General features: G+C 61.2%; 49 protein-coding genes (1 of these 49 cut by a window edge). 26 read left to right on the top strand and 23 right to left on the bottom strand.

The window, feature by feature from the left end; all coding sequences use genetic code 11:
• The 4 genes from ACIGHL_RS00245 to fadD2 all read right to left on the bottom strand — a co-directional run.
• Window positions 1-1,168: the 5' portion of a M28 family metallopeptidase gene (locus tag ACIGHL_RS00245; protein WP_216707207.1), read on the bottom strand. Its footprint begins 437 nt before the window's first position; only the first 1,168 of its 1,605 coding nucleotides appear in the window; its start codon is at window positions 1,166-1,168; its stop codon lies off the left edge, out of view.
• A 279-nt stretch (window positions 1,169-1,447) separates the two neighbouring features.
• Entirely contained in the window at window positions 1,448-3,133 is a 1,686-nt protein-coding gene (gene ctpM / locus ACIGHL_RS00240) for a methyl-accepting chemotaxis protein CtpM (protein ID WP_128118800.1), read from the bottom strand.
• Window positions 3,134-3,310: 177 nt separating this feature from the next.
• The gene (fadD1, locus tag ACIGHL_RS00235; RefSeq protein ID WP_128118799.1) at window positions 3,311-4,999 is read right to left on the bottom strand and encodes a long-chain-fatty-acid--CoA ligase FadD1; all 1,689 of its coding nucleotides are present in this window, start codon (window positions 4,997-4,999) and stop codon (window positions 3,311-3,313) included.
• Between the two features lie 211 nt (window positions 5,000-5,210).
• Window positions 5,211-6,899 carry a long-chain-fatty-acid--CoA ligase FadD2 gene (fadD2, locus tag ACIGHL_RS00230; protein WP_128118798.1) on the bottom strand — a complete coding sequence of 563 codons (1,689 nt, stop codon included), beginning with the start codon at window positions 6,897-6,899 and terminating at the stop codon, window positions 5,211-5,213.
• Between the two features lie 275 nt (window positions 6,900-7,174).
• On the opposite strand from fadD2, the gene ACIGHL_RS00225 reads away from it, so the two are divergent.
• On the top strand, window positions 7,175-7,645 hold the full coding sequence (locus ACIGHL_RS00225; RefSeq protein ID WP_046162517.1) for a MaoC family dehydratase: 471 nt from the start codon (window positions 7,175-7,177) through the stop codon (window positions 7,643-7,645).
• A gap of 327 nt (window positions 7,646-7,972) precedes the next feature.
• Here ACIGHL_RS00225 and ccoM read toward each other — a convergent pair whose 3' ends face one another.
• The 4 genes from ccoM to ACIGHL_RS00205 all read right to left on the bottom strand — a co-directional run bounded on the left by ccoM (window position 7,973) and on the right by ACIGHL_RS00205 (window position 9,376).
• Window positions 7,973-8,083, bottom strand: coding sequence for a cytochrome c oxidase subunit CcoM (gene ccoM / locus ACIGHL_RS00220; protein WP_045425123.1), 111 nt, complete (start codon window positions 8,081-8,083; stop codon window positions 7,973-7,975).
• Window positions 8,084-8,305: 222 nt separating this feature from the next.
• The gene (locus tag ACIGHL_RS00215; RefSeq protein ID WP_167369793.1) at window positions 8,306-8,467 is read right to left on the bottom strand and encodes a hypothetical protein; all 162 of its coding nucleotides are present in this window, start codon (window positions 8,465-8,467) and stop codon (window positions 8,306-8,308) included.
• On the bottom strand, window positions 8,464-9,090 hold the full coding sequence (locus ACIGHL_RS00210; protein ID WP_128118797.1) for an alpha-ketoglutarate-dependent dioxygenase AlkB family protein: 627 nt from the start codon (window positions 9,088-9,090) through the stop codon (window positions 8,464-8,466). The genes ACIGHL_RS00215 and ACIGHL_RS00210 overlap by 4 nt, the downstream gene beginning before the upstream one ends.
• Complete coding sequence (locus ACIGHL_RS00205) at window positions 9,077-9,376, bottom strand: aspartate-semialdehyde dehydrogenase (protein WP_128118796.1); 300 nt, start codon at window positions 9,374-9,376, stop codon at window positions 9,077-9,079. The genes ACIGHL_RS00210 and ACIGHL_RS00205 overlap by 14 nt, the downstream gene beginning before the upstream one ends.
• 179 nt (window positions 9,377-9,555) lie before the next feature.
• Here ACIGHL_RS00205 and rapA point away from each other — a divergent pair, with 179 nt between their 5' ends.
• Window positions 9,556-12,405 (top strand): RNA polymerase-associated protein RapA, encoded by a 2,850-nt coding sequence (gene rapA, locus ACIGHL_RS00200; RefSeq protein ID WP_128118795.1) that lies wholly within the window; start codon window positions 9,556-9,558, stop codon window positions 12,403-12,405.
• 163 nt (window positions 12,406-12,568) lie between these two features.
• Here the strand turns inward: rapA and ACIGHL_RS00195 are convergent, their stop codons facing one another.
• On the bottom strand, window positions 12,569-16,978 hold the full coding sequence (locus ACIGHL_RS00195; protein WP_128118794.1) for a DEAD/DEAH box helicase: 4,410 nt from the start codon (window positions 16,976-16,978) through the stop codon (window positions 12,569-12,571).
• A gap of 122 nt (window positions 16,979-17,100) precedes the next feature.
• On the opposite strand from ACIGHL_RS00195, the gene ACIGHL_RS00190 reads away from it, so the two are divergent.
• The 6 genes from ACIGHL_RS00190 (at window position 17,101) to ACIGHL_RS00165 (ending at window position 24,982) form a co-directional block, all read left to right on the top strand.
• Window positions 17,101-17,412: a DUF1652 domain-containing protein gene (locus ACIGHL_RS00190; RefSeq protein WP_128118793.1), complete on the top strand. Its 312-nt coding sequence runs from the start codon at window positions 17,101-17,103 to the stop codon at window positions 17,410-17,412.
• Window positions 17,413-17,439: 27 nt separating this feature from the next.
• A complete protein-coding gene (locus tag ACIGHL_RS00185) occupies window positions 17,440-18,135 on the top strand; it encodes an SDR family oxidoreductase (RefSeq protein WP_128118792.1) in 696 nt (231 codons plus the stop codon).
• 218 nt (window positions 18,136-18,353) lie between these two features.
• Entirely contained in the window at window positions 18,354-19,649 is a 1,296-nt protein-coding gene (gene egtB / locus ACIGHL_RS00180) for an ergothioneine biosynthesis protein EgtB (RefSeq protein WP_128119276.1), read from the top strand.
• A 3-nt stretch (window positions 19,650-19,652) separates the two neighbouring features.
• Window positions 19,653-20,618, top strand: coding sequence for an L-histidine N(alpha)-methyltransferase (gene egtD, locus ACIGHL_RS00175; RefSeq protein ID WP_046162521.1), 966 nt, complete (start codon window positions 19,653-19,655; stop codon window positions 20,616-20,618).
• Window positions 20,615-22,366, top strand: coding sequence for a S8/S53 family peptidase (locus ACIGHL_RS00170; protein WP_128118791.1), 1,752 nt, complete (start codon window positions 20,615-20,617; stop codon window positions 22,364-22,366). The genes egtD and ACIGHL_RS00170 overlap by 4 nt, the downstream gene beginning before the upstream one ends.
• Window positions 22,367-22,870: 504 nt before the next feature.
• Window positions 22,871-24,982, top strand: a complete 2,112-nt coding sequence (locus ACIGHL_RS00165; RefSeq protein ID WP_128118790.1) for a glycoside hydrolase family 5 protein — start codon at window positions 22,871-22,873, stop codon at window positions 24,980-24,982.
• A gap of 46 nt (window positions 24,983-25,028) precedes the next feature.
• On the opposite strand, the gene ACIGHL_RS00160 is transcribed toward ACIGHL_RS00165, so the two are convergent.
• Window positions 25,029-25,409, bottom strand: a complete 381-nt coding sequence (locus tag ACIGHL_RS00160) for a transcriptional regulator (protein ID WP_128118789.1) — start codon at window positions 25,407-25,409, stop codon at window positions 25,029-25,031.
• A gap of 154 nt (window positions 25,410-25,563) precedes the next feature.
• Between ACIGHL_RS00160 and ACIGHL_RS00155 the strand changes: the two genes are divergently transcribed.
• A complete protein-coding gene (locus ACIGHL_RS00155) occupies window positions 25,564-25,860 on the top strand; it encodes a hypothetical protein (RefSeq protein ID WP_128118788.1) in 297 nt (98 codons plus the stop codon).
• Window positions 25,861-25,906: 46 nt separating this feature from the next.
• Here the strand turns inward: ACIGHL_RS00155 and ACIGHL_RS00150 are convergent, their stop codons facing one another.
• Together ACIGHL_RS00150 and ACIGHL_RS00145 are read right to left on the bottom strand one after the other, a co-directional pair.
• Window positions 25,907-27,253 (bottom strand): DEAD/DEAH box helicase, encoded by a 1,347-nt coding sequence (locus tag ACIGHL_RS00150; RefSeq protein ID WP_128118787.1) that lies wholly within the window; start codon window positions 27,251-27,253, stop codon window positions 25,907-25,909.
• A 181-nt stretch (window positions 27,254-27,434) separates the two neighbouring features.
• Entirely contained in the window at window positions 27,435-27,755 is a 321-nt protein-coding gene (locus tag ACIGHL_RS00145; protein WP_064480413.1) for a hypothetical protein, read from the bottom strand.
• Between the two features lie 67 nt (window positions 27,756-27,822).
• On the opposite strand from ACIGHL_RS00145, the gene ACIGHL_RS00140 reads away from it, so the two are divergent.
• From ACIGHL_RS00140 to ACIGHL_RS00130, 3 genes are all read left to right on the top strand, one after another.
• Window positions 27,823-28,755 carry a LysR family transcriptional regulator gene (locus tag ACIGHL_RS00140; RefSeq protein WP_128118786.1) on the top strand — a complete coding sequence of 311 codons (933 nt, stop codon included), beginning with the start codon at window positions 27,823-27,825 and terminating at the stop codon, window positions 28,753-28,755.
• A gap of 64 nt (window positions 28,756-28,819) precedes the next feature.
• Entirely contained in the window at window positions 28,820-29,371 is a 552-nt protein-coding gene (locus ACIGHL_RS00135) for a peptidylprolyl isomerase (RefSeq protein WP_045425088.1), read from the top strand.
• Between the two features lie 68 nt (window positions 29,372-29,439).
• Complete coding sequence (locus ACIGHL_RS00130; RefSeq protein ID WP_045425085.1) at window positions 29,440-29,853, top strand: DUF6306 domain-containing protein; 414 nt, start codon at window positions 29,440-29,442, stop codon at window positions 29,851-29,853.
• 34 nt (window positions 29,854-29,887) lie between these two features.
• Here ACIGHL_RS00130 and ACIGHL_RS00125 read toward each other — a convergent pair whose 3' ends face one another.
• The 9 genes from ACIGHL_RS00125 to ACIGHL_RS00085 form a co-directional block, all read right to left on the bottom strand.
• Complete coding sequence (locus ACIGHL_RS00125) at window positions 29,888-30,784, bottom strand: CHAD domain-containing protein (RefSeq protein ID WP_128118784.1); 897 nt, start codon at window positions 30,782-30,784, stop codon at window positions 29,888-29,890.
• A gap of 55 nt (window positions 30,785-30,839) precedes the next feature.
• Window positions 30,840-32,105, bottom strand: a complete 1,266-nt coding sequence (locus ACIGHL_RS00120; protein WP_216707206.1) for an Hsp70 family protein — start codon at window positions 32,103-32,105, stop codon at window positions 30,840-30,842.
• A 129-nt stretch (window positions 32,106-32,234) separates the two neighbouring features.
• On the bottom strand, window positions 32,235-33,587 hold the full coding sequence (locus ACIGHL_RS00115; protein ID WP_128118783.1) for a spinster family MFS transporter: 1,353 nt from the start codon (window positions 33,585-33,587) through the stop codon (window positions 32,235-32,237).
• A 126-nt stretch (window positions 33,588-33,713) separates the two neighbouring features.
• Window positions 33,714-34,496, bottom strand: coding sequence for a hydroxypyruvate isomerase family protein (locus ACIGHL_RS00110; RefSeq protein WP_128118782.1), 783 nt, complete (start codon window positions 34,494-34,496; stop codon window positions 33,714-33,716).
• Window positions 34,493-35,380, bottom strand: a complete 888-nt coding sequence (locus ACIGHL_RS00105) for an NAD(P)-dependent oxidoreductase (protein WP_128118781.1) — start codon at window positions 35,378-35,380, stop codon at window positions 34,493-34,495. The genes ACIGHL_RS00110 and ACIGHL_RS00105 overlap by 4 nt, the downstream gene beginning before the upstream one ends.
• 68 nt (window positions 35,381-35,448) lie before the next feature.
• Window positions 35,449-35,772 carry a protealysin inhibitor emfourin gene (locus ACIGHL_RS00100; RefSeq protein ID WP_046162533.1) on the bottom strand — a complete coding sequence of 108 codons (324 nt, stop codon included), beginning with the start codon at window positions 35,770-35,772 and terminating at the stop codon, window positions 35,449-35,451.
• A gap of 23 nt (window positions 35,773-35,795) precedes the next feature.
• Entirely contained in the window at window positions 35,796-36,854 is a 1,059-nt protein-coding gene (locus ACIGHL_RS00095; protein WP_128118780.1) for a M4 family metallopeptidase, read from the bottom strand.
• Between the two features lie 173 nt (window positions 36,855-37,027).
• Window positions 37,028-37,360, bottom strand: coding sequence for a hypothetical protein (locus ACIGHL_RS00090; RefSeq protein WP_128118779.1), 333 nt, complete (start codon window positions 37,358-37,360; stop codon window positions 37,028-37,030).
• Between the two features lie 516 nt (window positions 37,361-37,876).
• On the bottom strand, window positions 37,877-38,203 hold the full coding sequence (locus ACIGHL_RS00085; RefSeq protein ID WP_128118778.1) for a hypothetical protein: 327 nt from the start codon (window positions 38,201-38,203) through the stop codon (window positions 37,877-37,879).
• A 323-nt stretch (window positions 38,204-38,526) separates the two neighbouring features.
• Between ACIGHL_RS00085 and ACIGHL_RS00080 the strand changes: the two genes are divergently transcribed.
• The 4 genes from ACIGHL_RS00080 to phnE all read left to right on the top strand — a co-directional run bounded on the left by ACIGHL_RS00080 (window position 38,527) and on the right by phnE (window position 41,895).
• A complete protein-coding gene (locus ACIGHL_RS00080) occupies window positions 38,527-39,378 on the top strand; it encodes a putative selenate ABC transporter substrate-binding protein (RefSeq protein ID WP_128118777.1) in 852 nt (283 codons plus the stop codon).
• 77 nt (window positions 39,379-39,455) lie between these two features.
• Entirely contained in the window at window positions 39,456-40,304 is an 849-nt protein-coding gene (locus ACIGHL_RS00075) for a phosphonate ABC transporter ATP-binding protein (RefSeq protein ID WP_128118776.1), read from the top strand.
• On the top strand, window positions 40,298-41,131 hold the full coding sequence (locus tag ACIGHL_RS00070) for a PhnE/PtxC family ABC transporter permease (protein WP_045425068.1): 834 nt from the start codon (window positions 40,298-40,300) through the stop codon (window positions 41,129-41,131). The genes ACIGHL_RS00075 and ACIGHL_RS00070 overlap by 7 nt, the downstream gene beginning before the upstream one ends.
• Complete coding sequence (gene phnE / locus ACIGHL_RS00065) at window positions 41,128-41,895, top strand: phosphonate ABC transporter, permease protein PhnE (protein WP_128118775.1); 768 nt, start codon at window positions 41,128-41,130, stop codon at window positions 41,893-41,895. Before ACIGHL_RS00070 ends, phnE begins: the two co-directional genes overlap by 4 nt.
• A gap of 13 nt (window positions 41,896-41,908) precedes the next feature.
• Here phnE and ACIGHL_RS00060 read toward each other — a convergent pair whose 3' ends face one another.
• Entirely contained in the window at window positions 41,909-42,226 is a 318-nt protein-coding gene (locus ACIGHL_RS00060; protein WP_128118774.1) for a DUF2288 domain-containing protein, read from the bottom strand.
• A gap of 200 nt (window positions 42,227-42,426) precedes the next feature.
• Here ACIGHL_RS00060 and ACIGHL_RS00055 point away from each other — a divergent pair, with 200 nt between their 5' ends.
• The 6 genes from ACIGHL_RS00055 (at window position 42,427) to ACIGHL_RS00030 (ending at window position 49,010) form a co-directional block, all read left to right on the top strand.
• A complete protein-coding gene (locus ACIGHL_RS00055; protein ID WP_045425062.1) occupies window positions 42,427-43,545 on the top strand; it encodes a branched-chain amino acid ABC transporter substrate-binding protein in 1,119 nt (372 codons plus the stop codon).
• Window positions 43,546-43,806: 261 nt separating this feature from the next.
• Complete coding sequence (gene livH, locus ACIGHL_RS00050) at window positions 43,807-44,730, top strand: high-affinity branched-chain amino acid ABC transporter permease LivH (protein ID WP_128118773.1); 924 nt, start codon at window positions 43,807-43,809, stop codon at window positions 44,728-44,730.
• Window positions 44,727-45,983: a high-affinity branched-chain amino acid ABC transporter permease LivM gene (locus ACIGHL_RS00045; protein ID WP_128118772.1), complete on the top strand. Its 1,257-nt coding sequence runs from the start codon at window positions 44,727-44,729 to the stop codon at window positions 45,981-45,983. The genes livH and ACIGHL_RS00045 overlap by 4 nt, the downstream gene beginning before the upstream one ends.
• The gene (gene livG / locus ACIGHL_RS00040) at window positions 45,980-46,747 is read left to right on the top strand and encodes a high-affinity branched-chain amino acid ABC transporter ATP-binding protein LivG (RefSeq protein ID WP_128118771.1); all 768 of its coding nucleotides are present in this window, start codon (window positions 45,980-45,982) and stop codon (window positions 46,745-46,747) included. The genes ACIGHL_RS00045 and livG overlap by 4 nt, the downstream gene beginning before the upstream one ends.
• Before the next feature lie 2 nt (window positions 46,748-46,749).
• Window positions 46,750-47,451, top strand: coding sequence for an ABC transporter ATP-binding protein (locus tag ACIGHL_RS00035; protein WP_128118770.1), 702 nt, complete (start codon window positions 46,750-46,752; stop codon window positions 47,449-47,451).
• Between the two features lie 203 nt (window positions 47,452-47,654).
• Window positions 47,655-49,010: an 8-oxoguanine deaminase gene (locus tag ACIGHL_RS00030; protein ID WP_216707205.1), complete on the top strand. Its 1,356-nt coding sequence runs from the start codon at window positions 47,655-47,657 to the stop codon at window positions 49,008-49,010.
• Between the two features lie 182 nt (window positions 49,011-49,192).
• Here the strand turns inward: ACIGHL_RS00030 and ACIGHL_RS00025 are convergent, their stop codons facing one another.
• Window positions 49,193-49,717 carry a nucleoside 2-deoxyribosyltransferase gene (locus tag ACIGHL_RS00025; RefSeq protein WP_128118769.1) on the bottom strand — a complete coding sequence of 175 codons (525 nt, stop codon included), beginning with the start codon at window positions 49,715-49,717 and terminating at the stop codon, window positions 49,193-49,195.
• Between the two features lie 854 nt (window positions 49,718-50,571).
• Here ACIGHL_RS00025 and xdhA point away from each other — a divergent pair.
• From xdhA to guaD, 4 genes are all read left to right on the top strand, one after another.
• The gene (xdhA, locus tag ACIGHL_RS00020; RefSeq protein ID WP_128118768.1) at window positions 50,572-52,011 is read left to right on the top strand and encodes a xanthine dehydrogenase small subunit; all 1,440 of its coding nucleotides are present in this window, start codon (window positions 50,572-50,574) and stop codon (window positions 52,009-52,011) included.
• On the top strand, window positions 52,004-54,394 hold the full coding sequence (xdhB, locus tag ACIGHL_RS00015; RefSeq protein WP_128118767.1) for a xanthine dehydrogenase molybdopterin binding subunit: 2,391 nt from the start codon (window positions 52,004-52,006) through the stop codon (window positions 54,392-54,394). Before xdhA ends, xdhB begins: the two co-directional genes overlap by 8 nt.
• A gap of 246 nt (window positions 54,395-54,640) precedes the next feature.
• Window positions 54,641-55,483, top strand: a complete 843-nt coding sequence (gene xdhC / locus ACIGHL_RS00010) for a xanthine dehydrogenase accessory protein XdhC (RefSeq protein WP_128118766.1) — start codon at window positions 54,641-54,643, stop codon at window positions 55,481-55,483.
• Between the two features lie 223 nt (window positions 55,484-55,706).
• On the top strand, window positions 55,707-57,011 hold the full coding sequence (gene guaD, locus ACIGHL_RS00005; protein WP_128118765.1) for a guanine deaminase: 1,305 nt from the start codon (window positions 55,707-55,709) through the stop codon (window positions 57,009-57,011).
• Window positions 57,012-57,370: the final 359 nt, after the last annotated feature.

Genomic DNA, 57,370 nt, shown 5'->3' with positions numbered 1-57,370 from the left:
CGAAGTCCGAGCCGTCGCCGTCATAGATGAAGTTCGCGTAATTCGGCGAACCGATCATGTCGACGTTCAGGTAAGCCTTGATCTGCTGCTTTTCTTCCTCCGGCAATTGGTTGACGTAGTAGGTCGAGCCGACCAGCCCCGATTCCTCGGCGCCCCACCAGGCGAAACGCACCTTGTTCAGCGGGTAGGCTCTGCTCATCAGCGTCGCCATTTCCAGTAGCGCAGCACTGCCGGAACCGTTGTCATTGATGCCGGCCCCTTCGAACACCGAATCCAGGTGCGCACCGACCATGATCACATTGTCAGGATCGCCCCGACGGGTCTCGGCCAGCACGTTGTAGGTTTCGGTCCGCTCGCGCACCACGTCGACGTTCATGCTCAGCTGCAGCCCCTCGGTCCCAGCCCAGGTCACGCCATTTTGATAGGTGGAAAACAGCACCGGGATGCCGCCTTCGTAGTCTTCACCCAAGGTGGCAACCAAGAGCCCTTTACGGTCCTCGGTATCGCCCTGATTGAAGATGATTGCTCCTGCTGCCCCGGCCGCTGCTGCATTGGTTGCCTTCTGGCCAAACGCACAGGCGCCACGCTGCATCAGGGCAATGGCGCCAGCGGGGAAGCCTGCGAAATCTTCCGGTTCACACCCGCTGGTGGAGGTGTTGCCCAGGCCGAGGGCAAGGTCGACCGGAACGACCGGCGCGGTCACGGTCCCGGGGTCGGTCTGATCGGCATAGGTGAAGTCTTCCTCCCAGGTGTACTGCACGGTTTGGGGCGCTACCGCAGCGAGTGAGCCTGGCCCCTCCGGGTAGAACGCGAGGAAGGGAAAGCTCTGCACCCTTACGCGGTAACCGGCGCGTTCGAGTGTGGTCCGCACGTAGTCGACCGACGCCTGATAACCAGGCTGACCGGACGCGCGATTTCCGTTGTTCAGGGAGGCGATGTCCTGCAGGTTCTGCAGGTGCGTCATGATGTTACTAGCCTGCATACAGCGCGGCAGACCGAGCGGCGTGCCGACTAGCAGCGGTGTGCGACAAACCCTTGAGTCGGGCTTGCCCGGACTCCAGTAATCGTCAAACGCAGGGATTTCTGCCGTGGGTGCAGCCAAGGCTGCGGTGGAAGCTAGTAAAGCGAAAGAAGCAACTACCCGACGTGCATTGTTTTTCTTTTGCATGGGTAACTCATCCTTGCAACGAGATTGATGGGCAGGCCGCAAAATGGCATGCGCCATCGTCCCCTACGGCTTTAAGTGGACGCGGCCATAGGGGACTAGACCGGAACGGTTACGTTCCGGTTCTCGCTCTCCAGCCGGACGGCAGCACCATCCGTCGCCTCGCTGGAACCTGCCTCGATGCACTTCGCGCGGACCCCGCCAGCACTTGGAAGGGATGTGCATAACCATCAATGGAACCGCAGCGGGACTTGCCCGCGCTGCGTTCAAATGTGCAACAGGTCAAACGCGGAACTGACCGACCAATCCTTGAAGGCGTCCTCCCAACCCATCAAGTTCACGTGCGGTCTTAGCACCCTCGGCGGCATCGTTGGCAACACCGTCGACCGCATCGGCGATGTGGTGAACGCTGCGGTTGATTTCCTCGGCTACCGCGGTTTGTTCTTCTGCGGCGCTGGCGATCTGAGCGTTCATCGAGTTGATGGTGCCGATCAGCGCGGCGATTGCATCCAGCGATTCGCCTGCCTGATTGGCCTGCTCACGTGTTGCCTCGCCCTTCTCGCCAGCGCGCCGCATGGTGCCTACGGTATGCGAGGTGGCGCTCTGCAGCCGGTCGATCATGTTCTGGATCTCGCCGGTGCTCTGCTGGGTGCGACTGGCAAGGGCCCGCACCTCGTCTGCGACCACCGCGAAGCCTCGGCCAGCTTCCCCGGCGCGGGCCGCTTCGATCGCCGCGTTCAGGGCTAGCAAGTTGGTCTGCTCGGCAATCGCACGAATTACATCCAGCACACCGACGATGCCCTCCACGTCCCGCTGGAGCCCTTCGAGCGAAGAGCCACTGTCCCGCAGCTCACCCACCAACTCATGAATCTGCTCGATGCTGCGGTCAACCACCCGCTTGGCCGCCAGGCCTTGCTGATCGGTCTCCTGCGCCGCTTCCGCCGCCCGCTGCGCGCTCATCGCCACTTCGTGTGCAGCAGCCGACATCTCGTTGATCGCAGTAGCCACCTGATCGGTCTCATGCCGCTGATCAGCCATAGCTTGCTCCGAACGCTGCGCCTGGCTGGCAACCGCACCGACCAGACCGGTCAGTTCGGCAGTGGTACCGGCAACCTGTTGTACCAGGACGTGGATCTTCTCAACGAAACGATTGAAAGATCCGGCCAGCTCGCCAAGCTCATCACGGCTTGTGACCGGCAACCGATGGGTCAGATCGCCGTCTCCGGCGGCCATGTCATCCAGATTGCGCTTGACCAACAGCAGCGGCCTCAGGATGGCATTGCTCAGGAACAGCGCCAGCCCCGCGATCAACACCAACAGCACAGCAGCTGAGCCGAGCATGATGGTTGTCATACGATCGATGCGTTGTTGAAACGCCATGCGCGCCGCCTGCACGTCCCGCTCGACCCCGTCAAGGTTTAACGAGGTGCCGAACGCAAGCTTCCATTTAGGAAGGTATTCGGCATAGCCGATCTTTGGCACCACTGCCTTGCTATCCGGCATTTCAAAGCTGTAGTCGACGAAATGTGTGCCGTTCTGACCAGCCTTAATCAGCTCGCGAATCGCATAGACCCCGTTGGGGTCCTGGTATCCAGAAAAGCTCTGGCCGATCTTTTCGCGAGTATTGCCCTGAAAAACTCTCACAGCTTGGTCGTCGTAGCCCCAGAAATAACCATCGGTGCCATATGAGAGTGCTTCGAGAAGCCTGACTGCCTCGGCTCGCGCGGCCATGTCCCCGTCGGCAGAACGCTCGTAGAGCGCACCAATTGCATTGCGCGCCACTTCCACATAATGCTTGAGCTCGGCGCGGCGATCCCGCGTAAGGCTTTCCCGAGCGTGGCTCTCCTGCTGCCTTGCCAGGTCGTGCAATTCATAGACGGCGATGCTACTCAGCACCACGGCTAACATCAGCGTCGGTACCAACCCCAGCAGCAGCAACTTCACTCGTAATCGAAGGTTGGAAATCATCTGCTTGACCCCACTATTTACATGGATTAATACCGGCATTGTGACAAGTAACAGCCGCGCCAGACAGCAGCCAAAGGTCGCATGTAAAGGAGTTGGTAAGCCCGTCAACAGGGACAAATAGTAGCCGGACAGAAACGCAAAAGCCCCGCCAGGCGGGGCTTTTGTGTGCCACTACGGTTATTTCTTTCCGAGCTTTTTGAGCTCTTCGTCACGCAGCTCGCGGCGAAGAATCTTGCCGACGTTGGTGGTCGGCAGGCTGTCGCGAAATTCGACGGTCTTGGGTCGCTTGTAGCCCGTAACGTTGTCATGCATGTGCTGCATGACCTGCTCCTTGGTCAGACTTTCGCCCGGTTTGACCACCACAAACAGCTTGATCGCCTCGCCTGCTCTTTCGTCCGGTACACCGATAGCAGCACACTGCAGCACGCCGGGTAGGGTCGCGAGCACGTCTTCCAGCTCGTTGGGATAGACGTTGAAACCCGACACCAGAATCATGTCTTTCTTGCGGTCGACGATGCGCATGTAACCGTCGTCCTGGATGATGCCGATATCGCCTGTCTTCAACCAACCGTCAGCATCCAGGATTTCATCAGTGGCATCCTGGCGCTGCCAGTATCCCTTCATCACCTGAGGACCCTTGACGCAGAGTTCGCCGATTGCGCCCATCGGCAGGTCGTTACCCTCATCGTCGATGACTTTGCATAATGTCGATGGCATCGGGATGCCGATCGTGCCGATCTGAATGCCGCCGAACGGGTTGACCGAGACTACCGGGCTGGTTTCGGTCATGCCGAAGCCTTCGCAGATCTCGCAGCCAGTGACTTGCTGCCAGCGCTCAGCAGCGGCCAATTGCAGGGCCATACCACCGGAGAACGTGGCTTTCAGTGAAGAGAAATCCAGCTTGCGGAAGTCTTCGTTGTTGCACAGCGCCACAAACAAAGTGTTGAGACCAACAAAACCGGTGAAACGGTACTTGGCGAGATCCTTGACGAAAGTCGGCAGATCACGGGGGTTGGTGATCAGCACGTTATGGGCGCCGATCAGCATCATGGTCATGCAGTGAAAGGTGAACGCATAGATGTGGTACAGCGGCAGCGGCGCGACCATTGTTTCGCAACCATTACCCAACTCGGAGCCCATCAACGCACGGCACTGCAGCATGTTGGCGACGATGTTGCGGTGGGTCAGCATCGCTCCCTTGGCTACGCCTGTAGTACCACCGGTGTATTGCAGAACCGCCACGTCATCACTGGCCGGATTGGCTTCGCGCGGCGCCTTGCCGCGACCCAGCGCCATGGCATCGGTGAACTTGACCGCCTTGGGTAAGTTGTAAGCCGGCACCATCTTTTTCACATGCTTGACCACAGCATTGACCAGCATACGTTTGACGGTCGGCAGCGTGTCGCCAACTTCGGTCACCACCACGTGGCGGATGCCGGTTTTCGGAAGCACTTCTTCTGCTAGGTGGGCCATATTGGCCAGGCAGATCAGGGCCTTGGCGCCGGAATCATTGAACTGATGTTCCATCTCCCGCGCCGTGTAGAGCGGGTTGGTATTAACCACAATAAGACCAGCGCGCATGGCGCCGAACACGACGATGGGGTACTGGAGAACGTTGGGAAGCTGGACCGCGATGCGATCGCCGGGCTGCAGATCGGTGTTCTGCTGGAGATAGGCTGCGAATTCACCGGACAGTTTGTACAACTCACCGTAGGTCAGGGTCTTGCCGAGGTTGCTGAAGGCCGGCTTGTCTGCGAATTGCTCACAGGACTGTTTGAGCACAGCCTGAATGTTCTGGTACTCATCGGGATTGATCTCGCTCTTGACCCCGACAGGATACTTATCCTTCCAGAAGTTATCGGTCATGGAACCCCACTCCTAAGCGACAGCTTTACTGCATATAGCAGCTGTTTTGTTGTGTTTTGTTAATTTTTGTACGGAAGTTCCCGCCAAAAAGTGGACTGGAGGTTAGCAGTTTTGGAACTGGCCGAACAGTGTCCGGCCAGCTCGGAAGGGACACAAAGTGACCGAGCCGGGTTGACCGGTCACTTCTAGAGCGTGATCAGGGGCGCTCGGTTCAAGCCTGATCGCGTAATTCCCGGCGAAGAATCTTGCCCACAGGCGTCATCGGAAGCGAATCTCGGAAGACCACGTGCCGGGGCACCTTGTAGCCCGTGAAGTTTTCCCTGCAATACGCCTTGAGCTCATCGACGGTCAGGCTGGCGTCGCTGCGCACAGCGAACAACTTCACGGCTTCACCGGACTTCTCGTCGGGCACGCCGATCGCTGCGCAGGCAGCCACCTTCGGGTGCGCCATGACCACGTCCTCGATCTCGTTGGGGTAGACGTTGAAGCCGGACACGATTATCAGGTCCTTCTTGCGATCAACGATGCGGACGAAGCCATCGGCATCAATCACCGCGACATCGCCAGTTTTAAGCCACCCCTCAGCATCCAGCACCTCGGCAGTCGCGTCTGGGCGTTGCCAGTAACCCTTCATAACCTGCGGACCTTTGACGCAGAGTTCACCGCGCTCACCGAGGGGAAGCTCGCTGCCGTCATCGTCGATCACTTTCAACGTCGTGCCCGGCACCGGCAGGCCGACGGTTCCCAGACGTGAATGTTCACCATGCGGATTCGCGCAGACCACAGGTGAAGTTTCGGTCAAGCCATAGCCTTCGGTCACAGTGACGCCGGTCATGCCCTTCCAGCGCTCGGCTACCGCGGAAACCAGCGCCGTGCCGCCTGAGTTGGTGCCTTTGAGCGAGGCGAAGTTGATTTTCTTGAATTCAGGATGCGACATGAGCGCGACGAACAACGTATTCAGTCCGAGGAAGGCTGTGAACTCCCACTTCTGCAGCTCTTTGACGAAACCATCAATGTCGCGAGGATTGGTGATCAGCACATTATGGTTGCCGGTCACCATCATGCACATGCAGTTAACTGTGAAGGCGTAGATGTGGTACAGCGGCAGCGGCGCGATCATGATTTCCTGCCCTTCCTTGATGATCGTGTGCCCCTGCTCGTCCAGCTGCTGCATGTTGGCGTGAACCTGCTGCATATTCGCCACCAGGTTGCCATGGGTCAGCATGGCGCCTTTGGCCACGCCAGTCGTGCCGCCGGTGTATTGCAGGACTGCAATATCGTCCAGCGTCAGCGCAACCGGCTTGAGGCCATGCCGCCCACCATCACGCAGCACGTGCTTGAACGACACGGACTGCGGCAGGCTGTAAGCCGGCACCATCTTCTTTACATGCTTGACAGCAGCGTTGACGAGCAGCCCCTTGAGCGAAGGCAGCATGTCGCCGATACGCGCCTCGATGAGGACCTCGATACTGGTGTCGGGTACAACTTCCTGCACGAGCTTCCCGAAAGTATTCAGGTACACCAGTGCCCGCGCACCGGAATCCTTGAACTGGTGGCGCATCTCCCGCGCGGTATACAGCGGGTTGGTATTGACCACGATAAGCCCGGCGCGCAACGCACCGAACACAGCGATGGGGTATTGCAGCAGGTTGGGCATCTGCACTGCGATGCGGTCACCGGGCTGCAGGTCGGTGTGATTTTGTAGCCAGGCCGCGAAAGCCGCCGAGTAACGTTCCAGGTCCGCATAGGTCAGCGTCACACCCATATTGCTGAAAGCGGGACGGTCTGCGTGAGTCTTGCAGGAGCGCTCGAATACTTCCACCACCGAGCGAAAGCCGCCCAGGTCCACGTCGTTGGGCACACCAGCGGGGCGTTTGTCATTCCAGAAGTCAGGTTGCATTGTTATTGGCCTCTATACCTGAGAGTGTCTGGCCCACTCGCGGCGGGCTGTGGCGAACTTAACAGCTCCGCTGTGCCGCGCAATAGCGAGGCGGGTGTAATCAGTGGCGTGAATCTCCAGCCACTGCGCTAACCCTGCCCTGGAACAGGACAACCCCGCCGCAGACCTCTAGAATGCAGCCACCCAAGCGCCCACACCGGCGCGCCCGCCATTACCTGCCGCGGCTTCTGTCGAGGCTGGGGCTATCGTCCGTTTCCGTATTCCGAGGTTTACGCATGAGCACATTGAGCAATACCCCCTACGCTGATCTGGAAGTGGGCCAAAAGGCCACTTACAGCAAGACCGTAGAAGAACGCGACATTCAATTGTTCGCTGCAATGTCAGGCGACCACAACCCGGTCCACCTGGATGCCGAGTTCGCCGCCTCGACGATCTTCCGTGAGCGCATCGCCCATGGCATGTTCAGCGGCGCACTGATCAGCGCAGCCGTCGCCTGTGAGTTGCCCGGGCCCGGCACCATCTACATCGGCCAGACGATGCGCTTCGTCCTTCCGGTCAAGCTCGGCGATACCTTGACCGTGCGCCTGGAGATTCTTGAGAAGCTGCCAAAATTTCGCGTCCGCATCGCCACTCAGGTATTCAACCAGCGCGACGAGATGGTCGTTGACGGCGAGGCCGAAATTCTCGCCCCGCGCAAGGCACAGACCGTCGAAATCAAAGCCCTGCCCCCGGTCACAATTGGCTGAATCAACGAACATCGCTAGAGCCTTCCGCCGCACAAGCCCATCGTTTGACGGCTGCTGAACTATGCAGGGAGGCTCACGCACCACGGCGTCTGATTGTCGCCCTTCGGCAATTGACTGGCCCCAGCGACATGAGGCGCATCGGTACCTTGGGGAGCAGCCTTCAAGCACACGCCAAGACGCCAAGCCACGGTGTGCCAATGAATCAATATCCCGCCCTGAACCCGCCACTCGGTTCATGCGCCCCCAGCGCCGCCGCTGAAACGCAGGCAAAAAAAAGGGCGACCTAAGTCGCCCAAATGCCTTGCGTGCTCTTTGCCTCTAGCCGGATCACCGCTTCTTATGCGCGTCCCGCCAGATGAAATATCCGAAACCGCCAAGGAAGGCGACCATAAGGCCGACCGTGACCACCCCTGCGAGCACCACATTATCGACGAACATGATTTCCTACCTCCAAGCTGTTTCGCTGTCTGATGGCTGCATAGTCTTCCTCTCTGCCGATAAAAAAATTGACCGACGTCAATCGCTGCGGAGCCTTTGAACAAAGGCTCCGCAGGAGCTGATCTGGATCAAAAAAAACGGGGTTTCAGAAGGATGCTGCGGGACAAAAGCCACGCGATCGGCTGTCGCACTGGCTTGGAAACGGACGGTCAGAGAGACCTGTCAGCGCTTTTTCGGCTTGGTCTTGGGCTTCTTCTTCGGCTTGCTCAGCGGTAGCACTTGCTCGAAGGCCTGGCGCATCTCGACGAGTCGCTTTTCCTTGATGTCGTGGATGCGCTTTTCACGTTCAGCGCTGAAGTCGATCAGCTTTTCGTCACTGCTCATAGGATGGGCTCGCGGATGATCTGGCGGAAAGTCAGGTTGAGACGCGGTGCTCGGACCTTTCGTGTTCTGGCGATCTGGTGCTGCCAATGATGCTGTGTGAGACCGCTCATGACCAGCAGCGATCCATGCTCGAGCGCGATGGAGTACTCAATACGGCTGGTTCCCTTGCGGCGAAAGTCGAAGCGCCGCGTTGCGCCAAGATTGAGCGAGACTACCAGGGGCCGATGGCCCAGCTCTCGCTCGTCATCGCTGTGCCAGCCCATGGCGTCTTGCCCGTCGCGATAGAAATTGAGCAGCGCACCGTTCAACGACTGGCCGACCTGCTGTTCCACCTGCTGGCGGATATCAGCCAGCAATGGCGTCCAAGGAAGCGGTTCATGAGTGAGGCCTGAATACCGGTAGAGCGCGTCAGCATCGCCATACCAGGCGACCAGTCGCGGCACGGCGATGCTGCGGCCATAGAGTCTTATCTGTGGTTGAGTCCATGGCGTCTGTGCCGAAAGCTCCGAAAGCCATTGATCAGCCAGGCCTGCATCGACCCATTGCGGGAAGTAGCGCAGATCCGCATCTGGCAGCTCGATCACCTCGCTGTTGACTGTTCGAGTCGAATCAAACCTCGACATCCACCCATAACCCCTGTCGCGGAAGCTCTTCAAGGGCGGCCTGATCTTCTTCGGCGGTCTCGCCCTCGGCCAGCTCCTGAGCGGTATAGCCACGACGACGCTGCCGCCTGCGTTGCTCGTCGCGAAGCATCTGCTCGGCTTCCTGAGGGTGACGACGATCGAGGCCCACCGAGCTTTCGTTGGCGCTCGGCTGAACGGGCGTCACCGGCGCGATTTCAGGTCTCGGCTTGACCACGTCCTGTTGCGCGGTGACCTGGACTGTACCGGGTGGAATAACTGGCAGCATCTGTGCTCTCCAAAAGCAACGCCAAGATCAAGGGCCATTCGGACAGCCCTGAACCAACCGAACGCTTAACCTGCTGTCGACTTTAACAGCAACGCTACACTGACTGGCGCGGCATCTATCGTCGCTCTATCGGCAGTGTTCCGTTAATATAGCGGGCTTTTTCACAGCGGAGGCAGGGCATGGCGCAGCAGTATCTACCAGGGCAACGCTGGATCAGCGACAGCGAAGCGGAACTCGGTCTGGGAACCATCCTCATGCAAGATGGCCGCATGCTCACCGTGCTCTATCCCGCAACGGGTGAGACTCGCCAGTACGCCGCCCGCAGCGCCCCGCTGACCCGTGTGCGTTTTGTTCCGGGCGACGAGATCACGCATTTCGAAGGCTGGAAAATGACCGTGCGCGAGGTCGACGATGTCGACGGCCTGCTGGTCTATCACGGCCTGACTGCACAGAGCGAAGCCCGCACGCTGCCGGAAACCCAGCTGTCGAACTTTATCCAGTTCCGCCTTGCCAGTGATCGCCTGTTCGCCGGGCAGATCGACCCGCTGAACTGGTTCAAGCTGCGCTACCACACCCTGGAAAACCAGAGCAAACAGCTGACTTCTTCGCTGTGGGGGCTGGGCGGCGTGCGTGCGCAACCCATCGCGCACCAGCTGCACATTGCTCGTGAAGTCGCCGACCGCATCGCTCCGCGCGTTTTGCTCGCGGACGAAGTGGGTCTGGGCAAGACCATCGAAGCCGGCCTGGTGATCCATCGCCAGCTGCTCTCTGGCCGCGCCAAGCGCGTGTTGATCCTGGTTCCGGAAAATCTTCAGCATCAATGGCTGGTGGAAATGCGCCGCCGCTTCAACTTGCAGGTTGCCCTGTTCGATGACGAGCGTTTCATCGAAAGCGATGCCAGCAACCCGTTCGAAGACACCCAGTTGGCCCTGGTGTCGCTGGAATGGCTGAAAGACGACGAGCGCGCTCAGGACGCTGCCTTTGCCGCCGGCTGGGACCTGCTGGTGGTGGACGAAGCGCATCACCTGGTCTGGCATCCGGAAAACGCCAGCGCCGAATACAAGCTGGTCGAGCAACTGGCCGAAGTCACCCCCGGTGTTCTGCTCTTGACCGCTACCCCTGAACAACTCGGTCAGGAAAGCCACTTCGCACGCCTGCGTCTGCTGGACCCGAACCGTTTCCATGACCTCGAAGCCTTCCGCGCCGAGAGCGCCAGCTACCAGCCGGTCGCCCGCGCGGTGCAGGAATTGCTCGACGAGGGTCGCCTGTCACAGGAAGCGCACCAGACCATCCATGACTTCCTCGGCGCCGAAGGTGAAGCCCTGCTCGCTGCGGCCACCGATGGCGACATCGAAGCCAGCAGTCGCTTGATCCGCGAGCTACTCGACCGCCACGGCACGGGCCGCCTCTTGTTCCGCAACACCCGCGCCGCTGTGCGCGGTTTCCCAGAGCGTCAGCTGCATCCCTATCCGCTGCCCTGCCCCGCCGAGTACCTGGAGCTGCCGTTGGGTGAGCACGCCGAGCTGTATCCGGAAGTCAGCTTCCAGAGCCAGCAGGAGGAGCCGGATGCGCAGAACCGTTGGTGGAATTTCGACCCGCGCGTCGAGTGGCTGATCGACACGCTGAAAATGCTTAAGAAGTTCAAGGTGCTGGTCATCTGTGCCCACGCCGAGACTGCGCTGGATCTGGAAGACGCGCTGCGCGTGCGCTCCGGCATTCCCGCCACGGTATTCCATGAAGGCATGAGCATTCTCGAGCGCGACCGCGCCGCCGCCTACTTCGCTGACGAGGAGTTTGGCGCGCAGGTACTAATCTGCTCCGAGATCGGCAGCGAAGGCCGCAACTTCCAGTTCGCCCATCACCTGGTGCTGTTCGATCTGCCAGCGCACCCGGATCTGTTGGAACAGCGCATCGGTCGTCTCGACCGGATCGGCCAGGCACACGTCATCCAGCTGCACGTGCCGTATCTGGAAACCAGCCCACAGGAGCGTTTGTTCAAGTGGTACCACGAAGCGCTGAATGCCTTTCTCAACACCTGCCCGACCGGCAACGCCCTGCAGCATCACTTCGGGCCGCGCCTGTTGAATCAGCTGGAAGAAGGTGACGACGACGAATTCCAGAAGCTCATCGAAGAAGCCAGCGCCGAGCGCCAGCGGCTGGAAGCCGACCTGCACGCCGGCCGCGACCGCCTGCTGGAACTCAACTCCGGCGGTGGCGAACAGGGCAAGGCCTTGGTTGAAGCTATCGAAGAGCAGGACGACCAGTTCGCCCTGCCGATTTATATGGAAGAACTGTTCGACGCCTTTGGCATCGACAGCGAAGACCATTCCGAAAACGCACTGATCCTGCGCCCCAGCGAAAAGATGCTCGACGCCAGCTTCCCACTCGGCGACGACGAAGCCGTGACCGTCACCTATGATCGCGAGCAGGCGCTGGTCCGCGAAGACATGCAGTTCCTGACCTGGGAACACCCCATGGTGCAGGGCGGCATGGACCTGGTGCTGTCCGGCTCCATGGGCAACACCGCGGTCGCGCTGATCAAGAACAAAGCGCTCAAGCCCGGTACCGTGCTGCTGGAACTGCTCTATGTCAGCGAAGTGGTGGCACCGCGTGCGCTGCAGCTGAACCGCTTCCTGCCGCCACTGGCGCTGCGCTGCCTGCTGGATTCGAACGGCAACGACCTGGCTTCGAAAGTCGCGTTCGAAACCCTGACCGATCAGCTGGAAAGCGTCCCGCGCGCCAGTGCGAACAAGTTCGTCCAGGCCCAACGCGATGTACTGGCCAAGCAGATCGCCGACGCCGAAGCCAAGGTCACCCCTCGCCACACCGAGCGCGTCGCCGAAGCGCAGCGCAAGCTAAAGGCGAGCCTTGACGAAGAGCTGGCGCGCCTGACGGCCCTGCAAGCGGTCAACCCAAGCGTGCGCGACAGCGAGATCGAAGCCGTGCGCAAGCAGCGCGAGGAAGGCCTGTCGATGCTGGAGAAGGCGGGGCTGCGTCTGGAGGCGATCCGCGTGCTGGTCGCTGGCTGAGGTTTACCACGGTACGAAAAGGCCGGCTGTGAGCAATCGCAGCCGGCCTTTTTGTTTGCGTGTCCGGACGGTTTTTCAGTGCTTGTCCATCGAGATCAATTACGTGCAACCGAGCAACCGCTCTCGCATGTTCAACCCTTCCCACATGAGAGTCGGTGCAGTACTAACGCCGCGCCACCGCCAGCAGTTGCCTGGCCTTTCGCTGGTCGTCTTCGTCCAGCTCCGCGAGCAGCTGCGGTTTTCCGGCAATCAGCAATGCCAGGGCTACACCGTCACGATAGAGGATGCGGTTGCCTGCAATAGCGGGTACGCGCTCGCCAGGTAGCAGCGTGCCGACCTGATTCAACGGGTCGACCGCCGAAACGGCAATCATCTCGCCGGTCAGCGGGCGCTTGCGTACCTCACGCAGCAGGCCAACCGCTTCGGGCAAGGCGAACTGTTCGCCCGCCACGCCCGCCACGAAACGCCCGCCGCGAATGTCTCCACGCGCTTCGAGCCGATGGTAGACCCGCAGAAGATCCCTCCAGGGCGGCAGCCAATCCGCCTCCCGGTCCAGCAAGCGCCAAAACACCACGCCGTAGCGACGCAGCAAGGTCATCGCAATGTGCTCCAGCACTTCGGGGTCGAGCGCGGGCCGACGCGCCGAGGTCTCGACCGGCGCTGGCGTGCCTTTGCGCACCAGCGCCCAACGGCCGGCATCAGCCATGCCGCCGATAAATGCGCCGCCGCGGCTCTGTCGGGTGCTGCGTGAACGCTTCGCAGCGGGCGCTAGTAGCGCCCGCAGACCGGCGAAGCTGTCCGCATTGACCAGCCCTACCGCGACCAGCTCACCTAAGGCATCCTCCAGTTCGCTGCGCAACAGGCGTGCGTCCTGCTGGAGTTCGTCGAAGAACAAAGCACCCTGTCCTTGCAACGTCTCGAACACTCGCTGCGCGCGTGACGAAAGCTCGGGCTGCGGCGCCTCGCTGGCCAGTGCATACCAGGCCGCCAGCTGCCGGCGCGGCAGCAGTACGATAGGCGTGCCGCGCACCGGCCCGCTGCTGGCTTTGATCCGCCCGGCCAGGCGCGTCCAGACGACGCGCCCCGAGCGACATAGCTCGTCCAGCCAGGTGCCGCCGTAATCCTTCAACCGCGCAGGCAGCAGGTCGCTTTCCCAAGCGCCCGCAGCGGCTTGGAAGCCTTCCAGTTGCTCGACCACGGTACCGAGCGCCTCGCGGCCCTGCATTCGCGTGGCCTCGGATAGGTGCTGCCAGTCGAACAGAAACCGCATGAAATCGGCGCGATCGACCGGTTCGATTTCGCGGCGCAGGCGCTTGACCGTGTAACGATGAATACGCGCCAGCAGGTGCCGCTCACACCACTCATCTTCACGTGCGCCAGGCGTGAAGCGGCCGCGTAACACATAGCCTTCGGACTCCAGGCGCGTCAGCGCCAGCGCAACCGCCGACGCTGGCAAGGCCAGCGGCCGGGCGATCAGAGGTACCGGCAAGGGGCCGAAGCCGGTCAGGCGCGTGCGAATCAACTCGACCAACGCGTCGTCTTCGCTAGAGTGCTGATCGAAGCCCGGCAACAGCTTGAGCACCGGCTCGCAACGAGCGCTGGGATAGATCGACTGCAGTAACGCCAGACGCTCAATGGGTAACCAGAGCGCGCGATCCTGCGCGACCTGCATCCGCGTTGCGCGCCCGCCACGAGCCAGTTCGCTCAGCCAGGCCAGCCACTGGGGATCGGCCTGCGCTTCCGCTTCAGCGATGCAGCCCAGTCCCGTCAGCGCTTCGTGCAACTCGTCCGGATTGCGTGCCTGGGGCCAGGCTTCCTCGCCCACCGCCTGGATCGCAGCGGCATCCAGCGCGCCGAGGTCATCGGAAGATTCAGGGTCGGTCCAGCGGCGATTGAGCACGGCCTGGGTTCGGCGCTCTTCCAGTGGCGCATCGTCGAGAAAGGCGTACGGCCGCGCGCCCAGCACTTCCATGGCCAACGGCGATGGTGCCGGCAGGTCGCGCGCCAGCAGCTCGATTTGGCCCGCCTCGATGCGCCGCAACAGCGCCAGCCAGCCTTCGCTGTCCATGGCCTCGTGCAGGCAGTCATTGAGCGTCTGTGCAACCAGCGGATGATCCGGCACCTCCCGCTCGCCGACGATGTTCTCCAGGCAGGCGACCTGGTCCGGGAAAACGGTGGCCAGCAGATCTTCACTCTTCATTCGCTGCAGTTGCGGGGCCACCTTGCGCCCGCCGGCCATCCGCGGCAGCGCCAGAGCGGTAGTCGCGTTCCAGCGCCAGCGCACCCCGAACAACGGCGCATCGAGCAGTGCCTGGATCAGCACCGCCTCGGCGCTGTTAGGGTGCAGGTAGCGCCACACCTCCTCGAGCGGGAAGCTGTGACTGGTGGACAGCGAAAAGATGATCGCGTCCTCGGTCGCCGCGGCCTGGAGCTCGAAGTTGAAGGTGCGGCAGAAGCGCTTGCGCAGCGCCAGGCCCCAGGCACGGTTGATCCGGCTGCCGAACGGCGAGTGAATAACCAGCTGGGTGCCGCCGGACTCGTCGAAGAAGCGCTCCATGATCAGCCGCTGCTGCGTCGGCAGCGCGCCCAGCGCGGAACGGGCGCGCGCCAGGTACTCGACGATCTGCCGCGCCGCGGCGTCTGGTAGGCCAAGGGTGTCGGTGAGCCAGTCGATGGCCGGCTGGAGCTTTGATGTGGCCTCGGTAGTTTCCCGCTTTTTAGGAACCAACTCGCTGGCGATCCCAGCGGACTCAAAAGCATCGCCAGCAAGCTGGCTCCTACGGGACTCGGCTTCGGCCAGGCGCCCGTCGATTTCCCCTCGCAACCTGGCTACTGCAGCGGACAACTCATCGCTACGCCCGGGCGCCTCGCCTATCCAGAACGGGATATTCGGCGGCTGGCCTTGCGCGTCCTCTACCCGCACCCGCCCAGATTCGACCTTGATGATGCGGTAGGAGGTATTGCCCAGCTGGAAGACGTCGCCGGCCAGGCTTTCAACAGCGAAGTCTTCGTTCACGGTGCCGATATTGAAGCCCTGGGGCTCGAGCAGGACCGAATAGTCGGCATTGTCAGCGATGGTGCCGCCGGAGGTCAGCGCGGTCAGACGGCCGCCGCGTCGCCCTCGAAGGCTGCGGCTGACCAAGTCACGGTGCAAATAGGCGCCGCGCGCACCGTGACGGGTGGTGTAGCCCTCGGCGAGCATTGCCAGCAGCGCCTGATAGTCCGTCTCGCTCAATTTTGCGTAAGGCATGGCCCGGCGAATCAGCGTCAACAGCGCGTCTTCCTGCCACTCCTGGCAAGACACCTCGGCCACGATCTGCTGCGCCAGCACGTCCAGTGGCGCTTTGGGAATCACCAGTGTGTCCAGCTCACCGCGACGCACGCTGTCGAGCAAGGCGGCGCATTCGATCAAGTCGTCGCGTGAGCTGGGAAACAGGCGCCCCTTGGACACGCCACCGACCTGATGTCCGGCGCGCCCTACGCGTTGCAGGAAGGCAGAAATCGAGCGTGGCGAGCCCAGCTGGCAGACCAGTTCGACATCACCGATGTCGATGCCCAACTCCAACGAAGAGGTAGCCACCAGCACCCGAAGCTCGCCGCGTTTGAGCCGCTGCTCGGCATCCAGCCGTTGTTCGCGCGCCAGGCTGCCGTGATGGGCGGCGACCACTGCGTTGCCGAGACGCTCACTGAGGTGCCGCGCGGCCCGTTCGGCCATGCGCCGAGTGTTGACGAAAACCAGGGTGGTCCGATGTTCAGCCGCCAACGCGGCAAGCCGGTCGTACACCAGCTCCCAAACGTCGTTACTCATTACCGCTTCCAGCGGGACCGGTGGCACCTCCAGCGCCAGGTCACGCGCTCGCCCGTGGCCCACATCGACGATTTCGCAGCGGCGCTCCGCACCGACTAGGAAATCAGCAACTGCCTCGATGGGTTTCTGTGTTGCCGACAGGCCGACCCGCACCAGCGGGCATGCGCACAACGCCTCCAGCCGTTCCAGCGACAGCGCCAGATGGCTGCCACGCTTGTTACCGGCGATGGCATGAATCTCATCGACGATCACGCTGCGAACACCGGCCAGCATTTGCCGACCGGACTCGGAACCGAGCAGCACATAAAGCGATTCTGGCGTTGTCACCAGAATATGCGGCACCCGCTTGCGCATCGCTGCGCGCTCAGCCTGCGGCGTGTCGCCGGTGCGCACGGCGGTGCGAATGTCCAGAGATGGCAGACCGAGCGCTTGCAGCTGCGCGGAGATACCCGCCAGCGGCTGTTCCAGATTCACGTGGATATCGTTGGACAACGCCTTGAGCGGCGAGACATAGAGCACCGAAGTCTGGTCCGGGAGCCGGCCTTCGGCAACGCCCTGCTGCACCAGCTGGTCGATGGCGGCGAGAAAGGCCGTGAGCGTCTTGCCCGAGCCGGTAGGGGCTGCGACCAGCGTCGACTGGCCGGCGCGTATCTGAGGCCAGGCGCGGGCCTGAGCGGGAGTCGGCACCGGAAAGCTGCGACCGAACCAGCCGGCCACGGCAGGGTGAAACGCAGCCAGCGCTGGATGGACGAGAGAGTCTGTCATCTCCTGAATATGCTGCCGCAGCGGCTCATCTACAAGGCCGACTCAGCACATCCCGTCGCGTCAAAGGAAACGGCAGCGCCGCCTGGCGGTCCACTTCATACAGCCCGAAGACGGAGAAACCCATGAGCAACCAAGCCTTGAACCTGGACGAAGCGATGCAGCTCGTTTCAGAAGCCTTTCTACCTTGCGGTTGCGTGACCAGCGCCAACCCTGACGACGACAGCTTCGGCTTTACCGTGATGTCGGGCAGCGGTACCGAAGTGCTACGCGTTGCCAGCGTGTCACGCGAGGAATACACCAGCCCACAGCGCCTCGGCAGCGTCATCGAGCAAGCCAGGCTGGATGTCGAAGACAAGGATCAGCGCCTCGAGCCCTGGACCATGCCAGCCCTCGATGACGACACCGGCATCCCGGAAACCCCGCCGAACTATTGAGGCTTCTGCCAGCTGACGAGGACGACCATGAGCGACCCGGTACTTCTGATCACCGGCGCCTCCTCCGGGATAGGCGCTGCCACTGCCCGCCTCGCGGCTGAGGCCGGCTACCGCGTTGCCCTCGCCTCGCGCTCCGAGGACAAGTTGACGCGACTGGTGAATGAGCTTGGCGGCCCCGAGCGCGCGTTGGCGATCCGCTGTGACGTGAAGGAATACGCCGAGCAACAGGCCATGGTGGAGCAGGTGCTCAATCATTTTGGCCAGCTCGATGCGGTCTACGCCAATGCCGGCATGCCGGGCAGCGAAGGCGGCTTCAGTGGCGCCGATCCCGAAATCTGGCGCGAGATGTTGCTCACCAACGTCTACGGCGTCGGCCTGACGCTGCGCTGCAGCCTCGATGCGCTCAAGGCCAGCCGTGGCCATCTGCTGCTGACCGGCTCAGCCGCGGGCCGCTTCGTGATTCCCGGCTCCATGTACAGCGCCAGCAAATGGGCGGTGACCGGCATGGGCCTGAGCGTGCGTGAAGAGCTGCGCGGCACTGGCGTGCGCGTCACGCTGATCGAACCGGGAATGGTAGATACACCGCTGTTCGATCAGCCGCCCCCCTATGCGCTACAGCCCGACGACATTGCTCGCGCGGTGGTCTATGCGCTGTCGCAACCAAGCCATGTGGACGTTAACGAAATTCTGATCCGGCCAGTCCCGCCGATCGAAACCGGTTAGCCGGTCGGCTTTTTCAGACCGGACCGATCAAGCTGTGGAACAGCAGACGATGGAAGGTGGATGAGCGTCGAGCGGCCTGGCGATTCAACGCAGGGCTGCTTTCATGAATAACTTGGAAGAGGCGACCAGCCGCACGCTGCAGAAACTTTTGCGCCTCGCTTCGGGTCGCTTAATAGACGCGGTTTTGGCCGCTCCATGCATCGATCGGGGGGATGTCCATGGGTAACCTGGCGCAACAGCCGAAACAGCAACCGGCCCTGGCCGACATGGATCACTTGCTGCAGCGCTTCCAGCAGGTACGCGCCACTAGTGAGGCAATTTGTGCACCGCTGCAGATCGAAGACTACGTCATCCAGAGCATGCCCGACGTCAGCCCGCCGAAATGGCACCTGGCGCATATCAGCTGGTTTTTCGAGGCATTTCTGCTCAAGCCTTATCTGCCAGGCTACAAGCCGCTGAATGCGGCTTACGACCACCTGTTCAATTCCTACTATGAAACCCACAGCACGCCGTTCCCACGGGTTCAGCGCGGGCTGATCTCGCGCCCTGGCGTAGAGGACGTCTACCGGTTCCGCCAGCATGTCGATCGGGCAATGGGTGAGTTGCTGACCCATCCGCCACAACAGCACGCCGCTGAGATCATGCACCGGGTCGAGCTGGGTCTGCAGCACGAGCAACAGCATCAGGAATTGCTGTTGATGGACATCAAGCACATCCTTGCGCAGAACCCGCTGCACCCTGTCTATCGCAGCGACTTGAAACCTGCACCCGCACTGCATAACGACCGCGTTCGCTGGCACAGCTATGCCGGTGGCGTGCGTCATATCGGCCATGCTGGCAGTGGCTTCGCGTTTGATTGCGAGACGCCGCGACACCGCCAATTCGTCGAAGATTTTCAGCTGGCCGACCGCTTGGTCAGCAACCGCGAGTACCTGTCGTTCATCGCAGACGGCGGCTACGCGCGAAGCGAACTCTGGTTATCCGATGGCTGGGCGCATATCCGCCAGCACGGCTGGAACGCCCCGCTGTATTGGCATCGTGAGGACGGCGGCTGGTGCGAAATGACACTTGCCGGATTACAGCCACTGGACCTCGAAGCGCCCGTCTGCCACATCAGCTTCTATGAAGCGGACGCTTATGCACGCTGGGCCGACGCCAGGCTGCCCACGGAAGCCGAATGGGAGGTCGCCGCCACCGACCAGCCACGGCGCGGCAACTTTCTGGAAAGCGACCATCTGCAACCTGTTTGTGCCAGCGTGCCGCATGAGGGGCCGGCACAGTTGTTCGGTGATGTCTGGGAATGGACCGCCAGCGCCTATCGCCCCTACCCCGGCTTCCATCCGCTGGAAGGCAGTCTGGGGGAATACAACGGCAAATTCATGTCCGGTCAGATGGTCTTGCGCGGCGGTTGTTGCGCCACGCCTGAGTCGCACATCCGCGCCACCTACCGCAACTTTTTTCAGCCGGCGATGCGCTGGCAATTCGCCGGGCTGCGCCTGGCCAGGGAGCTATGAAACATGGCACTAGCCGTACACTTTCATGACCAGACGCAGCCGACCCACGATAGCTCCCTGCGCGACGAGGCACTGGAGGGTTTCGCCGCATCGCCGAAGCACATCTCGCCGAAGTTTTTCTACGACCGACGCGGCTCGGAGCTGTTCGAGCAGATCTGTCTGCAGCCCGAATACTACGTGACCCGCACCGAGGAAAAGATCCTCGCCAAGGCGGCAAACGAGATACTGGAAATCGCCGGCCCACAGACCGACCTGATCGAGCTGGGCAGCGGTGCCAGCCGCAAGGTACGCCTGCTGCTCGAGGGGCTGCGGCCGGTCAGTTACCTTGGCATCGATATTTCTGAAGACTTCCTGCTCACCAGTACTCAACGCCTCGCCGCAGACTATCCCTGGCTTGAAGTGCACGCAGCCTGCGCAGATTTCTCAGACGAGCTGAAGCTGCCGGACGATTTCACCTTGCATCATCCGCTGGTGTTTTTTCCGGGCTCTAGCATCGGCAATTTCACCCCACTGGAAGCTCGCAAACTGCTCGGGCACCTGCATGCAATCCTGCCGCCGGGCGGTGGCCTGTTGATTGGCGTCGATCTGGTCAAGGACCGCAGCGTCCTGGAGGCGGCTTATAACGATCGCGCCCACGTCACGGCCGCGTTCAACCTCAACCTGTTGCAGCGCATCCGCCAGGAGCTCGATAGTGATATCGACCCGTCGCGTTTTACCCACCGGGCGTTTTTCAACGAGCAGGACTCGCGGATAGAGATGCACCTGGTCAGCCGTGAGGCGCAGGACGTGATGATCGAGGGCCAGCGGTTCCATTTCGATGCGGGTGAAAGCCTGCATACCGAGAACTCCTACAAGTACACCTTGCAGTCGTTTGCCGACCTGGCCAATAGCGCCGGCTTCGACTGCAGCGGTCAATGGACCGACGCTCAAGATTTGTTCAGCGTGCACTACCTGCAACGTCGTCCATGAGGCTCATCACCCAATACGTATCCGCTCTCACCCTCGCGCTTGGCCTTGGCAGCGCTGCTGCTGAGGAACAGCCGCTGCGACTCAAGGACCTTCAGCGCTGCGGCGACCTGTTTTCAACCGAGCAGCTAACGTTCTGCCTGCGCAGCGAAGGCGTCGCCCAGGCGGATCTGAAGGTGATGCTAGGCGGCAAACCCGTCGAAACCGAACAGCAACAGCATGGTCGACTCCGCCTGACACTGAACCGAAAGGATCACCAGAGCGGTCCGCTGTGGCTGGAGCAAGGCGATCGCCGCAGCAATCCGGTCTGGCTCACCCTCAACGGTAGCCACGTCGTGCCGGCGAGCCCGGACGAAGTAGCCAAGAACATGGATGGCCTGACCACCTACGTGGACCTGGTCAGCCTGATCATCGAAGAGGATCACGACGGACTGGAGGAATCGCGACGCCTGGCGAAGAAATATGGCGCCGAAGTGGTTGGCGCCATTGCCCCACTCAATACTTATCAGCTGCGGTTGCCGGCCAAGAACCTGACCCAGCGCGACGCGCTGGTGCTGCGCCTGGGTAGCGAAACGAGCGTGGATGCGGTGGTTATTGAGGAATCGGGTGCCGAGGAGCCGCTGGAAGAAGACACGCAAACCAAGCCTCGCAACAGTGAATGGGTGGCCAACCGCTTTCTCGATGCCGTGGATTTCTATTTGCACCGGCTGCCCGGTCAGAAACCGTCTATCAAGACCCATCCGGTGCGGATTGGCATCATCGAGCGCGGCGTCGACTTCGATTCGCCCGAATTCGCGGCCTACCTGGGCAGCTGCGACCCAGCCAAGCCACGCACCTGTATCTACGCGCGTGATGCCGAGTCTCCAGCGGACCACGGCACCACTGTCACCGGCATCCTCGCGGCACGCAGCGTCGACCCAGGCGACAGCGGCTTCCTCAGCGCCCTGGAACCGACCAGTTCCGGCTTCGAAGTGATCGTCGAGCGCAACTCGGATGCAGGCATCACCGCCAACGTCGCGGCCTCGGTCAATCTGGTCGAGGACGGCGTGCGCGTGCTGAACTGGAGTTGGGGCATTCACCGCGTCGGCACGCTCGACGTGGACGGCGAGAAGATCGATTCACTGGTGCGCTCCGGCGTGGCGATGAGTGGCTATGAAGAACTGCTTGAGGAGTTCTTCCTCTGGTTGCGCCGCGAGCATCCGGACGTGCTGGTGGTGAACTCCGCCGGTAACGGATCGGCGCATTCCGGCCAGGACGACTATCGGCTGCCCTCCTCCTTTATCACTGACCAACTGCTGGTGGTGGGCGCGCATCAGCGCGACTTCAGCAAGAACGTACCGGTTGACCACCCGGACTACGTGACCAAGCGCCCGTCGTCCAATATCGACATGCGAGTCGATATCACCGCCTCGGCATGCACCCGAGCGGCAACGCTGGAACTTGGCAAGCGCGGTGAGGTGCATTGCGGCACCTCGTATGCCACGCCAATGGTCACGGGGGTCGTCGGTGCGATGCTGTCGATTAACCCGGCCCTTGAGCCGGCACAGCTGCGTGAACTGCTGCGTCGAAGCGCGCTCACCATCGGCCGCAACAGCGACTTTGAAGCAGTAGAAGCCGATGACCTGACCGCGCCGATCCTGCCATCTGAGCGCAGTTACCAGCTCGACAACCAGGACATTGGCCGCTCCGCTCGCCTGGACATGCGCAAAGCATTGGAACTGACTGTCGACAGCCTGCAACAGGTTCGTTGAACAACGGGCCGGCCACGGCCCGTCAACCACGTTATTTCCTTACGGCTGCAAGCTGTAGTTGCTTAGAACAATGCAGCTTCGCTCTGAAACACTCTGCAATAAAACCAAACGCATGACCATTCAAAGTCAAACCGCTCAAGCAAAGCGGCAACGCTAGGCCAATTTAGCCGTCAAGTTTCGTAGTCCCGCGTTCAAACTCAGTTAAATCAGGAACTTGCCTAATACTGTCATTTCAATATTTATAAGCCACTATGTAATGGCAATATAGCAATCAGCCATTAAATATTTTTCGTTGTGTGATTTTTTGGCGCCAATATAAGTTCAAAATTTAATAATCAATCTATATAAAGCCTATGCACGCTGCGACCGGGAACTTCCTGAGGCGCTAAAGCGTTGCCTGGTGGCGTCAACGGTCGGTGCTTCGTTCGATGCATGGGTCTTTGGATGCCTTCGCACTTTTTAAAGGGCTTCGGCCCTTTGTCGTATTAAGTTTCGGAGATATCAATGCTCGTCAAAGCGACGGTTAGCACACGTAACGTGCTGCTCGGTGCTGCGTTATTCGCAGCCACTCTAAGCATGATTAGCCCCATCCAGACGGCCCACGCCGCTGCAGCCTCGACGGCTTCCGCTCTGCAAACGGTCGCCACTGCCAAGGTCAATGACTTCACCGGTCCGCAATGGCTCAAAGGTAGCTGGCGCCAGTCGGCCGGTCTTTCGATCCCAGCCACAGCAGCCAATAAAGCGGCGTTCAAGAAAGGCGCCCAGGTCCGGACGGCAGACGGGCAGGTCCGCACCGTCAAAGTGGTTTACTTTTCAGGCGCCCACATGAGCGTGATGCTCTCAGGGGCGACGCTGAATGCATCTAAGAATGGCCATCCGAAAAGCGTCTCGGCCCTTGGCACAAGTGCCGCTGCAGGTAGTGCCGTAACTGCGCCCAGCAACAATGTCGCAGCTGATACTTCGTCTCACCGCAGCGCAATCAACAACTACACCAATAACGACTGGTTGAATGGTGTATGGCGCAGGTCGGCAGGTTTCTCGATTCCCGCCAGCAGCGCGAACCGCTCGGCCTTCAAGGTCGGCTCCTCGGTGAAGTTGGCTGACGGCCAGGTGCGCAAGATCAACGCCGTGTATGTGTCCGGCAAGAACATGAGCCTGATGCTTTCCGGGGCGACCCTAAGCGGCAAACTCGGCTACCCGAACAAGCTGTTCTCGGCCACCGGCAGCAGTGCTCCGGCTTCGCCAGTTGCTCCAAGCAAGCCCGCTGCTCCTGCGCCAGAGCCGGTCGTTAGCCAGCCTGCGGCAGGCTCCTCCATGACGACTGCACTCAACGCCTTTAACGGCGGCGATTTCGTCAACGGCGTGTACAACACCAGCAAATTCGTCGGCATTTCGGTCAAGGCGACGGCAGCGAACAAGGCGGCGTTCCACAAGGGCGCGAAAATCCGTTTCTTCGGCGGCCAGGTGCGCACCATCAAGCTGATCTACCATTCCGGCGGCAACATGACCGTCATGGTCGATGGCGGCCCTATCGACGGCAAGGCTGTAGGTTATCCCCGTACCATCTCGGTTAGCAGCACCGGCTTCAGCAATACAAGCCCAAGCGCTGGCAGCACAGCACCCGCTGCCGGCGGAGCAGCACCGGCGCATCCGATCAATCTGGTTGGCATCAACCTGGCCGGCGCGGAGTTCGGCGCAGATGTCGCATTGCCCGGTGTGTACCTGAAGCAGTACATCTATCCAGGAGAGGCTGATTTCAAGCGTTACGCTGAGCGCAATCTGAAGCTGGTGCGCTTGCCGTTTCGCTGGGAACGGATTCAGCCGCGACTCAACGGCGAACTGAACAGCGTTGAGCTTGGCCGCATGCTGGCAACGCTCGACCACGCAAAGAAATACAACATGCAGGTCATCCTCGACATGCATAACTACTACCGCTACCACGGCAAGATGATCGGTTCCAACGAGGTGCCCGTGAGCGCGTTTGCCGATGCCTGGCGGCGTATTGCGCAAAAGGTCGCTAACCACCCGGCAGTCTATGGCTACGGCTTGATGAACGAGCCCCACACCACTAACGGTAAGTGGCCCGCCGCCGCACTGGCTGCTGCAAAAAGTATCCGCACCCTGGACGCCGACAACTGGGTCGTCATCGCGGGCGATCGGTGGTCAAGCGCCTTCCACTGGCCGTCCTACAACACTCAGCTGGTGAAGGACTCATGGATGCGCGACCCAAACAACAACCTGATGTTCGAGGCCCATCTATATTTCGATAAGGATTACTCGGGCTATTACACCAACCGCTACGAGAAGTACGACCCGATGATCGGCGTGGTTCGCGCAAGACCCTTTGTCGAATGGCTAACCCGCTATCGTCTGCGGGGCTTCATCGGTGAGCACGGGGCCCCGGACTTCTCACCATCGGCGGTGGTTGCCATGGACAACCTGCTTCAATACCTCGGCCAGCACTGCATTCCCAGTACGTATTGGGCAGCCGGGCCTTGGTGGGGCGACTATGCGCTGTCGCTGGACGTGAAAAGCGGCAAACCTCGCCCTCAGTTGCCGATATTGCAGAAGCATGCCGCTAATAAATCCTGCGGGGCCGTTGGTCCGCTGCGGTAAAGACCCAACCGGCGCCCCGCATCTGCGGGGCGTTTTCCTACCGGCCCTAGCCTGCTGCCGCTAAGTCGTCGAATACTTCCGGGGTCAAAGCCGCCTCGCCTTTTTCGTCCAGACGGCGACGGTTCTCGGTTCGACCTGCCCCACCCTCCAGCATCTCCATCAGGCGCACGCCTCGGTCAGTCAGCACGAAATTCTCGCCATTGCCGCCTTGCTCCTCCGGGCGCGTCACCATGAAACCACCTTCGAACAGCATGCTCTCGTAGTTTTGCGCCTCAGCCTTCAAGGAATCCATGTTTGGCATTGGCTGGCCGGCCTCTTCCGCCGCCAAGGCATGCTCGTCAGCGTACTGACGTGGCGCGAAACTCTCGTTTCCGGATTTCTGCGCTTCGCGCAGCAGGCGTAGCATCAAGTCCCAGTCGTAGGTCATGTCCGTTCTCCTGTTGCGCCGCTTCGGGGAGGCGGCCATTGTTATTCGGACCCCATCCGCCGCGGCATGGTTCGATCCAGCGCAACCGCAAAAGGCTGAACTAAAGCGCGCCACTGGCGATCCACCAGATAGGTCGTTAATCAAGGAGCGCACCATGAAACGTCTGATTGTCCCGTTCACCCTCGCCCTGCTGGCTAGCCAGCCAGTGTTCGCCGACCAATGCACCACCGACCAGATCAATGCCAAGGCCAAAGAGCTTGCCGACCGCGTCAACGCCCTGACAGAGAGCGATCCGAAGCGAGCCGCGGAGATCAACGAAGAGTTGCGCGATATGGAGGTCAAGCAGACTGCCGAACAGTTAGGCAGTGAATGCGAGGCCTACGAGAAGCGCATCAAGCATGTGGAGCAGGCGGAGAAGCAGGCCGATATCGCACCGGCAGAAAAGCGTTAAGCATGGAAACGAGCCAGGGCAGCGATGCCGCCCCGGCTATTGCAGATCATTCTGCTGCGGGCTTTTTCCGCCGTAGAGGCGCGAGACCGTCCTGACTGACGAGCGGTGACGCCGGCGCTTCGCGTTTGGCGTTCTTCGGTCGCTTGGCTACTGGCTTGGCTGCGGCCTTGCCCTTCTTCTCTGCGGTTTTTTTCTTGTCGTCCTTTTTCTTCTTGGTGCCGGCGGCCTTGCCCGAGGCCTTTAGATTCTTCGGCCCCATGTAGCTGCCTTTCAGCCCTTTAATGACGCGGTGTTCGAAGCGCTGCTTGAGATAGCGCTCGATGCTCGACATCAGATTCCAGTCGTTGTGGCAGATTAGCGAGATGGCCAAGCCTTCAGCCCCAGCGCGGCCGGTGCGGCCGATCCGGTGTACATATTCATCGCCCGAACGCGGCATGTCGAAGTTGATCACCAGATCCAGACCTTCGATATCCAGCCCACGCGCGGCCACATCGGTGGCCACCAGCACCTTGACCCCGCCTTCCTTGACCCGGTCGATGGCCAGCTTTCGGTCTTTCTGATCCTTGTCGCCATGTAGAACGAAGGCCTTCACGCCTTCCGCGACCAGACGGCCATAGAGACGGTCTGCCTGTACGCGGGTGTTGGTGAAAATCACGGCTTTCTTGTAGGTCTCGTTGGCCAGCAGCCAATGCACCAGCTTTTCCTTATGCTCGGTGTTTTCGGCCGTGATGATCTGCTGGCGCGTACCTTCGTTGAGCTCGCTGACGCGGTTGAGCTGCAGGTGCAGCGGATCACGCAACACGGCGGCGCTCATTTCGCGCAGCGCGGCGCCCCCGCTGGTAGCCGAGAACAACAGGGTCTGCTGACGCTTGGCACATTCTCCTACCAGGCGCTGCACGTCTTCGGCGAAGCCCATGTCGAGCATGCGGTCGGCTTCGTCAAGGATCAGCAACTCGACATCCTTGAGGATCAGGGTGCCGGCGTTGAGATGTTCGATCATGCGGCCCGGTGTGCCGACTAGGATGTCCGGCACCTTACGCAGGATCGCCGCCTGGACCTTGAAATCCTCGCCGCCGGTGATCATTGCCGACTTGATAAAGGTGAACTGCGAGAAGCGTTCGACTTCCTTGAGCGTCTGCTGGGCCAGCTCACGGGTCGGAAGCAGGATCAGCGCACGCACATCGGTACGCACCACGGCATCGCCGATCAGCCGATTGAGCATTGGCAGCACGAAGGCGGCGGTCTTGCCACTGCCGGTCTGTGCCGTCACCCGCAGGTCACGCCCTTCCAGCGCGGGGGGGATAGCCGCTACCTGTACCGGGGTCGGCTCGACGAATTTGAGTTCGGCGACCGCCTTGAGCAGGCGTTCGTGGAGGGCGAATTGGTCAAACAAAGGTGACACCTCAAGCAAGTCGAAAAAAACGTGGCATAGAGTAACCCGTCCGACGCGCGCAGAGTCGTCTTTGTACTGCGCGACGACAGGCCGACCGACAGCTAGAACCGGAAGTTCAGGTCGTGAAAAACAGCATTGGCTTCGCTCGTCGTCTCGGCGGATAGCGCGAGTCAGGGCAACGTCACTGAGGCTCGCAGGTCAGCTTGATGCGCAGGCGGATCACGTCGCGCTTGAACTTGGCGGTCATGGGCTTGCGTTCCCCTGACTCGAGCGTGACCCGTCGGGTGCGCGGCATTTCCGGTCCGTTGCGAAACGAGGCGGTACACTCGACCGGGCGGTCCCCAAGGTTCTGCAGTACCAGGCCAGCCATATCGCGGTCGATGGTCTCGGTGCTCGCCAGCACCTCGGCGCCGTTGAGCTCCTGCTCGAGGTCCACGGGGTAGCTGACGGCAAGCGCACTCAGTGGGAAGATGACGAGCGCTGCGAAGCAGAGTCTTTTCATTTTTATGTGGGCTCCTCGAATAGGCGACCGCCAGCGTATCAGACCGACGCAACAGGAAAACAATGGAATGAAAGTGCCCCGCGTGACCCTTGATCAATGGCGAACCCTGCAGGCGGTGATTGACCACGGCGGCTTCGCCCAGGCCGCCGAAATGCTGCATCGTTCGCAATCCTCGGTGAGCTATACAGTGGCGCGCATGCAGGAGCAATTAGGCGTCCCCCTGTTACGTATCGATGGCCGCAAGGCGGTACTGACCGATGCCGGCGAGGTGCTTTTGCGCCGCTCCCGGCAGCTGGTCAACCAGGCCGGGCAGTTGGAAGAGTTGGCGCACCACATGGAGCAAGGCTGGGAAGCTGAAGTGCGGCTAGTGGTCGATGCGGCCTACCCCAACGCCAAGCTGATCCGTGCGCTGACCGCGTTCATGCCGCAAAGCCGGGGTTGCCGGGTGCGGCTGCGTGAAGAAGTGCTGTCCGGTGTTGAAGAGGTCCTCAAGGACGGCACAGCGGATCTGGCGATCAGCGGTCTGGATATCACCGGCTACCTTGGCCAGGAACTGGGCACTGTCGAATTCATCGCTGTCGCGCACCCCAACCACTCGCTGCATCAGCTGCAACGCAAGCTCAGCGTCCAGGATCTACAAAGCCAGATGCAGGTGGTGGTGCGCGACTCCGGCCAGCGCCAGCCGCGCGACAGCGGCTGGCTGGGGGCCGAACAACGCTGGACGGTCGGCAGCCTGGCCACTTCGGTCGGCTTCGTCAGCAGCGGCCTGGGCTTTGCCTGGCTACCTCGACACATGATTTATCGCGAACTGGCAGAAGGAGCCCTCAAGCCGCTGCCTCTGGTTCAGGGCAGCGTTCGCCGGCCGCTTTTCTACCTCTACACGAACCCCGACAAACCGCTCGGTCCGGCCACACAGATTCTCATTGACCTGATCAGGACGTACGATGCACAAGCGCAATCGCCTGTTCAGCCGGTGAGCAACATCAAGCACGACGGCTGAAGCACCTGTGCAACCGGCCTGCATGAACGGGCTGACCCAGGCTTACCCATACCAGGAATAGACCATGAAACGACTCGCACTCGCCGCCTGCTCACTGCTGCTCGCCGGCAACCTGTTCGCCGCGGAGAATCCTCACGTACTGCTGAACACCAGCATGGGCGAAATCGAAATCGAGCTGGAGGCCGAAAAGGCCCCCGTCAGCGTGAAGAACTTTCTCGAATATGTCGAAAGCGGCTTCTATGACGGCACCGTCTTTCACCGCGTGATCCCTGGTTTCATGATCCAGGGCGGCGGCTTCAACGAGGGCCTGAGCCAGAAGAAGACCCGTGAGCCGATCAAGAACGAGGCCGACAACGGTCTGCACAACGTACGTGGCACCCTCGCCATGGCGCGCACACAGAACGTCGACTCGGCGACCAGTCAGTTCTTCATCAACCACCGTGACAACGACTTCCTTGACCATGGCAGCCGCGACTTCGGCTATGCGGTATTCGCCAAGGTGGTGCGCGGCATGGACGTGGTTGACCAGATCGCCCAGGTGCCGACCGGCAACCGCAGCATGATGCAGAACGTACCGCTGACGCCGGTCAAGATCGTCTCCGCGAAGAAACTCTGACCTTTCCACGTCAGTCGACAGTGTGCACGGCGCCCGCCGTGCACCGGCTGCTGAACAGGAGACCCGACATGAGTGAACAGAACATGCTGAACACCGCCGAAGGGGAAGCACAACTGCTTCAAGACCTGCTGAGCGCTGAGCGCGCCGGGGCCAAGGTCGCCGGTGAAAGCCTGCAACAGTGCAACGATCCAACCCAGCAGAAGTTGCTCGAGCAGATCCGCCAGGGCGAGGTCGACAGCTGCCGGCTGGTCCTGAACTGCATGAATCATTTGAACATCGAGCCCAACCGCGAAACCGGTGCGTTTTACGGCAAGGCCATGGCCATCGAGTCGCTGGACGAGCGCCTGACCTTCGTTGACCGCGGCCAGCAGTGGGTGATCCGCAAGCTGCGTGAGTACCTGCCCGGCTGCAACGATGATTTCATCCGCACGGAGCTGGAAAAAATGCTGAAGATTCACGAGATCAACAGCCAGGCCGCCTGATGCCTGGCTCGCCGAGCAGTGCAGCTGAATTTGATCAGTCGGCGGCGACGTCCCAATAGCGCTGCCAGCGTGCCACCAGGTCCTTAGGCGCCTGCGAATAGATCTTCTCCCCCAGCTTGAGCGCGGCGCTCTGCAACTCGCTACGACGTTCGGCTATGGCAGTGTTGAGTCGCTCACGCAGGGTGTCGTCGCCGAACAATGCCGGCTGAGCCTGTGTCAGCTCCGTCAGCACCGCCAGATCATGATCATCGCCCAGCTGATCCGCCAGATCCTTGAGCGAGTCGCTGCGCAGCTGCATCAGCTTCGGCCAACTCGGCGTCAGTAGCCTGGTCTGGTACCAGTGATCCTTGACCCGCTTGCGCCACTGGTGGAGCTGTTCGTCGCTGAGATCGAGCTTGGTTTTGGCCAGCTCAGCGCAACCGTCTGAGTAGGTGCGTTCGACACCGCCAGACAGCAAGTCGAAGCCCTTGGCTTGAAGTGACCAGGTGTCGATGCAGCTTCGCGCATCCTTCAGCTCATCGATCACTTTGCCGATGCGCGAATCGAGGTCGGTAGTGCCACTTTCGGCCTGCTTCGCCCGAGCCTGCAGGCGACGCCGGGTCAGCTTGAAATCCGCCTCGGCGAACAGGTTCGGGAAACGCTTGGCCAGCGCATCCCAGCTTTCCAACATGGCAGTAGCGTCACGCGACTCGGCCAAGGCGCGCCCCAGATCCCGCAAACGGTGATTTTCTCGCTGAAATTCGTTTCCCAGCGGCTTGCGCACCAGGCGCAGAAGCGCCCGCAACTCTTTGAACCGTTTGCGCGCCTGATGCACGCCCTCGGCGCGGTCTTCGGGTGCAACGCTCAGCGCCTCGATGGCTTTGTCGATGCCCTGCCGGGCGACTTTTCGCACCTCGGCGGCAGGGTCTTGCGGACGCAGCTTGTAGCCCATGACAACTCCCGTTCAGGCCCGCGGCCACACTCGCACAGCAGGCATGACGGGCGGTTCAACCGTAGCGCTTGCGCGCCTCGATGGCCAGGCCGCTACCGATACTGCCGAAGCGATTGCCTTCAACGTGGCGTGCCCGTGGCAGCAAGGCGGCGACGCTATTGCGCAGCGCCGGGATCGCACTGGAGCCGCCCGTGAAGAAGACCGTGTCGATGTCCTCGTGCTTGAGCCCGGCACTCTTGAGCAATTGACTGACATTGGTGCGGATTCGTTCGAGCAGAGGGTTGATCGCCGTTTCGAATACAGGACGCGTGAGTGTGGCTTCGAGGCCGGATTCGATTCGCGCGAAGTCGATCAGGAAGCGTTCATGCTCGGTCAATTCAATCTTGCCCTGCTCGACCTGCATCGCCAGCCAATGCCCGGCGCGTTGCTCGATCAGGCTGAACAACCGGTCGATTCCGGTGGGGTCGACAATGTCGTAGCGCATGCTCTGCAATGCGCGCAGCGAAGCTGGAGCGTAGACCGCGTTGATCGTGTGCCAGGTGGCCAGATTGAGATGAGTGCTGGTGGGCATGGGTGCATCGCTTTTCATCCGGCTGCCGTAGCCGAACAGGGGCATTACCCCCTGCAAGCTGAGCTGCTTGTCGAAATCGGTACCGCCGATGTGCACGCCCGAGGTGGCAAGGATGTCGTCCTGACGGTCATCGATCTGCCGCCGCTCCGGTGCCAGCCGCACCAGTGAAAAGTCCGAGGTACCGCCGCCGATGTCGACGATCAGCACGCGCTCTTCCCGCTCGATGCGCGACTCGTAGTCGAACGCTGCAGCGATGGGTTCGTACTGGAAGGAGACGTCCTTGAAACCGATCTTGTTGGCCGCAGCGGCGAGTGTATTCGCCGCTTCCCTATCTGCATCCGGGTCGTCGTCTACGAAAAACACCGGGCGGCCCAGCACCACCTCATCGAACGAACGCCCGGCCTGGTCTTCAGCGCGTTGTTTGAGGGTCCCGAGAAACAGCCCAAGAATGTCCTTAAACGGCATGGCGCCGCCGAGCACGGTCGTCTCACTCTTGAGGAGCTTGGACCCCAGCAGGCTTTTCAGCGAGCGCATCAAACGCCCTTCGTAGCCTTCCAGGTATTCGGCCAAGGCCAGGCGACCATAGACCGGACGACACTCTTCGGTGTTAAAGAACACCACCGAGGGCAAGGTCTGCTGATCGCCTTCCAGCACCAACAGCGGCTCGGCGTCAGGACGCCACCAACCGACGGTGGAATTGGAGGTACCGAAGTCGATGCCGCAGGCGCGGGCGGGGGACGGGTTATGCATGTGCGGTCCGGACTTCTAAAAACGGCCGCGCAGTTTATGCGAGCCCGCCGGCAAATGCAGGCCAATCGTCGGACGGGCTCAACCAGGCAAACCACTGCGGCGGTCGAGCGCCGCCGCAGTGGAGCGCCGTTAGGCGAGTGACGGCTCGGCCGCGGCCGCGGCCGCGGAGTCGGTCATGCCGTCGGTCATGCGTTTGGCGTCATGGCAGAAAGTGCGGGAGGCCTGGAACAGGAACACCATGGTAAGCAGCAGCGAGCCGGGGATCAGGTACATCGCACCGTGTAAACCTTCGGCGCGGAAGACTTCGCTCATCTCACTGGCACCTGCGGCAAGCATTGCCGACTCGGCAAAGTGGTCCGACAGCAGCCCCACCACCACCGTGCCCATGCCACCACCAAGCAGATACAGACCGGCGAAGAACAGGGCCATGGCGGTGGCGCGCAGACGCGGTTCGACGACGTCCTGAATGGCGGTGTAGACGCAGGTGTAGAAGTTGTAGGAGAACAGCCAGCCGATACTGAAGACCGCGACGAACACGCCCACCTCAATCCGCCCGGCAAGCAACGCATAACCGGTCAGAGCGGTGGCGATGAGCATGCTCACCGCTGCGAAGATCAGGCGGCCGCGGGCAAAGCGTTGATGGATCTTGTCTGCTACCCAACCGCCGAGGGTTAAACCGATCAAACCCGTCAAGCCGACGATCACCCCGGTGGCGATCGAGGCCTCCACCAGCGGCACCGCGTGATAGCGCATCAGCAACGGCACCATAAAGGCGTTGCAGGCGTAGGTGGCGAAGTTGAACGCCAGCCCCGCCAGCACCAGCCACCAAAATGTGCGGATCGCGAATACCTTGCGAATCGGCTGCTCCACACGCGCCTGCGACACTTTCACCGTTTCCGCCGCGCCACGCTGGGGTTCCTTGACGAAAAAGATGAACAGCGCCAGCACCAGACCGGGCACTGCCGCGATGAAGAACGGTGCGCGCCAGCTGCCGAAATATTCCACCATCGAGCCAATGGTGAAGAAGGCCAGCAGCAGCCCCAGCGGCAGCCCCAGCATGAAGATACCCATGGCCCGAGCGCGCTTGTGCGCCGGAAACAGATCGCCAATCAGCGAATTGGCCGCGGGTGCATAGCTGGCCTCACCGATGCCGATGCCCATGCGCACCAGCAGAAAGGTCCAGAAATTCCAGGCCAGTCCGTTTACAGCGGTCAGCCCGCTCCAGACGGTCAACCCCCAGCCCATGATCTTGCGCCGTGAGCCGATGTCGGCCATGCGGCCAAGTGGCACGCCGGCGATGGCATAGATGATGGTGAAAGCGGTGCCGATCAAGCCCAGCTGGAAATCGTTGAGATCCCACTCCAGGCGGATAGGCTCGGCAATAATTGCCGGTATGGTGCGATCGAAGAAATTGAACAGGTTGGCCAGAAACAGCAGAAACAGGACGCGCCAGGCGTTCGCGGCTTGGGTGGATGGCTGCATGACGTCGCTCTCGATTTATTGTTATGCGTCGGTCGTGTGCCGACCGATTCTCGGAACTGACTCTAGGGTTCTAACGTGCGTCTGTCTGTCACCATCACTTTCGCTGATGCCGGCCGATGCGACGGGTCAGCTCTGCCGCCAAGCCTCGAGCCAACCAAGACTGTTTGAAGTGCCGGCGCTATCGGGGCGGTATTCGGCCGCCAACCAGTAGGAATAGCCCACCGCTTGCAACGCTTCGAGCAGCGGTCCGAACGCTACCGAACCCGTGCCGGGCGCACCACGGCCGGGACAGTCAGCGAACTGCACATGACCTATCCGCGATCCCAGGAGCCGGATACCCGCGGCGACGTCCAGCCCTTGACGGGCCATGTGATACAGGTCCAGCTGAGCCTGGCAATTGGGATGGTCGACGCGCTCCAGCAGCGTTTGCAGATGCGCGGGTGTATTGATCAGAAAGCCGGGCATGTCGAGTGGATTGATCGCCTCGCACACCACTCGAACGCCAAGCAATGCGTACGCCTCGGCGCTTTTGCGCAGGTTGGCTGCCAGGGTTTCCAAGGCTTGCTCACGCGAGACACCTTCGGCCAGCCGGCCCGGCAAGACGTTGACGCACAGTGGGCGCGTCATGACCGCATAGGTCAGGCATTCCTGAAGCGCCGTATCGAACTCAGCCTGCCGTGACGGCACCGCCGCCAGCCCCGCACCGCCCTGCATGAAATCGCCAGCCGGCAGGTTAATCAGTACCAGTGGCAGACCTGCACGCTCCAGCAACTCCTTTAGCTGCAGGGCCGGCAGCTCGTAGGGGAACTGGATTTCCACACCGTCGAACCCGGCAATCCGAGCGGCCATGATGCGCTCGGCCAACGGCAGTTCGGTGAACAACATGGACAGGTTGGCTGCAATCTTCATTGATCTTGCTCCCGGAACATCCTGACCAGCGTGGACGGGTCATTTTCCAGCTCGCCCTGACTACCATGCAGGCGCATCAGCTGTGCGGCTAGCCCGGTCATGGGCGTGGCTCCGCCTGCTTCACGAGAGAGCTGCACGGCCGTGTCGAGGTCCTTGAGCAGGGTGCGAACGCGCCACTTCACCGGCTCGAACTCGCTGTGGGCCATTTGCGGCGCGAGGATCTGCAGCGGTTTGGAATCGGCGAAACCGCCAGCCAGTGCCGACGCGATGAGAGTGGCGTCGACCCCGGAGCGCTCGGCCAAAGCCACCACTTCAGCGATGACCAATGCATTACAGGCGACGATCATCTGGTTACAGGCTTTGGTCACCTGGCCGGCGCCGACATCGCCCATGTGGGTCAACCGCTGGCCGAGGTGTGCCAACACGGGCCGAACCCGCTCGACATCCTCGCAGCGTCCGCCTGCCATGATTGCCAGGCTGCCCGTCTCGGCACCCGCCGTACCGCCGGATACTGGTGCATCGACCCAGCGCATGCCGCTGCGGGACTCGAGTTCGGCGGCCATGGCGCGCGTGGCCGTTGGCTCCAGACTGGAATGATCGACCAGCAATTGGCCCGCTTTTGCTCCCTCGACGATACCACCCGAACCAAACACCACCTCACGTACCACCGCGGTGTCTGCCAGACAAAGCAGCACCATGTCTGCGTTACTGCATAGGTCGGCCGGATTGCTGGCCTGTCGCGCGCCGGCCTCTATCAGCGGGGCGCACTTTTCGGGGGAACGGTTCCAGACCGTCAATCGATAGCCGGCAGCGAGCAGCCGGCGGCACATTGGCAGGCCCATCAGGCCGATGCCGGCAAAAGCGATCATTGGCAAATCAGACATGCGGTGGGTTCCTATAAAACCGGGCCCGGGATTCTAGCGCCGCCCAGGCGCCGATGGCCAAGCTGGCCTCAAAGCAGCTCCCCTTTGTCCCACAAACGCACCAGTTCCCCAGGCGCCTGCTCTTCGGGGACTTGCAGCAGCATCTCACCGTCATGCTCGTTTTCGCGGTAATGAAGCTCGATCTGGTAGTAACGACGGTCGCCCTGCCCGGCGTCGGCACTCGCCAACGGAAGGCAGCCTTCCAGCACGGAGCAAATCTGGCCGCGCTGGCGTTCGTCACAGCTGGCGAAATCGATCTCACGCGGCCGAGAGAGTGCCTGCATCGCGGCGAACCCGCCCTGCCGTGAGAGGCGAACGGTTGCTTCTTTGCCCAGCGGTGGTAGCTGTTTCATGAGGTCTCCTCGTCGGGGCCTGTTCACAGCACAAGGACACCGACATCTGTCCATGCCTGCCTTACCGCCTGAGCCTCGCTACTGCCGACACCGAAGCGGATCACCGCGTTATCGAGCGTCAAACCAGCGAATGCGACGAAATCCGCATCCTTGGCCAAACGCTGATCACAGAGGGTGTCATACCAGATGCGCCCAGCCTTCTCCCAGGCGTAACCGCCGAGCGCCCGAGCGGCGAGATAGAACGCGCGATTGGGAATGCCGGAGTTCAGGTGCACACCACCATTGTCGTCACGGGTGTCGATAAAGTCGCGCATATGCGCCGGCTGCGGGTCCTTGCCCAGCAGCGGATCGTCATAGGCGCTGCCGGGGTTGGCCATAGAGCGCAGTGCCGAGCCGCTCACCTTGTCGGTCAGCAACTCGGCGCCGATCAACCAATCGGCCTGGTCCGCTGTCTGCTTGAGGCTGAATTGTTTCACCAACACGCCGAACACATCGGATAGCGATTCATTCAGGGCACCGGACTGATCGAAGTACAGCAGCCCGGCTTCGCTTTCGATGACGCCATGGGTCAGCTCGTGCGCCACGACATCCAGAGATCGCGTGAAGCGATTAAAGATCTCGCCGTCACCATCGCCGAAGACCATCTGCGCGCCGTTCCAAAAGGCATTCTCGTAGCCGACCCCATAGTGCACCGTGCCGATCAGTGGGAAACCATGATTGTCGATCGAGTCGCGCCCGAACACCTGCCAGAAGCATTCGTGAGCCTTGCCAAGTGCTTCGTAGGCCTCGTCGACCCCCGCATCGCCGACCGGCGGCTGTCCCTCGATTCTCGCCATCATCCCAGGCAGCAACATCTGCTGCCCTGCATCGTGAATGCTGCGTCGCGGTTCGCTGGGCAGGTCTCGTTCAGGCAACACGCTGGCGATTGGCTGACGGTTGGGTGGCCCGGGGTTGGGCAGCAGATGATGAATATGGGACAGGGTGCCGAGCGCTCGTTCGCGCTGTGGGGCGGAGCCGTGCTCAATGATCCGGCTGAGTATGTAAGGCGGAATGAAGCCGTGGCGCATGGTTGAGTTGTGCATGGGTTCCCCTTTAGCCAGCTCGCTTGCAAGACATCCACGCACGTTGATCCGATTAAGGCGCAGCGTTGTCGTGCCGGCTGTTTTCGATGTCTGCTTTCAGCAGGCTAGAGCAAAAGCCCAAGTCGGCAAGCCGCAAATGGGGCGCTTTGATTTTGGGGAGCGCAGCGGGAGATTCAGCCAGTGATCGAGCTGTCGTTGGCGGCAACATGCACCTCAGCGATCACGCTGCTGCGGTTGAGCGCTTCGATGGCCTGATCGAGCTGCTTGATGCAAAGGTCGACAGCCATTTGGCGTAAAGACTCTGGCCACTCATGGTCGGTAACCGGTTCGATCATGTCCAAGATATCGAAATAGCCGACGAGCATCCCATGCTTCACTTTTAGGGTTTCGCCAGCTGAAAGGACTGTGAGCGGATTTCGCGAGGTGATTACTGCCCCCGCATCGAGCAGTTCGTCGATGTGTTTACGCAGCGCATGGAGTGCGCGCTTGTCCTGGGTCGAGTCCATATCAAAAAGCCATCATCCATAAAGGCGGCGGATTCTACTAAATGTGACAAACATCACAAATGCAATTTCAAATCTGCCGCACCGACCTTGCGTTATGGACTCGGCCCAGAGTCAAGCTGTGGGCGCAGCGCCATGCCTTAGCGCTTCGAAATGCTATGCGTCATGGGGCTTCTCTTCGGTTCGCCAGAGATACCGAAATCATCCTGACGAGTATCAACAAGCTGACCCAGACAAATCTCGATAGCGACGTGCCGTGATTCTGAGCACGGCCAAACGTGCCTGGCGATGACGGCAACCAAGCTCCGAATGCCGCTCTCATTGAAGAGCCTCCCATTACGCACCGTGAATGTGCACTCGTGAAAGTCGATGGTGATCGGACAGCGCCCGGTCAGGCCTGCTCCTGCGCTGAGCAGACAATCGATGTGCCGGCGCAATGTATGGTTTTCACGACGTTCGGAGTGCATGGCGGTCATCTGCCGGTCCGGGGGCGCATCACCGCTAGCTGATCGTCCTGCATTAGCACGCCTGGCCTTGCTTGACCGAAGCGCCATTCTCCGGATTGTTTTCGAGTTCGTCTTCAATGGCCTCGTCGAGCTGACGGCAGCAAAGATCAGCAGCCATCTCGCGCAATGACTCCGGCCATTCGCCGTCTGTGGTCGGCTCGATCAGTGCGAGCGATTTGTAGTAACTGATGAGCATGCCGTGCTCGACCCGCAGGACCTGACTGCCATCGAGCAGGATTAACGGATCCCGCTGGGTGATAACGGCCCCGCTCGCCAGGAGCGCATCGATGTGTTTTCGCAGCGCATGAAGCTTCCGCTTTTCTTCTCTGAAATCACTCATGCCGCAACCCTCGTCCTTGAAGGCACCGGATTCTAGTCAAACATTGATGGCACTTAAATATCTAAATGCCACTACAGCCATCATTCGCCGCTCTGATCTGAGCAGCATTTGATCCATGTCATTCTCACCTGTGCCCACGCGGGGGGCTTATCGCAGTACGTGTGGGTTCCCGGCCGGACACACCGCGCACCAAACTGCCACACCCCGGCGTTTATCTCCGTTTCGCCAAGTGGCAGCGCCATCTCGGCCAGACGCTTGCGTTGGCGCAGCCTTCTACCTCTATAATCCGCGCGCTTTTTCCGCTATTGAACCGGAGAACCACAATGCTGAAGCGCACCCTGGCAGCCGTCACCGGCCTTGCCCTCTCGTTGTCTATTGTCACCACCCATGCCGCCGACGTCCTTCGCGTATCGGCCATCCCCGACGAAGCCCCGACTGAGCTGATTCGCAAGTTCGAACCGCTGGGCCAATACCTCGAAAAAGAACTGGGCATGCCGGTGAAATTCACTCCGGTTTCCGATTACGCGGCAGTTGTCGAAGCACTTGCTTCCGACCGCCTCGACCTGGCCTGGCTTGGCGGTTTCACCTTCGTCCAGACTCGCCTGAAAACGGGCGATGCGATCCCGCTGGTACAGCGTGAGCAGGACGAGAAATTCACCAGCAAATTCATCACTGCCGATCCCGAGGTCAAAACGCTGCAGGACCTCAAGGGCAAGACCTTTGCGTTTGGCTCCGTGTCCTCGACCTCCGGCAGCCTGATGCCGCGCTACTTCATGATCAAGGACGGCATCGACCCCGAGCAGTTCTTCAAGCGCATCGCCTATTCCGGCGCCCACGACGCCACGGCCGCCTGGGTTCAAGCTGGCAAGGCCGACGGTGGCGTACTCAATGCCTCGGTTTGGGACAAGCTGGTCGCGGCTGGCAAGGTCGACACTGACAAGGTGCGGGTCATCTCAACCACGCCGCCCTATTACGACTACAACTGGACCGTACGCGGCAACCTGGAGCCGGCGTTGGCCGAGAAGATCAAAAACGCGTTTCTCAAACTCGACCCGAAGAACCCGGAACACAGGAAGATCCTTGATCTTCAGGCCGCAACGCGCTTCATCGAAACGCGCCCGGAAAATTACGAAGGCATCGAGGAAGCCGCGCGCGCCGCTGGCCTGTTGAAGTGAGTTCTGCCAGTCGGTCCGCTGCAACTCTGCGGACCGCTCGGGCAGTACCAGGCGAGCACGCTTGAATGAGCGTGTCGATGCTGTCCTCGAGCCCGCGCACTTCGCTAACAAACCAGACCGAACCGGCCCTGAGCCTGTCCGGCGTAAGCTATTGCCATGCCAACGGTCACGTCGCGCTGCGCGACGTTGACCTGCAGATCGCGAAAGGCGAGCGCGTTGCGCTTATCGGTCCCTCTGGCGCAGGCAAGACCACCTTGTTGCGCTTGCTTGCCACGCACGTGCAGCCGAGCAATGGTGAGCTCGAACTGCTCGGCTGCCAGCCCTGGACGTTATCAGTCGGTGCCCGGCAGAAACTGCGTGGTCGCATCGGTCTGATTCATCAGGCACCACCGCTGCCACCTCGCCAACGCGTGATTACCTCAGTGCTGGCCGGACGGCTGGGGCACTGGTCGCTCGGCCGCAGCCTGCTCAGTCTGGTCTACCCGCTGGACAAGAACGGCGTAGCCGAAGTACTGGGTAAGCTGGATCTGGCAGACAAGCTCTATGAGCGCTGCGATCAGCTGTCCGGTGGTCAGTTGCAGCGCGTCGGCATCGCCCGGGCGCTGTACCAGAGCCCGACGCTCATGCTGGCAGACGAGCCGGTATCCGCGATGGACCCGGTGCTAGCGGCTTATTCGTTGAACGTACTAAAACGCGAAGCCACGCGTTGCCAGGCCACACTCATAGCCAGCCTGCACGCGGTCGAGCTGGCGCTGGAGCACTTCCCTCGGGTGATTGCCGTTCGTGACGGGCGAATCCTGTTCGATAAAGCATCCAACACCGTGACGCCGGGCGAGCTCGATGCACTCTATGCCAACGACCAGCTGGAAGGCTTCGCACGCGTTGAGCCGACACCGAGCCAGAGCCTGCATATTCCGCGATGCTGAACCCCGCCCTCACCCAGCGCGACCCTGCCGCTCGCTCACGCCTGTTGCTGACACTGGTAGCGCTGGCTCTGCTTTGGCCTGGACTGTCATTAAGCGAGCTGGATCTCAGCGTGCTCGTCGATGGCAGCAACGCCGACACCATGGGCGCCTTTTTGTCCGGTTTCTGGCCTCCGGCGCATGACACGGAATTTCTACTTCTGCTGGGGCGTGCAACGCTGGAAACGCTCGCCATCGCCACGGCGGGTATGGCGCTGGCGCTTGCTGTTGCCATTCCCTGCGCGCTTCTGGCAACACGCGCGCTGTCGATTTCGGCCCTAAGCCGCGGCGGCCGTCCGCACTGGTGGGCGCAGGCCGTTCGCTGGCCCGTTCGAGGGCTGCTGATCCTGCTACGCAGCGTGCCGGAAATCGTCTGGGCGCTGCTCTTCGTGCGGGCCGTCGGCCTTGGCCCAACCGCTGGCGTACTGGCTATCGCCATCACCTACGCCGGCATGCTCGGCAAGGTCTACGCAGAAATCTTCGAGTCGGTCGATCCGCTGCCGACGCGCGCATTGATCGGCGCGGGCGGTTCACGGTTGCAGGCCTTTGCCTACGGCGTGCTGCCACAGGCAACGGGCGAGATGCTGTCCTACACGGTCTATCGCTGGGAGTGCGCCATCCGTGCGTCGGTCGTCATGGGCTTTGTCGGTGCGGGCGGCTTGGGTCAGCAGATGGATCTGTCGATGCGCATGTTCGCTGGCGGCGAAGTGGCGAGCATGCTGCTGACATTCCTCCTGCTGGTGCTGCTGGCAGATCTGTTCAGCCAGCTGCTGCGCAGAAGGTTCGTATGAAGTCGCTTGCGCGCTATGCGCTACCGCTATTGCTAATCATGGCGGTGGTCGCTTCGTTCGCCTACTTGCAGCTCGACACCAGCGCGCTGATGAGCCGTGATGGCGCAGTGCAAATGGGCGAATATGCTGCTGCTTTCTTCAGCCCCGATCTGTCAGCACCGCACCTACGCGCAATCGCTTACGGCGCCTTGGAAACACTGGCGATGTCGGCCATCGGCACGCTTCTCGCGGCTGTGCTCGGTTTGATACTGGCGCTGCCAGCCGCCGGACGCTTCGGATTGGTCACCCAGGGCGCTTCACGGCTGCTGCTCAATGCGCTTCGTGCGATACCCGAACTCGTCTGGGCGGCGCTGATGGTGCTGGCGGCGGGCCTGGGACCGAATGCTGGCACCCTGGCCCTGGCGCTGCACACAGCCGGTGTGCTGGGTCGCTTGTTCGCCGAAGCCCTGGAAAACACACCGAGCGCGCCAAGCGAGGCGTTGCGGCTGGCCGGCAGTGGGCGCATCGGTGCGTTCTGCTACGGCACCCTTCCGACGTTATGGCCGCAAATCATGGCTTATACGCTGTACCGCTGGGAGAACAACATCCGCATGGCTAGCGTGCTCGGCTTTGTCGGCGCCGGCGGCCTCGGACAGATGCTTTACATGAGCCTCAGCCTGTTCCAAGAGGCCCAGGCCTCGACAGTCATTCTGGCCATGCTGCTGATGGTCCTGGCAGTCGATGCGTTGAGTGGCTGGGCGCGCCAGCGCTGGGTGCGCAGCTAGCGACTGACTTGAATCAGTGCAGGCTGGGCTTGGCTGCCCTTTCCTGCACCAGCACCCAGGGCGCAACGACCACTGCCCAGAGTGACGGATCGCGTTCAAGCCAGTCCTGGGCCTGTTCTGCCTCAAGCTTGCCGAGATGGCCTTCTGCTAGCCATGCGGTCACTTTTTCCCGATCATCCTCAGCGACCGCCTGTGCCGCCGCGATCAGATCAAAGTCACTGGCCACCCGTAGCAGCGCGCCACGAGCAAAAAACGGTTGCAGCTCCTGCCAGGTAATCGAGGCTGTTTCGCCGAGCAGCTTGGCATAGAGAGTGCTTGATTCTTCGCTCATGAGGTTCACCCGGTCTGAAAAGGGCGCAATGATAGCGCTCGGGTAAATCTCATCAACCGGATGGAATTCCTGACTGTGCAAACAGGTGCTGACGCTTCTACACTGTGCCGGTACAGTTGCCGTACCGTTTGGGGACGTTGAGCCCTTAACGACACTGCAGCCCGCAGGATCCAAACAATAATGATGCAAGTGGAGCGCATATGAAGACCAAGCAGCGTCTTTCGAAACTATTCATGGCTATCGCTTTGACGGGTGCAGCGAGCTACACGCTGGCCGCCGACAACATCAAGATCGGCTTGGCCGGTCCGGTTACCGGGGCTGTCGCGCAGTACGGGGACATGCAGTTCATCGGTGCCCAGATGGCCATCGAGCAAATCAACAAGGAAGGTGGCGTCAACGGTCAGCAGCTTGAAGGTATCGTCTATGACGACGCCTGCGACCCCAAGCAGGCCGTGGCGGTTGCCAACAAGATCGTTAACGACGAGGTCAGCTTCGTCGTAGGTCACCTCTGCTCCAGCTCCACCCAGCCCGCGTCCGATATCTATGAAGACGAAGGCATTCTGATGATTACCGCAGCGTCGACCAGCCCGGACATCACCTCTCGTGGCTACGAGCTGATCTTCCGTACCATCGGTCTGGACAGCCTGCAGGGCCCGACCGCCGGCAACTACATCGCAGACACCGTCAAGCCGAAGAATGTAGCTGTCATCCACGACAAGCAGCAGTACGGCGAAGGGATCGCGACCGCGGTCAAGGAAACCCTGGAGAAGAAAGGCGTCAAGGTTGGCCTGTTCGAGGGCATCAACGCTGGCGACAAGGACTTCTCCTCGATGATTTCCAAGCTCAAGCAGGAGAATGTCGACTTCGTCTACTACGGCGGCTATCACCCAGAGCTGGGCCTGCTGCTGCGTCAAGCCAAGGAGAAGGGCCTGAATGTCCGCTTCATGGGCCCAGAAGGTGTAGGCAACAAGGAAATCTCCGCCATTGCCGGCCCGGCTTCCGAAGGCCTGCTGGTCACCCTCCCGCAATCTTTCGATCAGGATCCGCGCAACCAGAAGCTGGTCGACGCGTTCAAGGCGAAGAAGCAGGATCCGAGCGGTCCGTTCGTGTTCCCAGCCTATGCGGCTGTTCAGGTGATTGCCGAGGGCATCGAGAAAGCCGGCAGCACCGACACCGCGAAAGTGGCCGAAGCGCTGCGTAGCAACACTTTCGACACGCCGACCGGCAACCTCTCGTTCGACGAGAAGGGTGACCTGAAAGACTTCAACTTCGTGGTTTACGAATGGCACCAGGACGGCACCAAGACCGAAGCCAAGTAAACCTATAACCACAACCGATCCGAAGCCCACGGCATCCGCTGTGGGCTTTGTTTTAGCTGATCGGGGCCAACCCGGCCACAAGCACGGGACGCCCCAGCAACACCTTCAACCAAGCGAGTGGCCTGCACAGCTGGCCCGCCTCGAACCTGGCCCGTGCGTGATCCGCATATAGCCCTTGGCGCCGCATTCTCCGTGCAGCGTGTTCGAAGCAGGTCCGCCTTGGCGGTCGAGCACGGGCTGCTGGGTGTTCAGGAGAATGTAATGCCTGAGCTTTACCACTACTTCCAACAGCTGATCAACGGCCTGACCGTTGGCAGCACTTATGCCTTGATAGCCATCGGTTACACGATGGTCTACGGCATCATCGGCATGATCAACTTCGCCCACGGCGAGGTGTACATGATCGGCTCGTATGTCACCTTTATCGCCATCGTCGGGCTGACCATGATGGGGCTCGATTCGCTGCCCATCCTCATGATCGGCGCATTCGCAGCAGCCATGATCGTCACCAGCGCCTATGGCTACAGCATCGAGCGGGTCGCCTATCGACCGCTGCGCGGAAGCAACCGGCTGATCCCACTGATCTCCGCGATCGGCATGTCGATCTTCCTGCAGAACGTCGTCCTGCTCGCCCAGGACTCCAAGGACAAGGCAATCCCCAACCTGATGCCCGGCAACTTCATCTTTGGTGAAAGCGCCATGAACGGGGTGGTGATTTCCTACATGCAGGTGCTGATCTTCGTCGTCACCATCATCGCCATGATGGGCTTGACCCTGTTCATTTCCCGCTCGCGCCTGGGCCGTGCCTGCCGCGCCTGCGCCGAAGACTTGAAGATGGCCAACCTGCTAGGCATCAACACCAACAGCATCATCGCCCTGACCTTCGTCATCGGCGCTGCGCTGGCAGCCGTCGCAGCCGTTCTGATCAGCATGCAATATGGCGTGATCAACCCGCACATCGGCTTCCTGGCCGGAATCAAGGCGTTTACCGCTGCGGTACTTGGCGGTATCGGCAGCATTCCAGGTGCCATGCTCGGCGGTCTGGTACTGGGTGTAGCTGAAGCCTTCGGCGCTGACATCTTCGGAGACCAATACAAGGACGTGGTTGCGTTCAGCCTGCTGGTGCTGGTGTTGCTGTTCCGTCCGACTGGCATTCTCGGCCGTCCGGAGGTTGAAAAGGTATGACTCGCAATCTGCGCACCGCATTTTTCAGCGCACTGCTGGTATTTGCCGTAGCGGTACCGGTTTTCGGCCTGAAACTCACCACCGTCGGCATTCGACTCGAAGTTCATGGCAGCGACGCTCAGACCTTCTGGATCATCGCAGCCTGTGCGGTTGCCATGTTCTTCTGGCAGCTGTTCCGTCACCACGCGGCGGCCGGCTGGGCGGCGTCGCCCAACCTGCCGAGGGTACCGGCCGGAGCGGGCAACTTCCTGACCCTGCCGTCGACCCAGCGTTACATCATCATCGGCCTGATTCTGCTCGCACTGGTGTGGCCATTCTTCGGCTCACGCGGCGCGGTGGATATCGCCACGCTGATTCTGATCTACGTGATGCTCGGCCTCGGCCTGAACATCGTGGTCGGCCTGGCAGGCTTGCTGGATCTCGGTTACGTCGGTTTCTATGCCGTTGGCGCTTATACCTATGCCCTGCTCTCGCACTACTACGGGATCGGATTCTGGGTGGCGTTGCCGATTGCTGGAGCCATGGCCGCGCTGTTCGGCTTCCTGCTGGGCTTCCCGGTGCTGCGCCTACGCGGTGACTACCTGGCCATCGTGACCCTGGGCTTTGGTGAGATCATCCGCCTGTTGCTGCGCAACATGACCGATCTCACCGGCGGCCCCAATGGCATCAGCGGTATCGACAAGCCGACGCTGTTTGGTCTGTCGTTCGATCGCCGCGCCGCCGAAGGCATGCAGACCTTTCACGAGTTCTTCGGGCTGGAATATCAATCCATCAACAAGGTGATCTTCCTCTACCTGATCGCCGTGCTGCTGGTGCTGCTGACCCTGTTCGTGATCAACCGCCTGCTGCGCATGCCCATCGGCCGCGCCTGGGAAGCCTTGCGTGAAGACGAGATCGCCTGCCGCGCGCTGGGCATGAACCCCACCGTGATCAAGCTTTCCGCCTTCACCTTGGGTGCGACCTTTGCCGGTTTCGCCGGCAGCTTTTTCGCGGCGCGCCAGGGCCTGGTCTCACCGGAGTCGTTCACTTTCATCGAATCGGCCATCATCCTCGCCATCGTCGTATTGGGCGGCATGGGCTCGCAGTTGGGGGTGATTCTCGCCGCCATCGTGATGATCCTGCTGCCCGAGCTGATGCGTGAGTTCAGCGAGTACCGCATGCTGATGTTCGGCGCCTTGATGGTGCTGATGATGATCTGGCGTCCGCAGGGCCTGCTGCCCATGCAACGCCCACACCTGGAGCTGAAGCGATGAGCCGCCCGATTCTTGAAGTAAGCGGCCTGACCATGCGCTTCGGCGGCCTTTTGGCCGTCAACGGGGTTGGCCTGACCGTACACGACAAACAAGTGGTCTCGATGATCGGTCCCAACGGGGCCGGCAAGACCACGGTGTTCAACTGCCTGACCGGCTTTTACCAGCCCACCGACGGCAAGATCCTGCTGGACGGCGAAGCGATCCAGGGCCTGCCCGGTCACAAGATCGCCCGCAAAGGCGTAGTGCGGACATTCCAGAACGTCCGCCTGTTCAAGGACATGACCGCAGTGGAGAACCTGCTGGTCGCTCAGCACCGGCACTTGAACACCGGTTTCCTCTCCGGCCTGCTGAAAACCAAGGCGTTTCGCAAGAGCGAGCACGAGGCGATGGATTTCGCCGCCCACTGGCTCGATCAGGTCAACCTGACCGATATCGCCAACCGCCCTGCCGGCACCCTCGCCTATGGCCAGCAACGCCGACTGGAGATCGCCCGCTGCATGATGACGCGCCCGCGCATCCTCATGCTCGACGAGCCGGCTGCGGGGCTGAACCCAAAGGAAACCGAAGACCTGAAGGCGCTGATCGGCATGCTGCGCGACACCCATGGCGTCACGGTGCTGCTCATCGAGCACGACATGAAACTGGTCATGAGCATTTCCGACCACATCGTCGTGATCAATCAGGGTTGTCCGCTCGCTGACGGCACGCCGGAGCAGATCCGTGATAATCCGGACGTGATCAAAGCCTATCTGGGAGAGGCGTAACCATGCTGTATTTCGAAAACGTCTCGACCTTTTACGGCAAGATCCAGGCGCTGCACAACGTCAACGTCGAAGTCCGCAAGGGCGAGATCGTCACCCTGATCGGTGCCAACGGCGCCGGTAAATCGACCCTTCTGATGACGCTCTGCGGTACCCCCATGGCGTCCGAAGGCAGCATCCGCTTCGAGGGCGAGGAGCTGGTCGGCAAGCAGACCTGCGACATCATGCGCAAAGACATTGCCGTGGTGCCCGAAGGGCGGCGCATCTTTGCCCGCCTGACGGTCGAGGAAAATCTGGCCATGGGAGGGTTCTTCACCAACAAGGCGGATTTCCAGGAGCAGCTGGACAAGGTGTTGTTGTTGTTTCCACGACTGAAGGAGCGCTTCCAACAGCGTGGCGGCACCATGTCCGGCGGCGAGCAGCAGATGCTCGCCATTGCGCGCGCATTGATGAGCAAGCCCAAGCTGCTGCTGCTCGACGAACCGTCGCTGGGGCTGGCGCCGATCATCATTCAGCAGATCTTCGACATTATCGAGCAGCTCCGTGAAGACGGCGTGACCGTCTTCCTGGTCGAGCAGAACGCCAACCAGGCGCTCAAGCTGGCCGACCGCGCCTATGTGCTGGAGAACGGTCACATTGTCATGCAGGGCAGCGGTGAAGAGCTGCTGGTCAACCCCAAGGTACGCGACGCCTACCTGGGCGGTTGATACTAGGGTGGGGAAAAAGCCGGGCACTTGCCCGGCTTTTTCATGTTCGCACGCAAGGGATGACAAGCGCGGACGGAGCCTTTATCGTGCTCCGCGTCACGTCATTCCCGACGCCCACCAGGGTGTCCCGACGAGGCCCCTGGATCAGCAGACAGGGCATAACTGAGCTGGCAATTCTGAACTCAACTCAGGAGAAGCCGGCCATGACTGCCAGCCGTATCTGGATCAAGAACCCCCTCGCCGTATTTACCGCCAACGATCACCAAGCCCCAGGCGGGCTGGTGATCGACCAAGGCGTCATTGTCGAAATGCTCGCCGCCGGGCAATCGCCATCGTTCGCCGTCGACAGCACTTTCGACGCCCGAGAGCACGTCGTGCTGCCGGGGCTGATCAACACGCACCACCATTTCTACCAAACCCTCACACGCGCCTGGGGCCCCGTGGTCAACCAGCCGCTGTTTCCGTGGCTGAAGACCCTGTATCCGGTCTGGGCGCGCCTGACACCGGATCGCCTGGCGCTCGCCAGCAAGGTGGCACTGGCCGAGCTGCTGCTGTCCGGCTGCACCACCGCGGCGGATCACCACTACCTGTTTCCGGATGGCCTCGAAAACGCCATCGACGTACAGATCGACGTTGTCCGCGAGTTGGGCATGCGCGCCATGCTCACCCGGGGCTCCATGAGCCTGGGCGAAGCCGACGGCGGACTGCCGCCGCAACATACCGTGCAGACAGCCGAAGCGATTCTTGAGGACAGCGAGCGGCTGATCGGCCTCTATCACGAACGAGGCGCCGGCGCGCAGATACAGATCGGCCTCGCGCCCTGCTCACCATTTTCGGTTACCCCGGAAATCATGCGCGCCAGCGCCGCGCTGGCCGAACACCACGACGTGCGTCTGCACACGCACCTGGCCGAAACCCTGGACGAAGAAGAGTTCTGCCTGCAGCGCTTCGGCCTGCGCACCGTGGACTACCTGGACAGCGTTGGCTGGTTATCGGAGCGGACGTGGCTCGCGCACGGCATTCACTTCAACGAGGAGGAAATCGCCCGCCTCGGCGCGGCCGGCACTGGCATCTGCCATTGCCCGTGCTCGAACATGCGACTGGCCTCGGGCATCTGCCCAACCGTGGCGCTTGAAGCGGCGGGCGCGCCTATCGGCCTTGGCGTGGACGGTTCGGCCTCCAACGATGCCTCGAACATGATTCTCGAAGCCAGGCAGGCGCTATACATCCAGCGGCTGCGCTACGGTGCAGAAGAGATCACGCCTGAGAGGGCTCTGGGCTGGGCGACACGCGGCTCGGCACGGCTACTGGGGCGCGACGATGTGGGCGAGCTCGCGGTCGGCAAGCAAGCCGATCTGGCCCTGTTCAAACTCGACGAACTGCGTTTTTCCGGCAGCCACGACCCGATCTCGGCCCTGCTGCTATGCGGCGCCGACCGTGCGGATCGGGTGATGGTAGGCGGCAAGTGGCGCGTGATCGATGGCCAGATCGACGGTCTGGACGTGGCCGGACTGATCGCCAACCACAGCCAGGCCGCACGCGAACTGATCGCGGGCTAGTCCCGAGGCAGCGGTTTCGCTCAGGGGCTGGCGAGTCGTATGACCGGCGAGCCACGACGCTCGCCGGCATCAGGACTGAGCAGCCAGCTTCTCAGTGCTTCGATAAGCCAATCTTGAGCGAAGCACGCGGGTCAAAAGCAAACTGCCGGGCCAGGTCGGACGGCCAGTTTGCTCAGGCGAGTCTATGCATGCGGCGCTGGGCGCAGCGCCTTGGCCATGCACTGCAGGGCCTCACGCGGTCCACCGCAAATCAGCGTAGCGGGCACAGCCAGCATGAGGTTCACGGGCAGGTCGAACGCTTCCAGTTGCAGCCCATCGCAGTCGAGGCCGGGCAGGCCGCAGAGCTGCGGATGCTGACGTTGCAAGCGTTCGGCATAACTGCCCTCCCCCTCCAGATAGCCATAGATCGGCTTGCCCTGTGCCGCGGCATAACCGACTTCGAAACTGGTGCCGCTGTCCGGCTCACCACCGCGAAAGAAGTTCAGATCGGCAAGCACCGCATCGGCTTGATTGAGCAAGTCCAGGTTAGCCCGGTAGATCCAGGCTGCCTGCTCACGCGGTGCCTCGATCCCGTTCGGTATCTGTTTATCCAGCGGATACAAACCGATGAAGCCGAACTCGCTACACAACGCTTTGAGCCGCTCACCATGCTCTAGGGCGTCAGACCGGAACACACCGGGGCCGGCGAGGTAAATACGCAACGTCATTGAGGTTCCGTCCGACTGAGCAGGTCATAGCCCGATCAGCGCAAGCACAATGAAGGAGGCGAACAGCACGAAGAGGGTCATCCCTCAGTTGTGTAAGTTTCGCCTTCGTTCAGATTGATAACGGCAACAGTAATAGTGATCAGAACGACGGTTAGCTGCGCCGGCGTCATCACTGCCTGAAACGGCTGGCTACTATAACAGCGCCAACGCTTCGATGATCGACTGCCCGAATCACCGTAGACAGCGAGGCATCAAGCGCAATGTTAACCGCTGACTGCTTGCAGCTGGCCAGGCGTCGCGCAAGGTGGTCAGAACTTCCGGTACAGCCGCAATGGCACTACCAACAACACGCCAGAATGACGGTGCTCCGGGTTTGGCCGGGCTCACCGTAGTTCCCTGGAGGCTTGATGGTCCGACGCACTAGGCCGTAGCAAACGCCGCTTCGCATGCACCGTTCCGGATCGGCGGTGCCAAGCGCAGGGTTAGAACGCGGCCAGGGCGCTGAACAGCTTCCGTAACTGTCCAGCTGGTCAGCATTTTGCATCTGATGCGGTAATCCTTGAGACCGACAGACTAAGCGGCATAAGCGTAGGAGCGGAGTCATCCAACCCGCCCCCAACAAACCCATTCCTCGCTTCGCCGACTCCACGCCTGTCGCCCCAGGCAGCAAGACCTGTCTGCCCGAGCCACACTCAAGACATATTCAAACCCGCCATTTGGCGTTGAATGTGGTCATCCAAGGTCTGCCCATCGGACGCATTGACTTTTGAGTCAGTAATTTCTTGACCGAAAAGTCAGATAACGATAATTTCCACCACCAGAGCCCAGAACAAAAACTCCCCCGGAGGCCCGCCTTGATCCAGTTTCTTCTCAATCGAGAACTGCGCCGTGAGCAGACACTCGATCCGAATACCACCGTGCTGGAATACCTGCGCGAACACCGCGGCAAGCCCGGCACCAAAGAAGGCTGCGCTTCCGGCGATTGCGGTGCCTGCACCGTCGTAGTCGGCGAACTGGACGGCGACCGTCTGCGCTACCGCACCCTCAACTCCTGCCTGACGTTTGTTTCTGCCTTGCACGGCAAGCAGCTGATCACGGTCGAAGACCTGAAACATCAGGGTCAGCTGCACAGCGTTCAGCAAGCCATGGTTGACTGCCACGGCTCGCAGTGCGGGTTCTGCACGCCGGGCTTCGTCATGAGCCTGTTCGCTCTGCAGAAGTCTGCGGATGGTTATGACAAGGCCGATACCCACGAAGCGCTGGCCGGTAACCTGTGTCGCTGCACCGGCTACCGCCCGATCCTAGATGCCGCCGAGCAGGCCTGCTGTGGCAAACAGCCGGACCAGTTCGATGCGCGCGAAGCCGAGACCATCGCCCAGCTCAAAGCCATCGAACCCCGTGAAACTGCCGAGCTGAACAGCGGCGACAAGCGCTGCCTGTCGCCATTGACAGTGGCGGATCTGGCCGAGATCTACGGTGCCAATCCGGAGGCTCGTCTGCTCGCAGGCGGCACGGACCTGGCGCTGGAAGTTACTCAGTTTCACCGTGAACTGCCGGTGATGATCTACGTCGGGCATATCGCCGAGATGAAAAAGGTCGCGGTCACTGACAGCACGATCGAAATCGGCGCTGCCACCTCCCTGACCGATTGCTACGAAGTGCTTGCGCAGGAGTACCCGGACTTCGGCGAGCTGCTGCATCGCTTCGCCTCCCAGCAGATCCGCAACCAGGGCACCCTGGGTGGCAACATCGGCAACGCCTCGCCCATTGGTGACTCGCCACCGCTGCTGATTGCCCTGGGCGCGCAGGTGGTACTGCGCAAAGGCAGCAACAGCCGCACCCTGCTGCTGCAGGACTACTTCATCGACTACAAGGTCACCGCCCGCGAGCAGGGCGAATTCATTGAGAAGATCATCGTGCCGCGCGCCCAGCCGAACCGGGTGTTCCGCGCCTATAAGGTCTCCAAGCGCCTGGACGATGACATCTCCGCTGTCTGCGCAGCCTTCGATCTGAAATTCGAAGGCGGCCTCATCGATGACGCCCGCATCGCGTTCGGCGGCATGGCTGCCATTCCAAAGCGCGCAGTTGCCTGTGAACGCGCCCTGATTGGCGCGCCGTTCAATGCAGATACCATCGAACGGGCCTGCGAAGCCTTGAGTCAGGACTTCACACCGCTGACCGACTTCCGCGCCAGCCGCGAGTACCGCCTGCTGGTCGCACAGAATCTGCTGCGCAAATGCTTCCACGAACAACAAGCGCCGGCGTACGAGACGAGGGTCACTTCCTATGCATAAGCCAACCAAAACCCAGGAAGAAATCGCCACCCTGTTCAAGCAGGATCTGATTACTGGCGTGGGACGCAGCGTCAAGCATGACAGCGCGCCCAAGCACGTCACCGGCGAAGCCGTCTATGTCGACGACCGGCTGGAGTTTCCTAACCAGCTTCATGTGTACGCCCGCATGAGCGACCGCGCACATGCCCGTATCCTGAGCATCGACACGGCGCCTTGCTACAACATCCCGGGCGTCGCCATCGCCATTACCGCCAAGGATGTGCCGGGTCAGTTGGATATCGGTGCAGTCATGCCAGGTGACCCGCTATTGGCCGACGGCCTTGTCGAGTTTATTGGCCAGCCGGTGATCGCCGTCGCGGCTGACAGCCTGGAAACCGCCCGCAAGGCAGCCATGGCCGCCATCATCGAATACGAAGACTTGGAGCCAGTGATCGACGTAGTCGATGCGCTGCGCAAGAAGCACTTCGTGCTCGACAGCCACACCCACAAGCGCGGCGACTCTAGTGCGGCGCTGGCGACGGCGCCACGCCGCCTGCAAGGCAGCCTGCATATCGGCGGCCAGGAACATTTCTATCTGGAAACCCAGGTGTCCTCGGTAATGCCCACCGAAGACGGCGGCATGATCGTCTACACCTCCACGCAAAACCCCACCGAGGTGCAGAAGCTCGTCGCTGAAGTGCTTGGCGTTTCGATGAACAAGATCGTCATCGACATGCGTCGCATGGGTGGCGGCTTTGGCGGCAAGGAAACCCAGGCAGCCGGCCCGGCGTGCATGTGCGCGGTGATCGCGCACCTCACCGGCCGGCCGACCAAGATGCGTCTGCCACGCATGGAAGACATGACCATGACCGGCAAGCGTCACCCCTTCTACGTCGAGTACGACGTCGGCTTCGATGACGACGGCCTGCTGCACGGCATCGAGATCGACCTGGCCGGCAACTGCGGTTATTCGCCGGATCTTTCCGGCTCCATCGTCGACCGCGCCATGTTCCACTCCGACAACGCCTATTACCTGGGCGACGCGACCATCAATGGCCATCGCTGCAAGACCAACCTTGCCTCCAATACCGCTTACCGCGGCTTTGGCGGCCCGCAAGGCATGGTCGCCATCGAAGAGATCATGGATGCGGTGGCACGCCAGCTCGGCAAGGACCCGCTGGATGTGCGCAAGCGCAACTACTACGGCAAGACCGAGCGCAACGTCACGCCCTACTACCAAACCGTCGAGCACAACATGCTCGAGGAGATGACCGCCGAGCTTGAAGCCAGCAGCGAGTACGCCCGCCGTCGGGAAGAGATCCGAGCATTCAATGACAAGAGCCCGATCCTGAAGAAGGGCCTGGCACTGACCCCGGTGAAATTCGGCATCAGCTTTACGGCTAGCTTCCTCAACCAGGGTGGCGCGCTGGTGCACGTCTACACCGATGGCAGCATTCATCTGAACCACGGTGGCACCGAGATGGGTCAGGGTCTGAACACCAAGGTGGCGCAGGTGGTGGCTGAGGTTTTCCAGGTCGATATCGACCGAATCCAGATCACCGCGACCAATACCGACAAGGTGCCGAACACCTCGCCAACAGCCGCTTCCAGTGGCTCCGACCTCAACGGCAAAGCGGCACAGAACGCCGCGCAGACCATCAAGCAGCGCCTGATCGAATTTGCCGCCCGGCACTTCAAGGTCACAGAGGAGGACGTCGAGTTCAAGAACGGCCAAGTGCGCATTCGCGACGAGTACCTGTCGTTCGACGAGCTGATTCAGCAGGCCTATTTCGGTCAGGTGTCGTTGTCGTCCACCGGCTTCTATCGCACGCCCAAAATCTACTACGACCGCAGCCTGGCGCGCGGCCGGCCGTTCTACTACTTCGCCTACGGCGCGGCCTGCTCAGAGGTGATCGTCGACACCCTGACCGGCGAATACAAGATGCTGCGCAGCGACATCCTGCATGACGTCGGCGCCTCGCTGAATCCGGCCATCGACATCGGCCAGGTCGAAGGCGGCTTCGTCCAGGGCATGGGCTGGCTGACCATGGAAGAGCTGGTCTGGAACGACAAGGGCAAGCTGATGACCAGCGGCCCGGCGAGCTACAAGGTGCCGGCCGTTGCTGACATGCCGCTGGATCTGCGAGTCAAGCTGGTTGAGAACCGCAAGAACCCCGAGGACACGGTGTTCCATTCCAAAGCTGTCGGCGAGCCTCCGTTCATGCTTGGGATCTCCGTCTGGTGTGCGATCAAGGACGCCGTGGCCAGCGTGGCTGACTACACGGCTCAGCCAAAAATCGATGCTCCCGCGACGCCCGAGCGGGTGCTGTGGGGCGTGGAACAGATGCGCAAGTTGAAGCGGGCTGCCGCCACACCAGCGGTCGCGGAAACAACACCGGCCTGACGCAGGCCCTACGTAGGGTGGGCTTCAGCCCACAATGGCTGACTCGATGGTGGGCTGAAGCGAAACGTTCCCCGGCGCACCAACGGGCAGATTTCGATGGTGGCCTAAAGTCCACCCTACGCCCGATGCGAAATCTTCGGAGGCCAAGCCGAAACGTTCAGCCAGGCTCTTTTCCCGGAGCAAGGACTGGCGACCCTAGGGCCCTCCACCCAGAACAAACGAATGCCATAGGCATCGGAGAACGACATGAACAGCTGGATAGACGCCCTCGCCGACCTGCAGCAACAAGGCGAACCCTGCGTGCTGGTGACCATCATCGAAGAGCGTGGCTCGACGCCGCGCAATGCCGGCTCGAAGATGGTCGTTAGCCGTGAGCGCCTGTACGACACCATCGGCGGCGGCCATCTGGAATACAAGGCGCAAGAGATCGCCCGGGAGATGCTGGAAAACCGCAGCCGCGATACCCGCCTGGAGCGGTTCTCCCTTGGCGCGAGCTTGGGCCAATGCTGCGGCGGCGCCACCGTGCTGCTGTTCGAGCCCATGGGCCAGCCTCAGGCGCATATCGCCGTGTTCGGTGCCGGTCACGTGGGGCGCGCCCTGGTTCCGTTACTCGCCAGCCTGCCGTGCAAGGTCCGCTGGATCGATTCCCGCGAGAGCGAATTTCCTGAGCAGATTCCTCAGGGTGTCGAGAAAGTGCTTAACGACGAGGTGGTGGACGAGGTGGAAAACATGCCCGCCGGCAGTTACTTCATCGTCATGACCCACAATCACCAGCTCGACCTGGAACTGACCGCCGCAATCCTGGCGCGCAATGACTTCACCTACTACGGACTGATCGGCTCGAAGAGCAAGCGCGCCAAGTTCGAACATCGCCTGCGTGACCGCGGCTTCCAGCCGGAAACCGTACAGCGCATGCGCTGCCCGATGGGCATCGCCGAGGTGAAGGGCAAATTGCCGATCGAGATTGCCGTGTCCATTGCCGGCGAAGTGATCGCCACGTACAACGCCAACTTCGGTGAAAAAGCCGCGGATGGAGAGAAGCCGGTGCCCATGCTAGTCCCCGCTTCGCGCCGCTCGCGGACAGGCTGATTTTTCACTCCTCTCTTTCCTTTGTGGAAGGCGAACCCAGCCATGGCCGGCCATAAACTTTTACCCAAGAGCGGGCCTCCCACAAAAACGAAAAGCTTGCACGGCCCGCTCTTGTGGGAGGCGCGCCCCGCGGCGAACCGGCCGCAGGTCGGCTAAAAGCTTCGCCCCGAGGCGGGCCTCCCACACGAACGCCTTACCTCTACACCTTGATTCGAGACTCACCATGCCCCAAGCCAAAGCCTACCGTGCCGCCCTGCTTCACTGCCTCGCCGATCCGCGCGAAGTTGGCATCGAGCAATCACACGAATATTTCGAAGACGGCCTGCTGGTGGTCGAGGACGGCAAAATCGCGCGCATCGGCGCCGCCGCCGACCTGTTGCCAACGCTAGCGGCGGACACCGAAGTCGTCGAGTACCGGGACGCGTTGATCACCCCCGGCTTTATCGACACACACATCCACTACCCCCAGGTCGGCGTGATCGGCTCCTACGGCGCGCAACTGCTGGATTGGCTGGAAACCTACACCTTCCCCAACGAAGGACGCTTCAGCGACATGGCACATGCCCGCGAGCAAGCCGACCTGTTCCTCGGCGAGCTGCTGCGCAACGGCACCACCACGGCGCTGGTGTTCGGCACGGTGCACAAACAGTCGGTGGATGCCTTCTTCGAGGCAGCGGAGAAGCTGAACCTGCGGATGATTGCCGGCAAGGTGCTGATGGACCGCAATGCGCCGGATTTCCTCACCGACACCGCCGAATCAGGCTATGCCGACAGCAAAGAGTTGATCGAGCGCTGGCACGGCAAGGGTCGGCTGCACTACGCCGTCACCCCGCGCTTCGCACCAACCAGTACGCCAGAACAACTGACCCTCGCCGGCAAGCTGTTCGCCGAGTTTCCGGGCCTGTACATGCACACCCACATCTCCGAGAACAAGCAGGAGGTGGAATGGGTCAAGGAGCTGTTCCCGGAGCGCAAAGGCTATCTGGACGTCTACGAACACCACGGCCTAATCGGGGCGCGCTCGGTGTTCGCCCACGGAATTCACCTGTGCGATGACGAATGCAAACGCCTCGGTGAAACCGGCTCGGCAGTTGCCTTCTGCCCCACGTCCAACCTGTTCCTCGGCAGCGGTCTGTTCGACCTGGCCAAGGTGGAAGGCTTTGGCGTGCGGGTGGGCCTGGGTACGGATGTCGGTGGCGGCACCAGCTTCTCGCAACTGCAAAGCCTCAACGAAGCCTATAAGGTGCTGCAGCTGCAGGGCCAGAAGCTCGATGCGTTCAAGGCGCTGTACCTGGCAACCCTCGGGGGGGCGCGCGCGCTGTATTTGGACGACAGGATCGGCAACCTGCAGCCGGGCAAAGACGCTGACTTCGTCGTGCTCGATTACAAGGCGACGCCGCTGATCGACTACCGCCTGAGCCAGGCCACGACGCTGCAGGAGAAACTTTTCGCCTTGATGATCCTGGGTGATGACCGCGCGGTAAAAGAAACCTACGCGGCAGGGGTTTCGGTGCACCGGAAAGCGTAAGCCGAATACCGCTGTGTAAATGGGTTTCGATGCCGCGGGTATTGAGACACGCGAATCTGGTTGGCTAAAGCGGAGCGCCGCCCGGCCCACCTTATGCAGACCCACAAGTGAAGACCGCGTACCGCACCGCGGGCTTCGTCCACTGTAGGGTGGGCTTCAGCCCACCGCGACGGGGCCGCAAACGATTGGTGGGCTAAAGCTCACCTTACTTCATGGCAACGGAGTGCCGCCGGTCCACCGTAAGCCTGTCCTGGCATGCAGCTCGTAGATACCGTCTTCCCCATTAGCGCGCAAGGGCCAGTTGAGGGTCGAAACGCTGGCCCGATTTAAGTACCCCATAGGCGATGTGCAGCAGCTTG

Origin of the sequence: Pseudomonas sp. NPDC077451 (assembly GCF_044543345.1) — a bacterium.
In the GTDB taxonomy this organism is placed as follows: Bacteria; Pseudomonadota; Gammaproteobacteria; order Pseudomonadales; family Pseudomonadaceae; genus Stutzerimonas.
This window is presented reverse-complemented; position numbering and strand designations above follow the sequence as displayed.

Bases quoted from the DNA above. Each gene is read 5' to 3' on its own strand.
- ACIGHL_RS00225 (WP_046162517.1), top strand. From the start codon at position 7,175: ATGAGCACATTGAGCAATACCCCCTACGCTGATCTGGAAGTGGGCCAA.
- livG (WP_128118771.1), top strand. From the start codon at position 45,980: ATGAGCCGCCCGATTCTTGAAGTAAGCGGCCTGACCATGCGCTTCGGC.
- ACIGHL_RS00120 (WP_216707206.1), bottom strand. From the start codon at position 32,105: ATGCATAACCCGTCCCCCGCCCGCGCCTGCGGCATCGACTTCGGTACC.
- xdhC (WP_128118766.1), top strand. From the start codon at position 54,641: ATGAACAGCTGGATAGACGCCCTCGCCGACCTGCAGCAACAAGGCGAA.
- ACIGHL_RS00080 (WP_128118777.1), top strand. From the start codon at position 38,527: ATGCTGAAGCGCACCCTGGCAGCCGTCACCGGCCTTGCCCTCTCGTTG.
- guaD (WP_128118765.1), top strand. From the start codon at position 55,707: ATGCCCCAAGCCAAAGCCTACCGTGCCGCCCTGCTTCACTGCCTCGCC.
- egtB (WP_128119276.1), top strand. From the start codon at position 18,354: ATGGGTAACCTGGCGCAACAGCCGAAACAGCAACCGGCCCTGGCCGAC.
- ACIGHL_RS00085 (WP_128118778.1), bottom strand. From the start codon at position 38,203: ATGAGTGATTTCAGAGAAGAAAAGCGGAAGCTTCATGCGCTGCGAAAA.
- egtD (WP_046162521.1), top strand. From the start codon at position 19,653: ATGGCACTAGCCGTACACTTTCATGACCAGACGCAGCCGACCCACGAT.
- ACIGHL_RS00070 (WP_045425068.1), top strand. From the start codon at position 40,298: ATGCTGAACCCCGCCCTCACCCAGCGCGACCCTGCCGCTCGCTCACGC.
- ACIGHL_RS00210 (WP_128118797.1), bottom strand. From the start codon at position 9,090: ATGTCGAGGTTTGATTCGACTCGAACAGTCAACAGCGAGGTGATCGAG.
- ACIGHL_RS00090 (WP_128118779.1), bottom strand. From the start codon at position 37,360: ATGGACTCGACCCAGGACAAGCGCGCACTCCATGCGCTGCGTAAACAC.
- livH (WP_128118773.1), top strand. From the start codon at position 43,807: ATGCCTGAGCTTTACCACTACTTCCAACAGCTGATCAACGGCCTGACC.
- phnE (WP_128118775.1), top strand. From the start codon at position 41,128: ATGAAGTCGCTTGCGCGCTATGCGCTACCGCTATTGCTAATCATGGCG.
- ACIGHL_RS00055 (WP_045425062.1), top strand. From the start codon at position 42,427: ATGAAGACCAAGCAGCGTCTTTCGAAACTATTCATGGCTATCGCTTTG.
- ACIGHL_RS00125 (WP_128118784.1), bottom strand. From the start codon at position 30,784: ATGGGCTACAAGCTGCGTCCGCAAGACCCTGCCGCCGAGGTGCGAAAA.
- ACIGHL_RS00185 (WP_128118792.1), top strand. From the start codon at position 17,440: ATGAGCGACCCGGTACTTCTGATCACCGGCGCCTCCTCCGGGATAGGC.
- ACIGHL_RS00095 (WP_128118780.1), bottom strand. From the start codon at position 36,854: ATGCACAACTCAACCATGCGCCACGGCTTCATTCCGCCTTACATACTC.
- ACIGHL_RS00145 (WP_064480413.1), bottom strand. From the start codon at position 27,755: ATGAAAAGACTCTGCTTCGCAGCGCTCGTCATCTTCCCACTGAGTGCG.
- ACIGHL_RS00100 (WP_046162533.1), bottom strand. From the start codon at position 35,772: ATGAAACAGCTACCACCGCTGGGCAAAGAAGCAACCGTTCGCCTCTCA.
- ACIGHL_RS00105 (WP_128118781.1), bottom strand. From the start codon at position 35,380: ATGTCTGATTTGCCAATGATCGCTTTTGCCGGCATCGGCCTGATGGGC.
- ccoM (WP_045425123.1), bottom strand. From the start codon at position 8,083: ATGTTCGTCGATAATGTGGTGCTCGCAGGGGTGGTCACGGTCGGCCTT.
- ACIGHL_RS00130 (WP_045425085.1), top strand. From the start codon at position 29,440: ATGAGTGAACAGAACATGCTGAACACCGCCGAAGGGGAAGCACAACTG.
- ACIGHL_RS00110 (WP_128118782.1), bottom strand. From the start codon at position 34,496: ATGAAGATTGCAGCCAACCTGTCCATGTTGTTCACCGAACTGCCGTTG.
- rapA (WP_128118795.1), top strand. From the start codon at position 9,556: ATGGCGCAGCAGTATCTACCAGGGCAACGCTGGATCAGCGACAGCGAA.
- ACIGHL_RS00140 (WP_128118786.1), top strand. From the start codon at position 27,823: ATGAAAGTGCCCCGCGTGACCCTTGATCAATGGCGAACCCTGCAGGCG.
- ACIGHL_RS00030 (WP_216707205.1), top strand. From the start codon at position 47,655: ATGACTGCCAGCCGTATCTGGATCAAGAACCCCCTCGCCGTATTTACC.
- ACIGHL_RS00075 (WP_128118776.1), top strand. From the start codon at position 39,456: ATGCTGTCCTCGAGCCCGCGCACTTCGCTAACAAACCAGACCGAACCG.
- ACIGHL_RS00025 (WP_128118769.1), bottom strand. From the start codon at position 49,717: ATGACGTTGCGTATTTACCTCGCCGGCCCCGGTGTGTTCCGGTCTGAC.
- ACIGHL_RS00115 (WP_128118783.1), bottom strand. From the start codon at position 33,587: ATGCAGCCATCCACCCAAGCCGCGAACGCCTGGCGCGTCCTGTTTCTG.
- ACIGHL_RS00060 (WP_128118774.1), bottom strand. From the start codon at position 42,226: ATGAGCGAAGAATCAAGCACTCTCTATGCCAAGCTGCTCGGCGAAACA.
- ACIGHL_RS00035 (WP_128118770.1), top strand. From the start codon at position 46,750: ATGCTGTATTTCGAAAACGTCTCGACCTTTTACGGCAAGATCCAGGCG.
- ACIGHL_RS00195 (WP_128118794.1), bottom strand. From the start codon at position 16,978: ATGACAGACTCTCTCGTCCATCCAGCGCTGGCTGCGTTTCACCCTGCC.
- ACIGHL_RS00160 (WP_128118789.1), bottom strand. From the start codon at position 25,409: ATGACCTACGACTGGGACTTGATGCTACGCCTGCTGCGCGAAGCGCAG.
- ACIGHL_RS00170 (WP_128118791.1), top strand. From the start codon at position 20,615: ATGAGGCTCATCACCCAATACGTATCCGCTCTCACCCTCGCGCTTGGC.
- xdhB (WP_128118767.1), top strand. From the start codon at position 52,004: ATGCATAAGCCAACCAAAACCCAGGAAGAAATCGCCACCCTGTTCAAG.
- fadD1 (WP_128118799.1), bottom strand. From the start codon at position 4,999: ATGACCGATAACTTCTGGAAGGATAAGTATCCTGTCGGGGTCAAGAGC.
- ACIGHL_RS00165 (WP_128118790.1), top strand. From the start codon at position 22,871: ATGCTCGTCAAAGCGACGGTTAGCACACGTAACGTGCTGCTCGGTGCT.
- ACIGHL_RS00045 (WP_128118772.1), top strand. From the start codon at position 44,727: ATGACTCGCAATCTGCGCACCGCATTTTTCAGCGCACTGCTGGTATTT.
- ACIGHL_RS00155 (WP_128118788.1), top strand. From the start codon at position 25,564: ATGAAACGTCTGATTGTCCCGTTCACCCTCGCCCTGCTGGCTAGCCAG.
- ACIGHL_RS00190 (WP_128118793.1), top strand. From the start codon at position 17,101: ATGAGCAACCAAGCCTTGAACCTGGACGAAGCGATGCAGCTCGTTTCA.
- fadD2 (WP_128118798.1), bottom strand. From the start codon at position 6,899: ATGCAACCTGACTTCTGGAATGACAAACGCCCCGCTGGTGTGCCCAAC.
- ACIGHL_RS00205 (WP_128118796.1), bottom strand. From the start codon at position 9,376: ATGCTGCCAGTTATTCCACCCGGTACAGTCCAGGTCACCGCGCAACAG.
- ACIGHL_RS00215 (WP_167369793.1), bottom strand. From the start codon at position 8,467: ATGAGCAGTGACGAAAAGCTGATCGACTTCAGCGCTGAACGTGAAAAG.
- ctpM (WP_128118800.1), bottom strand. From the start codon at position 3,133: ATGATTTCCAACCTTCGATTACGAGTGAAGTTGCTGCTGCTGGGGTTG.
- ACIGHL_RS00135 (WP_045425088.1), top strand. From the start codon at position 28,820: ATGAAACGACTCGCACTCGCCGCCTGCTCACTGCTGCTCGCCGGCAAC.